The organism is Agrobacterium bohemicum (assembly GCF_002896715.1).
Classification (GTDB): domain Bacteria; phylum Pseudomonadota; class Alphaproteobacteria; order Rhizobiales; family Rhizobiaceae; genus Agrobacterium; species Agrobacterium bohemicum.
The window spans coordinates 115,343-173,013 of record NZ_PGEL01000026.1; the positions used below are offsets into that span (position 1 = coordinate 115,343).

Here is a 57,671-nt window from a genome sequence, read left to right on the forward strand (position 1 = left end):
CAAAAACGGCTGAAATGATCGTCGCTCCGAAGGCGATGGTAAAGGATACCCGAATGGATTGGACAAGACGCGACAGCACATCACGCCCTAGTTCGTCCGTCCCCAGAAAATGCGCTGGGTTGCCCGGCAGCGACAGTCGAGCACGCAAATCCATGGCGGTGATGCCGTATGGCCGAAGCATATCCGCAAAGAAGGCGATGAAAATCATGGCCGCAAGCCAGACGATGCCGAAGGCAACGGAGAACGGCACCTTGCGCACTTGCCTGATAAGGCGAACGAAGACGGAGCTGTCAGATACATGGGGGCNGGGGGCGTCTGCGATAGTCATCACTCAAATCCTCAATGGGCGCTCTGGCTGCGCAATCGCGGGTCCAGCCATCCGTAGAGCAGGTCTACGATCAGGTTCGAGACGACCATGGTGGCGGCGATCATCAGCAGAATGCATTGCACGACGGCGAGATCGCGGTTGGTGACGGAGACGACCAGCAGACGACCTATGCCCGGCCAGGAGAAGATCGATTCCACCACGACGGCACCAGCAATCAGCGTACCGACCATGAAACCGACAATGGTAACGATGGGAACCGCAGCATTTGGCAGAGCATGCCGCCAGACGACATCCTGCCATTTCATACCCTTGGCGGAAGCGGCCCGAATGTAGGGCTGGCCCATCACCTCGATCATGGCGCTGCGCGAAAAGCGCGCCAGAATGCCGATGCCGCCAATGCTCATTGTCAATGTGGGAAGAATGCCGTGCTGCCATGTGTCGTAGCCGCCAGAGGGCAGAAGGCCAAGCATGATTGAGAAGATCAGCACCAAGAGCAGCCCCATGACGAAGGACNGGATGGTAAAGCCAAAGATCGCCGCAAGAATGACGCCGCGATCAACAGCGCTCTGGCGATGAAGAGCGGCATAGACGCCTGCGGGAATGCCAATCACGACCTTGAGGAAAAGCGCAGGGATGGTCAGTTGCAGGGTGGCTGGAATACGTTCGATGACAAGCTGCATGGCGGAGGCTTTGTCGCGCATGGAGACGCCAAAATCACCGGTCAAGATCGACTTGAGATAAGCGAGATATTGTATCCACAACGGTTGATCGAGACCCCAGGCCTTGCGAAAGGCATCAACCGCATCCTGCGGGACGTCTGGACCCAGCATGATCTGAGCTGGATCTCCCGACATACGCAGAACAACGAAGGCGAAGGTCATCACGGCAAGGATGGTGACGAGCGCGCGTAGAAAACGGATGGAAACGTAACGCAGCATCTTCTTTTCCTTATGCCACGACCGGCTGATCGGCGCCGGTTACCAAATGGCAAGCGGCAGTACGACCTTGGGCAACGTGCCGAAGTTGCGGTACGCCGGTGCGGCACAGATCGATGGCAACAGGACAACGGGGATGGAAAGCGCAGCCGGATGGACGATCGGCCGGGTTGGGTGGCTCTCCCTGCAAAATCGTACGGCTCTTGAGCATCGTGCCCGGCACCGGGACGCTGGACACCAGCGCCTTCGTGTAAGGATGGAGCGGCTTCGCGAAGATGACATCGGATGACGCCTCCTCCACGATGCGGCCCAGATACATGACGGCCACACGGTCTGCGATGTGGCGCACCACTTTGAGATCATGGCTGATGAAAACCATGGCAATGCCGTTCTTTTCCTGAAGGTCACGCAGCATGTTCACGACCTGCGCCTGAATCGACACATCAAGAGCGGAGACGGGCTCGTCACAGACAAGCAGCTTGGGATGCGAAGCGAGTGCACGGGCGATCACGACACGCTGGCGCTGGCCACCGGACAGTTCATGCGGATAGCGGTCAGCCTGATCCGGCCTTAGACCCACCGCAGACATCAACTCGGCCACGCGGGTTGCCCGATGCTCTTTGGGAACGAGATTATGGATGGCCAACGGTTCGCCGATCTGTTCGGCAATCGTCAGCCGCCGGTCCAGAGCAGCCAGAGGGTCCTGATAGACGAGCTGCATCTTTGCCCGAAGGGCGCGCCATTGCGGTGTGCCGAGTTTCGGCATCGGCTGACCCTCGAAGACGGTCTTGCCCGACTGCGGCGGATCAATACCGAGAAGCATTCGGCCAAGCGTGGATTTTCCGGAGCCGGATTCTCCGACGATGCCCAGCGTTTCACCCGGCATCACCGTGAGGTCTATGCCGTCCACCGCGCGTATTGACGTCGCTTTGCCGAACATTCCCTGACGGGCTTCATAAATTTTAACGAGGTCTTTTGCTTCGAGAAGAGGGGTCGTCACGAGATGGCCTCCAGAACGCGAGTTTCTGCAGGTGCCTTCCGGCCAACGGGGTGATGACAGGAGAGAAGGCGACCATCCGNCATGGCATGGAGCTCTGGCTGGCGGGTCCGACAGTCCAGTGCGACGTGAGAACAGCGCGGCGAAAAGGCACAACCATGTGGCAGGTCGCGTGGGTGCGGAACCGTGCCGGGAATAGGGATCAATCGCTCGCGAGGACCATCCAATCGCGGAATGGCGTCGAAGAGCCCACGGGTATAAGGATGCCGCGGATTATCGAACAGAGACGCAATCGTTCCCTGTTCCACGATGCGACCGGCATACATGACACAGGCGCGCTCGCAGACCTGGCTAACGGCCCCCAGATCATGGCTGATGAAGATGGTCGCCATGCCGGTTTCAGCCCGAAGCGCGATCAGGAGATCGAGGATTTGCGCTTGGATGGTGGCGTCGAGCGCAGTCGTCGGTTCGTCAGCCACAAGAAGGTCCGGCTCACCTGCGAGAGCCATGGCAATCATCAGGCGCTGACACTGGCCGCCGGAAAATTCGTGAGGGAAGAGATCGAACCGGCCACGTGCATCGGGAATACCGACCATATCGAGCAGGCGTAGCGCCTCGGTTTTGGCCACTTGCCCCATCATCCCGCGATGGATGGCAAGCGCCTCCGTGATCTGTCGACCCACCCGCAAAACGGGGTTCAATGAGCTGGAGGGGTCCTGAAAGATCATGGCGATACGTTTGCCGCGCACGCTCTCTAAAACAGAACGCGGCGCGCCGAGGATTTCCCTGCCGTCGATTTTCACCGACCCGGTGACTGTTGCCTTGCCCGGTAGAAGACCCAGGGCTGCCAGCCATGTAACCGACTTACCGCAACCGGATTCACCCACGAGGCCGATTGCCTCACCACGGGCGACATCGAGATCGATACCGTGCAGGACCTGGACGCCGTCAAAAGCGACCGTCAAGCCGCGCAGTTCCACGAGATTGGAAGCCATCGGAGCTCATCTCCNTTTCTCAGATAAAAGACGCCGGCCGCACGAAGACGGCCGGCGCAAAAGGTCAGGAATTCCAGTTGGCGGTGGTGAAATCCATCGCAAAGGCTGGAGCGGCCTTCCACTTCAACGACGACTTCATGCCGGTGAAGACAGCGTTCTGGTGCAGGACCTGATAGGCAGGGTCTTCGCGCTCGCAAATTTCCAGCATACGGGTGACGGCCTTCTTGCGCAGGGCGCGGTCCGTGGAGGTTTCCATGACGACTGAGAGCGTGTTCATCTCCTCGTTGGTCCAGTCCTTTTTCTGCTGGGCTTCGCCATTCGGGCCGAACTGCGCCACCAGAGGAGTGATCGGATCGTTGATCGTGTTACCGGCCGACCAGTCGCGAACGCCCTTGACGCCTTCAGGATCATGGATCTGGGCCCAATTTTCCTTCATCTGTATCTCAACGTTTAGGCCGACCTGCTTCCACATCTCCACCATGATCTGCGCCGTGGCAGTCTGGTTGGTGTAGTAGTTGTTGAGCAGGCGATAAGGGATCGGATCACCCTTGTAACCGGCGTCTTTGAGAAGTTTCTGGGCAAGCTCGGGGTTGTACTCTGGTAATGTCCAGCCATCCACGAACATGTTCGTGGCCTTGAAGGACTCGAACTGCAGTCCAGCCGGGACCACAGTCTGACCAGCCCACAACGCGTCCACGATAGCCTGACGATCAATGGAGTGCGTCATGGCGCGGCGCACCAGCGGGCTCTTGAGGATTGGGTTTTGAGTGTTGAAGGTGGAAACACGATGGTTCCAGATAGTCGAATTCTGGACTTCGAGGCCCGGTGCCGACCGCACTGCGGAAATCTGATCCGGCGGCAGGTCACAGGCAAAGTCGTACTGCCCTGAGAGCAAGCCGTTCACGCGTGAAGCGACTTCCGGGACTTCAACGAAGCGGATTTGCTGAAGCGGCGGGCGTCCACCCCAATATTCGTCAAAAGCAACAAGCGTCAGCGAAACGTCCGGCTTGTATTCGCCGACCATGTAAGGACCGGTCGTGATTGGTTTGCGAGCCCAGTCGATGTAGGTCTTTGCCTCATCCCAGGAACGGCGGCTGGTGATCTGGCTACCGAAGGAATAGAGGCGACCCTCAAGCGTGACATCCGGCGTCGCGTTATGGAAACGAACGGTATATTTATCGACGACTTCAACGCCGGCAAGTGCGGGCCAGAGACGACGTCCGACACCAGGAACGATGGCTGGCAATTCCTTGGCGGTCACCGGCTTGTTGTCTGCCTCGAAAACTGTCTTGCCGCCCTTCGGCTCCGTATTGCCGAAGACACGTTCTTTGGAGAAAGAGAACGCCACGTCTTCCGCAGTCAGTTCGTCGCCATTGTGGAACTTCACACCCTGACGCAGTTTCAGCTCAAGGGTCTTTTCATCAACGCGCCTCCATTCAGTGGCCAGCCCGGGCACCGGTCCCTGATCGCCCATCCAGTTCCGGTTGATCAAGCCCTCCCATAGGTTGGGGAAGAACACGCGCTCGCCGACGTTAGACTGCTCATTCCAGATATCGAGCGTGTTGTTATTGGTAATCTTCTGAACAGCTATCGTAACAGACGGGCGAGCGGCCTGACTGAACGAGATGCGCGGCAAGATGATGCTGCCCGCTGCGGCAGACATTAGACCCAACGCATGGCGACGGTTGATAGAAAGCATGGATTTCTCCTGTAGAACCAAAGGACGATACGGACGCGCGAACGAATGCGGAGCGCCGCAGGGCGCCACGTCGGGTTCCGTTAAATTTGACAGTCGATCTTTCCGTAGAGCGGCGGTTTTCGGTGTCTTTACCGGCCCCTCAACTTCGATTACCTCTAGGTTACAAATGTTACGCTGTTGTGACATTTGAGAGGGGGAGCATATGCCTTATCAACAGAGCATGGTGCGGGCGTCTTGGCTCTACCACGTGGAAGGACTGACACAGGCCCAGATCGCGGAGCGCATGTTGTTAACCCGGCGTAAGGTCAACGAACTGCTGGCAGCGGCTCTTGATCAGGGAATCGTCAGTATCAGCTTCAATTCTCCGCTGACGGAAAATATTGAGCTAGAGGCGCAGCTGCGAAAACGCTTCAGCTTGACGGATGTGGTCATCGTCCCGACGCCTGCGGACAAAAGCCAGATGGCGACGGTAATCGGCCGCGCTACAGCCATGTTTATGGAGCGATTGATCCAGGCGAGTGAGCCAGCATCATTGGGCGTGGGCTGGGGTGCAACGCTGCGGGAAACCGTGCACCATATGGCACCTGCAAATGCACCGGATATCAAGGTTCGGTCGATGATGGGCGGGCTTACTCGTGGGTCCGAGATCAATACATTTGAAATCGTTCAACGCTTTGCCAAGGCACTGAATGCCGAATGTCATTATCTGGCTGNCCCAATCTACGCAGATAGTCCAGCATCTCGCGATACGATTGTCACTCAGCCGGTTTTTGCAAGCCTGCTTGCAGAGGCAACCGCCGTCGACGTCTCGATCCTCAGCATTGGCGATGTATCCTCGCAATCACTTCAAGTTCGATATGGCCTGCCCACCGGCACCGATGTCACGGAACTGACCGCAGCTGGCGCGGTCGGTGATCTGCTGGGTCGTTACCTGGACATAAAGGGCGAGGAAATCGATCATCCGTTGAACAGGCAGGTTATCTCTCCCTCCATGGCCGAATACCGTNAAATTCCAACGCGCATCATCGCGTCGGGAGGTGAGCAGAAACGAGGGATTCTAGAGGCCTGTATCTCTGCCAATCTTGCAACAAGCCTGATAACCGACGCCGACAGCGCACTTCACCTCCTGAAGCCAACGTCCAATATCGCATGATCAGGGAACAGAGTCCGGCGCAATCGGTTATCTCTGATGAGCCAAGGGTCTGAAAACGACTATTCTTTGATTAAAATATTGGGAGAAGATTATGGATATTCCACAGAACACCGTTATCGCTGTAGCTGATGGCGAAAAGCTGAGCCTTTTCAAGAATGAAGGCGATGCGCAGAACGTGAAGCTGAAGCCGCTTCCAGAGGCGGGTGTGGATAGTTCAAAAATCCCGTCCGGTGCCCGCCATTCCAGCAGCTCCGCAAACCCTGATGACAGCCAGCAGGATGAAGATGGCTTTAGCGCGGGTATCGCCGACATGCTCAACAAGAAAGTTCTCGGCGGCAATATCAAAGGTCTGATCGTTGTCGCTGCTCCCCGCACGCTGGGTGAGATGCGCAAGGGTTACCACAAGTCCCTGTCTGACGTCCTGTTGGGCGAACTCGACAAGGATTTAACCGGCCACTCGATTCAAGAGATCGAAAAAGCACTCGCTGCCGCATAAACAGATTACGTCGAAATGGAGCGGTTCTGACCGCTCCATTTTTGGTTTCCAATTTCAGAATATTTTCGTATTTTTTTAAAGTGCTAGCCCGGACGCCCGATCAAACACATGCACACGTTCATGGCTGATGTTTGCAGCGAACGGCGTGTTTGTACGAACCAACCGTTCGCCATCCACCACTGCCGTAACGTGATGCCCGGCTAGATCAAAGATGACATGCGTCTGTGCACCCGTCGGCTCCACCAACAGCGTCTGCCCGGACACCGCCACATCACCACCACCACCCATGGCGAAATGTTCGGGGCGTAGACCGATTGTTACGGATTGACCGAGCTTGACCTTGCGGTCCGGCGAAATGCGGATTGCGGTGCCATCATCGAGACGCGCCGCCGGAGCACCCTCCTCACCATCCACAATACATTCGATGAGGTTCATGGCGGGTGAGCCGATGAAGGCCGCAACGAACAAATTAGCCGGTGTTTTGTAGAGTTCCAACGGCGTTCCCTGCTGCTCGATGCGGCCCTGATTGAGGACGACCACGCGGTCGGCCAGCGTCATGGCCTCGATCTGGTCATGGGTCACGTAGATCGATGTGGTGCCGACCTTCTGATGCAAAGTTTTGATTTCGCTGCGCATCTGCACACGCAGCTTGGCGTCCAGATTGGATAATGGCTCATCGAACAGGAACACGGCCGGATTGCGCACTACTGCACGCCCCATGGCCACGCGCTGACGCTGGCCGCCGGAGAGCTGCGAGGGTTTGCGCTCCAGAAGACTGGCGAGATCCAGCATGCGCGCGGCTTCGGCCACACGCTCCTCGATCACGGCTTTCGGCTGGCCAGCGATCTTGAGGTTGAAGCCCATGTTTTCGGCCACCGTCATATGCGGATAGAGCGCGTAGGACTGGAACACCATGGCGATGTTGCGTTCTCGCGGCGTCATCTCGTTGACGACATTGCCGCCAATCATGATGTCGCCATCGGTGATTTCTTCCAGCCCTGCAATCATGCGCAGCAGCGTGGACTTGCCGCAGCCGGAGGGGCCGACGAGCGCGATGAATTCGCCATCGGCAATATCCAGCGAAATGCCGTGAATGACACCAAGCGAGCCATAGGACTTGCGGATATCTTTGAGTTCGACGGATGCCATGTTCTGCTCCTGATCAGGACTTGACGGCGCCAGCCGTCAGACCCGCAATGATGTGTTTCTGTGCAAGGAAAAAGACGATAATGGTGGGCAGGATCGTCATGGTGATGAAGGCCAGAACCAACTGCCATTCCGTGCCGAATTCACCGCGATAGACCATGATGCCGAGCGGCCATGGGTACTTCGATTCCGAATTGAGCATGATGAGCGGCAGGATATAGCTGTTCCAGCTCCCCACGAAAGAAACGATGCCCACCGTTGCGATGATNGGGCGCGAGAGCGGCATGGAAATGTACCAGAAGAATTTCAGGTATCCGCAGCCATCCACAAAGGCAGCCTGAAACAGCTCATCCGGCAGGTTTCTGAAATAGTTGCGAAACAGCAGGATGCTCATGCCCAGACCAAAGGCCACCTGCGGCAGCACCACGCCCCAATAGGTATCGAGAAGCCCAAGATCGCGGATGCGGATGAAGAGCGGCAGGATGGCGGTGGCTGCCGGAAACATCAGCCCTAGCAGAAAGTAATTCAGCAGGAAGTTGGAGCCGAAGAATTTCACATGCGCGAAGGTGAAGGCCGCCATGGCCGACACGACAAGTGTGAGAAACACGGTGAGAACGGCAATGACCAGCGAATTGAAGATTTGCAGCCAGTAGCGTTTGCCGAAAAGAATATCGCCGTAGTTCGACCATTGCCATTCGGCGGGCAGGCCGAAGGGGTTCACGCGCAGATCCCCCAGCGTCTTGAAGCCGCCCAGCGCCGTCGTCAAAAGCGGCACCAGAACGATGGCCGCGATAAGGCCGAGCGATACATAAAGATAGAGCTTCGTCTGCGTGCTCACGCGGATGGATGTGGATGTATCAGTCATGGCGCATGAAAATCCNTTTGTAACCAAAGGCGAGCGTGACGCAGATGACGAAGAGCACCACGCCGACCGCACTGCCAAGACCGACCTGCATGCGCATGACGCCGTATGTATAGAGGAAGGTCACCATGGTCTGTGTGGAATTGGACGGACCACCGCCGGTCAGCGGCATGATCATGTCGAAGAGCTGGAGCGACCCGATCACCGCAAAGAAGATGGACAGGCGCACAGTGGAGCCCAGCATGGGCAACGTCACATAGCGGAACTTCTGCCAGCCGGTCGCACCATCGATTTCCGCCGCTTCCAGCACGTTCTTGTCGACCGATTGCAGGCCTGCGATGAACAGCATCATGTGGAAACCGAAATATTTCCAGACGATGACAGCCAGCACCGCATAGATCGCAACATCCCTGTCGGCCAAAACGTAGGGATTGGCGAAGCCGAAGAAGTTTGAGATTGCGGCGAACAGACCGTAGTCACCGTCATAGACGAAGCGCCAGATCAGGCCCGCCGCCACATCTGCCAGAACGTAGGGCAGGAAGAAGACGAGGCGGAAGGCGACGACACCGGGAATTTTGTGGGCCAGCATCGTTGCCAGCCAGATGGCAAGCGGAATCTGGATGCAGATCGAAATTACGATGATCAGGGCATTGTTGATCAGCGCCTGCGAGAATGCAGCATTGCCGAACAGCACCTGAAAGTTCTTCAGACCGATGAAATCGGTGGGCGTGCCATAACCGTTCCAGCGATAGAGACTATACCATGCCGCTTCGCCCATCGGCAGAATGACGAAGAGGGTGAAGAGAAGAAGTGCAGGTGGCAGGAAGATCAGCAGCGTCAAGGCGCGGTCATGGGCGACCGAGCTTTGTTTACGCTTCACCTTCGTCAGTGGTTTGGCCAATGCAGGTTGTGCATCGATGGAGATATTCGTCATCTTGTCCGCTTTCGTTTTCACGCGGGGCGCGAAGGGGCGCCGCATCTGAGCGCGGCGCCCTCACGTTCATGCGGGATCAGCGAAGCTCGAAGGCATCCTGAATCTGCTGCGCGCCTTCTTCCGATGTCATCTGGCCAGAGACGATTTCGACGGAGACATCATTCACGACGCGGCCAACGGCAGCGCCCAGTGTCTGATCGAAGAAGTTCTGATGCCAGGTGGACTCGGAAAGCTGCTTGGCGGAACCGGCCATCAACGGGTTGGTTACAGCCTCGCTGGCGCCAACGGCGACCGGCAGGATCATGCCAGCCTTGGCCATTTTCTTTTCATTTTCGGCATTGGTCAGGAAGGTCGCGAACTCGATGGCTTCCTTAGACGCATTCTTAGTGACGGCCCAGCCGTTCAACCCGCCCAGCGTATCGGTTGCCTTGCCCGCGCCGCCTTCGACGGCTGGAAACGCGAAGCGACCGAGANTTTCTGGCGCAAGACCCTTGCCGTCACCGGCATTCTTGCGCTGGTTGGCTTCGGTATTATCGAAACCGAGGATCATCGCGGCCTTGCCATCACCGAAAACGCCAAGCGCTTGCGGCCAGGTGGAGCCGAGATAGCCGGGCTGGAAGGGTTCGAGCTTGCCGAATTCCGCCAGTTGTTCGCCAGCTTTGATCATCGCCGGAGCCATGAAGCCTTCGCCCTCACCCTTGCGGGCGGCATCGAACACGGCCTGTCCGCCATTGCGCATGACGAGGTAACTCCAGTAAAAATGGATCGGCCATTTTTCACCGCCACCACCGGCAATCGGCACGATGCCCGCAGCCTTGATGGTTTTGACCGCAGTACCCAGATCATCCCAAGTCTTAATGTCTTCTGCTTTCACGCCTGCCTTGGCGAAAAGCTCTTTGTTGTAGAAAAAGCTGACGAGGCTGACGCGGTACGGCACGGCCCAGACTTTGCCATCGAAGGACAGACCTTCAATGGATGCCGGGTTATAGGCGTTGCGAATTTTGCCGCCATCGGCATCGAACAGTTCAGTCAGGTCTTTCAGAGCGCCGGTTTTGGACTGCTCCTCCAGAACGCCACCGCCCCAGCTGTAAAAGAAGTCCGGTACGTCATTGGATTGCAGCAGCGTCGGTAGCTTTGCCTTGAAGGCTTCATTCTCCAGGAATTGCAATTGCACATCAACATCCGGATGTTTCGCTTCGAAATCCTTGGCAATCTCCTCCCAGACGGCCACGGCTTTCGGATCGAGCTCCACATGCATCCATTTGACGACCGTTGCGGCAGATGCAGCGGCTGTGCCTAACATGAATGTGATGGCTGTGGTCGCGGCAAACGACATCCATTTGCCGCTCAGGCTTGCGCCTGCGTGCTTATGCGTCATGATGATTTCCTCCCGGGGACGTTCCTCACCAATTATTCCCCAATGCGGATTAATTCATATAAGGACACGCTCAATGTCAAGGCATTTTGCTGATANTTTCAGCTTTACGCTTGACATACCCCTGCCCTGCCCGGTTATTTAATCCGCAACCCGATGTAAATACCACGTTGGAATATGGCCTGATCGCGACTGGAAATCATGAAGACCGCAGACCCGGAATTAATGCGTGCGATCAATCGCTTGAACGTCCTCGACACCGTCCGTCGTCACGGGCCGATTTCACGCGTGGAGATCAGCGGGAGAACCCAGCTTTCCACGACGACGGTATCTGCAATCACGGCATCACTTCTGGATGATGGCCTTATTTTGTCTCGGCATCTCGGTGATATCAGAACCGAAGGCGCGCGCGGACGCCCCCGTGTGATGCTGGAGCTTAACCCGGACGCAGCGCGTGTCGTAGGCGCCAAAATTGCGGCAAGCCGAATGGTGTTCGTGGTTACGGACTTCTGCGGCAATGTGCTGTCTACGCTCGCACTGCCGATCCGTATCGACCGCCAGCCTATCGGCGTCATTGCCGATTTGATTGAGGACGGCGTGCGCCGCTGCGTGGTGGATGCCGGGCTGTCACTTGAAGATGTCGATATGGTCTGCCTCGGTCTCCCNGGGGTTATCGAACATCGCACGGGCAGGATCCGTTCCAGCCCCGTATTGCGGGAAGTGAATATCGACTTTGCCGATGAGATGACGGCGCGTTTCGGCACGCCGACGATTATCGAAAGCGATGCCCATGCCGTGACGCTCGGCCACCACTGGTTCGGCAAGGCACGCGATCTGGAAGACATGGTGCTGATCTCGCTGGAGCAGACCTTGGGGCTGGGCGTGCTGCACCGGAACGATCTGTTTCGCGGTGCCGGTGGTCTCAGCCACAATCTCGGGGATCTCGTGCTGGTCGCAAGCCCGGAAGGCACCGTGCGGCTTGCCAGCCAGGCGGGCGNAAATGCCATTTTAGGATCGCGGCCTGCGGATGGGCGCTTTGCGGAGGCCATTCGCCTTGGACGAGGCATGCAGCATGCGCAGACTCTGGTGCTGGCGCAGGACAACGACCTCATCGCTGCTGCAGAGCGCGCGGGTGCGGCCATCGGGCTGACACTGGCCAATATCGTCACGCTGTTTGCGCCGCCACGGGTTATCATCGTCGGGTCGAGCCTCGAGCTTGGCGCGCCGTTCATCGACAGCATCCGCGATGCCTATGAGGCCTCCGTGCCGCCTTCCCTGCAAGGCGTGGCGGAACTGGTTTTCGACAAATCGAGCGACGAGCTGTGGGCGCAGGGTGCGGCCGCCGTTGCGCTCTACGAGCTTTACGAATCGCCGTGGAACACCACGGGTCCGGCTCTCTGAGGAGGGAGCGGGTTCACATCATGATGGGAGAGAGAACATGAAGAAAGTCGGCGTTGGCATCATCGGATGCGGCAATATTTCCGGCGCCTATCTGAAGGCGATGGCATCGTTTCCCATTCTCGACATTCGCGGCGTAGCCGACATGAATGCGGATATGGCCAAGGCGAAGGCCGAGGAATTCAACCTGACGGCGCGAACGGTGGATGAGCTGNTTTCCGACCCGGACATCGAAATCATCGTCAATCTGACAATCCCCAAGGCACATGTCGAGGTGGCGTTGCGGGCGCTGGATGCGGGCAAGCACACCTATTCCGAAAAGCCGCTCGGCATCAATTTCGCGGAGGGCAAAAAGCTGGCGGAAGCCGCGAAGGCCAGAAACCTGCGCATCGGCGCGGCACCTGACACGTTTCTGGGCGGCGGCCACCAGACGGCGCGCACGCTGATCGACCAAGGCGTTCTCGGCACACCCGTGGGCGGGACGGCAACTTTCATGTGCCCGGGCCACGAGCGCTGGCACCCCAACCCCGCCTTCTATTATGAAGTCGGCGGCGGGCCGATGCTGGACATGGGGCCATATTACATCACCGATCTCGTCAATCTGTTTGGCCCTGTGGCCAAGGTCGCGGGCTTTACCTTTTCTCCACGGACGGAGCGTTTGATTACCAGTGAACCCCGCAATGGCGAAAAGATACCGGTGCAGATTGCCACTCACGTTGCTGGCGCATTGGCGTTCAAAAATGGCGCTGTCGTTCAGGTCGGCATGAGCTTCGATGTGGCCGGACACAAGCATGTGCCGCTGGAACTCTATGGCACCGAAGGCACGCTTATCGTGCCGGACCCCAATCATTTCGGCGGCGAAGTGCAGTTGCTGAAGAAGGGAGGCCAGTTCGAAAATCAGGACCTGTCGTCGCCCTATGCAGATGGCAATTACCGCTCCATCGGCGTGGCGGATATGGCGCATGCCATCCGCTCCAACCGGCAACACCGCGCAAATGGCGATCTCGCCTTGCATGTGCTGGAGGTGATGGAAGCGTTCCAGACCGCATCCGACACCGGCACGACCATTTCCATAACCACCGCAGTCGATCGTCCAGCACCGCTGGCGGAATCGTTGATTGACGGCCAGATCGGCAAATAATCCTTGAGGAGGAAGACTATGCGTGAAGCACTGATAGTATGGGGCGGATGGAGCGGTCACGAGCCGCAGGAATGCTCTGTGATCATCAAGGATTTGCTCGAGGAAGAAGGGTTCAAGGTCTATGTCGAGCACAGCACGGAGGCCTTTGCCGACCCATCCGTGCATGATCTGAGCCTTGTGGTGCCGATCATCACCATGTCCAAGATCGAGAAGGAAGAGATCAAGAACCTCGCCGCTGCCGTTGAAAACGGCGTCGGCATTGCTGGCTATCACGGCGGCGCTGGCGACAGTTTCCGCGAATGCGTGGAATACCAATTCATGATCGGTGGCCAATGGGTGGCTCACCCCGGCAATATTATCGATTATGACGTGAACATCACCAAGCCGGATGATCCGATCATGCAGGGTATCACCGACTTTCCCTACACATCCGAACAGTATTATATGCACACCGATCCATCCAACGAAGTGCTGGCAACAACCACCTTTACTGGCGATCACGCTTGGTGGATCGATGGCGTTGTGATGCCGGTGGCGTGGAAACGGAACTACGGCAAAGGCCGGGTGTTCTTCTCGGCGCTCGGTCACGTCGCGAAAGAGTTCGAGGTGCCGCAAATGCGGGAAATCTTCCGCCGTGGCGCGAACTGGGCTGCGCGGTAACAATAAGCGAGACGGAATGATGCCGTCTCATACTGGGAGGTATCATGACAGGTCGCAACATCGTGCTGGTCGATCCGCTGCCACGGACCCTTGAATTGATCATGGAGCCTGATGTTCGTGCACGGCTTGAAAAGCTTGGCGAACTCGTCATCTCGGAAGATCGGCAAATGCCTGCGGAGCAGGTAGATGCCCTTCTTCCCGACACCGTGCTGATCTTCGGCCAGACCGACATGCCGAAGGAACGGCTGGAGCGAGCGCCGAAGCTTAAGGCGATCATCAATGTCGAATCGAACTTCCTGCCGAATATCGACTATCAGGCCTGCGTCGAGCNGGGCATCTGGGTCATTACACCCGCATCCGCTTTCTCGTCGCCGGTAGCGGAAGCGTCGCTCGGCATGGCGCTCGATCTGGCGCGCGGCATAACCATTGCCGACCGCCAGTTTCGAGATGGCACCGAAGAATATGGACTTGCGGGAAACATCGAGACGTTTCGCTATGCTGGCGCGCCCATCGGCATCATCGGTTTCGGGGATCTGGGCCGCGAGCTTCGGGAGCTAACGCGCCCCTTCAAAAACGAGGTCCGTGTTTACGATCCATGGCTGCCAAACGAGATCATAGAACGTCTCGACGGTATTCCCAGCAATCTCGATGATGTCGTTTCCAAATCCCGGGTGGTCTACGTGTTTGCAAGCGTCACCAGTGAAAATCAGGGCTTCATTGGAAAACGCCAGTTCGATGCCATGCAGCCGGGTTCGGCTTTCCTGCTGATGAGCCGCGCTGCCGTAGTGGANTTTCCTGCCATGCTCGGTGCTGTTAAATCCGGGCATATTCGTGCTGCAACCGACGTGTTTCCTGATGAGCCGGTGGCCGTGGATGATCAGGTCCGCTCGATCCCCGGCTTGCTGCTTTCCGCGCACCGAACGGGTGGTACGCGGGATGCCTTTTATAAACTCGGATCGATGGCTGTCGCCGACGCAGAACTTATCATGAAGGGCCTTCCGCCGCAGCTCTGCCGACGCGCCGACCCCGCCACTGCCAGCAGACTTCGCTCCAAGCCCGTCAGTGTTTCATAATTCATTTCTCGTTCTGAAAACCGAGACTTTCGCAATCGATACCCTTATCGTCGCTCCCTTAACTTTCAAGAAACGGACAGGGAGCGATTGCTCGCCCTGCGCGTTTGTGGAAGCCCATATTTTTATCCCGCACACAGGCCCCAATGACAATTCTAGCATCTTATCTCTACCGGGACGGTAGCCGCGCCGAAGAGGTACCACTGACCTCAACGGTATTCGAAGCCAAAGACGGTGAATTCGTCTGGATTGGACTGGTTGATCCGACAGCCGAGGAAATGTCCGATCTGAAGGCGATGTTCGGCCTGCACCCTTTGGCGGTGGAAGATGCGTTGAACGGCAGGCAGGTGCCAAAAGTCGATGTTTACGGCGACCAGCTTTTTGTCGTTGTCAAAACTGCCCACCTCGAAGGCGATAAGATTGCCTATGGCGAGACTTCTATTTTCGTTGGCTCCAACCATCTCATCTCTGTCAGGCATGGCTCGGCACGCAATCATAAGGGGCTGCGGGAGCAACTGGAACATTCGTCCAGGCTATTGCGGCAAGGCCCGGATTACGTACTTCACGGCATCATCGACTTCGTGGTGGATGGTTATCTCCCGATGGTGGAGACGCTGGAAGACAAGGTGCTGGAGCTTGAAAAGCACATCTTGATGTCCTTGCTTCAACCGGAGCAGATCAGACGCATTTTCAGAATGCGACGGCAGGTCATCCGCTTTCAGCGCATCCTCGGCCCGATGGCGGAAGTCGTCGGCAAGCTAAGCCATCTTGAGCTTCCGTGCGTGGATGAAAATGTCCAGCCTTTCTTCAAGGATGTCCATGATCATATAAGGCGTGTGGACGGGATGGTCAGCGGCTTGCGGGAAATCATGACGTCTGNTTTCGAGGCTTCGAACCTGCTCGAACAGCAGCGACAGGGCGCGATTACCCGCCAACTGGCCGCGTGGGCCGCCATTCTGGCAGTGCCGACAGCCATTGCGGGCATATACGGAATGAACTTCAAAAATATGCCGGAACTTGAAACAAGATACGGGTACTTCATAGTGCTTGCTGTCATTGCAACACTGTGTTCGATCTTATACGTGCGCTTCAAAAAGGCTGGCTGGTTGTGATCCACGACCGAAGCGGCTTGGCCAACGAAACAGCCGGGGCATCAACCCCGGCATTTTTGTTTTCAGATACTGCAAGCTCTATCAGGCGACACTGATACGCGGCTGTGGTTTCACACCCACGACGATGCCAATTGCAGCGAGGGCCAGGATCAACCCGCTCGTACCGAACACGCTCAAAGCGCCGTTCATATCGAAAATAACGCCACCAACCGCAGCACCCATGGCTATGGCGAACTGTATAGACGCCACGAGCAGGCCACCTGCGCTCTCGGCCTCATCAGGAATCGTGCGCGCCAGCCAGGTGGACCATGACACGGGAACAGCTCCAAACAGGAAACCCCATACGGCGACCATGACAGCCGCTACCGGCAATGGTGGCTCTGTGGTGACGAGCAGCAGCGCGATGAGCGCCATCAGCAACGGCAGGGCTGCGAGCGAAAATCTGAGGCTACGGCTGATCAATGATCCCGCCAGCAACGTTCCAACGAAATTGGCAAGTCCNAAACCAAGCAATAAAGCCGATACCATGCCGATGCCAGCCCCAATGTTCGCTTCGAGATAGGGTCGCAAATAGGTGAAGAACGCGAAATGACCACCAAAAACGAGCGTTGCCGCGATTAGGCCAAGTGCGATGCCAGGTCGAGCGAGGACCACGCCCAGAGTTTTCAGACTGGTCGAGCCAGATGGGGGAAGCTTTGGCAAGGTCAGAAACTGCATCACAAAGGCAATGACGCCCAGCAGTGCTGTCAACACAAAGACCGAGCGCCAGCCCGCGAGCTCGCCCACATAGCTGCCAACGGGAGCAGCGACGATGGTTGCCGCCGAAACGCCACTAAATATCATCGACAATGCGCGTGGAATACTCGCGGGTGGAACCAGCCGAATGACAATGGCAGTGGACATAGCCCAGAAGCCGCCGAGAGCCACACCCAACAACAGACGCCCGATCAACAGCACCGTCATGCCCGGCGCGGCTGCTACCATCAAGTTGGACACCACAAGCGAGGCCGAGAAGAACATCATCAGATGCCGCCGGTCGATACGTTGTGCGACAGAGGTGATCAGCAAACTCGCCACCATGCCAACAACGGCAGTGACGGTTACCGCCTGGCCAGCGGCGCCTTCGGTAATACCAAGCTCGGTAGCAATGGGCGTCAGCAGGCTTGCGGGCAGAAACTCTGCTGTCACAAGTCCGAAAACGCCAAGTGCCATGGATGTCACGGCGCCCCAGTTGGGCGCTTGCGGACTCGCATCCGTCGAAACACTATTAAAAGTCGGGTTCATAGTCAGGTCCTTTGGGAGGATGAGAATGGCCTTAACATAAACTGGACTTTTCGGACGATCTATGCCAAATAATCCGCCATGATTGATCGAAAGTCCGAAAAACATTCCTTGCCTGATCCTGACCTCATCAGTGAATTGCTGATGGGCATGCGTCTCGTCGGGCTGGATTACCGCCGCATCGAAGCAACCGCGCCGTTTGGCCTGGGCTTTGGGGAGGTGGAAGGACGTGCGCAGTTTCACTTTGTAGCACGTGGACCGGTCTATCTGCGAACGGTGGCCGGCACGCTTCATACCATGAAGACGGGTGACGCTGTGCNTTTGCCGCGCGGCGGCGCGCATTCGCTGGTCTCAAGCCCGGCTTTACCGTGCCAGAACATTCGCTCGCTTGATGCGGCGCCGCTTTGCAACTCGGTCACGAACGTAACAGCCTGCGATCCGGGCATGCCGAACGACCAACGCGTCCTGGTTTTCAGTGGCTGTATGGAGTTCGATCTGGGCGGGTTGCACCCGCTGGTCGGCTTGATGCCAGAGGTCATGTTTGTCGATACGCTCATCACCCGCTACCCGGAACTGCTGCCGATGCTGGAAGCAATGGAACGGGAAACCAGGCAGGAACGAGCAGGTTTCGCAGGCATTCTTGCCCGACTGGCAGATGTGGTTGCGGCCTTTATCGTGCGGGCTTGGGTGGAATGCGGATGCGGAGACTCTTCTGGCTGGATTGCGGCCCTGCGTGACCCTCGGCTTGGTCGCGTCATTCTGGCCATCCATAACAATCCCGGCCACGACTGGTCCCTTGCAGAACTCGCCAGCCAGATGGGTGCGTCCCGCTCGGTCTTCGCCGAACGCTTTCTGGAGGTCACAGGCATTACTCCACTGCGCTACCTCACGGAGTTACGCATGCGCCTTGCCTCGCAATGGATCGGCAAGGAGCATATGCCGATAGAGACAGCAGCAATCAAACTCGGCTACGGCTCCCAAGCCGCTTTCAGCCGCGCTTTCAAACGCATCATCGGCCACCCGCCGGGCTCACTGACCGCTCGAGGAACTATCGAGCGATTAACCAGCGCGCAAATCAGTTAGCTGCAGGGTTTTGGTTTTATATCTCAAGACCGGCAAACGCCATGCGCCTTGTGCAGCGCATGGCGTTTGGTAGTTCAGATTGTACTACTTGACGAGCGCACTCAGAGGGACGGCTTCAGAGATTGTCCAGTTACCGACAACACCCGGCTTACCGTTTTTCGTTTCAACGATGAGATAGCGAGCCTTGTTCTGATGGTGCAGTTCTGCGGTGAAAGTGCGCGGTCCAAACAGGGTAGGCTCATCTTTCATCTTTTCGAGTTCAGCAACGACGGCGTCCGCGTCGGTGGTCCCCGCACGCTCTACGGCTTTTGCCCAGACATCAATCATGGAATAGCCGGGATAGACATACTGGCTGGATGGATCAGAGCCAGTTTTCTTCTTGTAGGCGGCATTGAATGTCTGGACGTCCGGGTTAGGATCGTCACCATATATCGAGCCCTGAACCGGCGTGAAGAAGTTGGAGAGGTCCGGCACCGCCGACAGCCAGTAGCTTCCGTCCACGCCCGAACCGTTGAGGATCATCGAGTTGATACCGGCAGCGCGGATCTGCTTGATCGCCGATACGGCACCCGGCATCATCGTGCACAGCATGATGGCATCTGGCTCCTGAGGCAGTGCCTTGATGCGGGTGATCTGCGCCGCGATGGAGGCATCGTCGTTCTTGAAGGTGTCCTTGCCCACGAGCTTAGCACCCTTGGCCTCAAGTTTCGGCATCATCCAGTCGAAACCGTCGCAGATGCCCTTGTTATATTCCGTCCAGGTATCGAGGAGGCGATAATAGGTCTTGGCCTTCTTCTCGTTGAAAGCCCATTCTGCCATCGTCGCACCCTGCACGCCAGCCAGGACCGATGCGGAGAAACTGTGCGGACCGACACCCTGAATACCCGCTTTCACGGATTCTGCGCAGAGAAAGAATGAAACAAGTCCCGCATCTTCCGCCGCCAGTGCCGCTGGTGCGCCGAAGTCATAGTCGCACGATACCACGACGAGGTCCGCACCCTGGTCGATGACGGACAAACCGGCTTTTGCACCCTCTGCACGGTCGGATTTCGTATCGGCGCTGACAACCTCGANTTTTTTGCCGAGCAAGCCGCCAGCCGCATTTATCTCGTCGATACGGATCATCGCCGCATCCTGCGCCGGTTTGTCATAAGCTTCCATGAAACCGGAAGCACCGGTGGCAAAACCAACGACGATCTTATCGTCGTCTGCCCATGCGGGTAAGCTGGTCATGGCGGTCGCCAGCACCGCAGACAGTATTCTCGTCATATAAGCCATTTCGTTCTCCTTTATTGCCGTGCGGTTTCCTCTCCGCCGGCTATTTGTTACGACTGCGACGAAACAAGGTGATCTCGCGGTTGCCTATCAACCCGGCAGGACGAAGCGCGAGAATCACGATCATGATCACGCCGAGGGCGATTTCCTGAAGCCCCTTGGGAAGGGCAAAGGTCGTAGCGCCAACGGGGACACCGGCCTCAAGCATGCGAAGTGCCTGAATGAGGGCAGAGAGAAGAACCACACCGATGACAGCGCCCGACAGACTGCTCATGCCACCAACGACGAGCATCGAAAGCGTGATGAAGGTGAGGCCAAGATAGAACGTATCGGGCGTGACGACACCAATCGAATGCGCCATCAAGGCGCCGCCCAGCCCCATCACCACACCGGAGATGGTGAAGGCGACCAGCCGTTCTCTAGGAATATCGACGCCCGACGCTGCCGCGGCCGTCGGTTCGTCACGCGCGGCCCGAAGTGCCAGGCCGGATCGGGAGATGGCGTGCGCCCAGGCGATAAATACGGCGATGACAGCGGCTGCGACATAAGGCCAGATGGTTCTGACGATGGGAATGCCGACCACCGAAGACGTCGCGCCGGTGACATCTTCCCAATTGGAATAGACCGTGTTGATCATGGCAAGCACGGCAAATGTCGCAATCGAGGCGGCGATGCCGGAGAGCCGCATCAGCACCTTGCCGAAAATGAGCGCCACGACACCAGCAAAGAGCGCTGCCAATATTGCGGATTCCCAATAGGGCAATCGCGTATCCAGCAACCACTGCGGCAGGCCCGGAAGAGCGCTTTTCTTCATGATCGGATTGATGGTCAACCACGCGGCAGCATAGGCACCGAGGCAGGTGAAGCCGATATGGCCGAAGCTCAGGACGCCGGAGTTTCCGATGAAGATGTAGAGACCGACGACCAGTGTGACACGCACGAAAACATCGATCATGGCCTGATTGAAAGGCTTCGACCCGGTCATCACCGTCAGCACCGCGATTGCCAGAAGCAGCAGCGACAACAGGATCGGCGTTATCATGGTGCGACGCGCCAGCGAAAAAGGTGCTGGTTTCTTCGGAGACGCCAGTTCGACGGGTAGGTCTGGTATGGTCGCTGTGGTCATGTCGTCAGACCCTTTCCTTGGTGCCGCGGGCGGCGATCAGGCCTTGCGGTCGGAATAAAAGCACGAGGATGACAGCGCCATAAACGAAGGCATCACGAAACGGCCGAGCATCAATCGGCAGCACGACCTGCATGACGACGGACGCAGCCCCCAGCAGAAATCCGGCAAGAACGGCGCCTGCCAGACTGCCGAGCCCGCCGATGACGGTTGCGATGAAAGCCATCAGCATGATCGATGCTCCCATCTGAATATCGGCCGTACCCGTCTGGCTGCCGAAGATCAGCGCGATTGCACCGGCCAAGGCCCCGGATAAAGCAAAGGCACCCATGATGACGCGGTTGGCGCGAACACCGAGCATACGGGCCATGGAGAAGTTTTCCGCAGCCGCGCGCATTTCCAGCCCGAAACGGGTGCGCCTCAGAAAGAGCGAAAGCCCGATGAGGATCAGCACCGTTGCGATGATGGTGATCAATTGCAAAAGCGGTAGCCGCGCGCCAAATATCTCGACCGGCTGCGACAGCATTGGCAACAGCGAAATGGATTTCGGTCGGCTGGTAAACAGCATCAGCAGGAAGTAGCGGATCACGAAGCCCAGCGCGAAGGAAGCAATCATCATCGTTGCCGGGCTGGCCCGCCGAAAACGGCGGAACACGACGATTTCGCACAGCACCGACAGCCCAGNCCCCGTTATCAGGACAAGTGGCACCAGCAGGTACCATGGCAGATGACCGGCGAAGACGATGGCCATCGCATCGGTCGAAGGCCACAACAGCGCAAATATGCAAAAGGCGATAACATCGCCATGGGCGAAGTTCACCAGCCGCATGACGCCGAAGATTAGCGCGATGCCGAGTGCACCGAGCGCGTAAAGGGAGCCGAGAGACAGCGAGTCGAAGACGATCTGTAACATCTCAATGATCCTCGTAACCGAAATAGGCGGCCTGAATGGCCTCGCTGTTGCCGAGTGTGCGGGCATCGCCATCCAGCACGATCTCGCCGCCGCGCATAAGGATCATCCGCCCGCCGACCATGACGGCGCGGGCAGAGCTTTGCTCCACGACAAGCAGCGTCAACCGGCGCTCGGCACGCAAGGCGATCAGCCGTTCGTAGACCTGATCTGTAATGTTGGGGGCAAGACCGAGCGATGGCTCATCGATGGCGATAAGCCGTGGATTGGTCATCAGGGCCCGGCCGATGACCAGCATCTGCTGCTGGCCACCGGACAGGAGGCCCGCCTGCCCGTTTCGACGTTCCTTTAGAATAGGGAACGTCTCGTAGACTGCTTCCAGCTCGATTGCGGCACGGGCGCGCCAGCCACGGTCGCGCGCATGCATGCCTGTGCCGACCAGAAGGTTTTCCTCGATGGTCAGTGAACCGNAAACCTCCCGACCCTCGGGCACCATGGAAAAGCCAAGGCGTGCAATGTCTTCCGGCGCTTTGCCGGTGATATCTTGATCTTGGAAGTCTATCCGCCCGGCAGTTGCCGGGGTCACGCCCGCAATCGCCCGCATCAACGAGGATTTTCCAGCTCCGTTAGGGCCGGTGATGAAAAGGATTTCGCCCTCATCCATCGAAAAAGAAACGCCACGCACCGCAGTCAGTCTGCCGTAGCGTATCTCAACGTCGGAAACCGTAAGGATACTCATTGCAGGGCCTCCACAATGGGCAAATCCGTGTCGGCAGTTGTGCCCATATACGCGTGCCGCACCTTCTCGCTGCCGCGGATGGCGGCGGGCGTGCCCTCTTCGATGACCGCCCCGGAATCCAGAACAACGATGTGGTCGCATAGCCCCAGCACAAGGCCGACATTGTGCTCGATGATCAGAACGCCACAACCCAGTTCACGGGCAATACGCCGAACGAGGGACGACAGGTCGGAGGCTTCGTGGCTGCTCATTCCGGCAGCGGGTTCATCGAGAAGAATATAGGATGGGCGGCCAATGAGGGCGCGACCAATGGCAACACGGCGCTCATCCGTATAAGGCAGCGTTCCGGCAATACGCGAACCGAGAGCACCAATGCCCATCCAGTCCAGCATGGCCTGTGCTTCGGCAACGGCGGTTCGCCTGCTCATGCCGAGGCCCACGCCTGTTACCTCGAGGTTATCGATAACGGCCAAATCCCGAAACAGGCGACCGCCCTGAAAGGTTCTGGCGACGCCACGACGGCGTACCATATGCGGTTTGAGCCCGCTGAGCGACGAGCCGTCGAGATTGATGGCCCCTTCCGTTGGAGCCTGAAAACCCGTCAGCACATTGACCAGCGTCGTCTTGCCGGCACCATTGGGGCCGATCAAGCCGCTGATATGTCCAGGCGTTATGTTCAGCGTCACCGACGACAGTGCTTTAAGCCCCGCGAAGGCGACGGACACGTTTTCCGCGCTAAGTTGACCCATTCCCCTGTTCCTTATGNTTTCAGGAGAGGGCATGCTGGAGCGGGCCGTGTTACGGCCTCAAGTTTCCAGCGATGTTCCCCTTATTCTTCCGGCAATCTCTGCGGATCGCTCGGCTAACAAATTCACGCCGTTTACCGGCTTCGTCTTGTCGTTGCGCGCGNCGGATATTGTTATCTGGCGCGGCGGAGAGCCAACATCGGCTGGCCAACCCCTCCCCTTAAATCTCCGGTTCCTCTTCCGGAGACATCCGCATCAGGCGGTCAGGAATTCTTCTGCCTTCGCAAGGGCAGCCGTTCGGTCAGCCCGCGCAGCAAGCGCTTCCTCAAGCGTAACGGGCACGAACTGCGCTGGGGTGTGCGGTTGTAATTGTGCAATACGGTCCATATCCGCAGAAATGACAACACCCAGCATCATGTAGCCGCCGCCAGAAACCGCATCACGGTGCAACACGATCGGTTCCGTGCCGCTTGGCACTTGTACTGAACCATATGGATAGCAAGCATCAACGATGTTGGACGGGTCTGAACCGGCACCGAATGGCTGCACGCGCGGCATGAATTCCAGCGGCGTGCCACCACGGAAACGATACCCGATACGGTCAGCTTCCGGCGCCACTTTCCAAGTATCCTCGAAGAACCGCTTTCCAGCAGCTTCCGTTATGCGGTGCCAGTAAATACCGGGCAGCATACGGAGTTCAGCGGGCATGGCACCCAGACCACGCATATGGGAAGGAAGGGAAAGCCCGGCCTTGCCGGAACCTTCGCCCACAGGAAGCTCATCGCCTGCCTTAAGAACACGGCCTTCAAAACCACCCAAAGCACCCAGCACATAGGTCGAGCGTGACCCAAGAACGATCGGAACATCGATACCGCCAGAAATCGCGATATAGGCCCGCGCGCCGGCTTTCAGATACCCGAACGACAGGCGATCCCCAGCCTGGACGGCGAAGCTTTCCCACGTCGGCTGCTCTACACCATTGACCTTCGGCGGCAGTTCGCCACCGGTTACTGCAACGATCAAAGGCTTGGAGAATTCCAGTTCTGGGCCCATGAAGGTGACTTCAAGGACAGCAGCACCGGGATCGTTGCCCACCAGAAGGTTGGCGATACGGGTGGAAAATCGATCCATGCCGCCGCCTTCGGGAATGCCGGAATGGTAATAACCAGGGCGACCGAGATCCTGAACCGAGGTGGCGAGGCCGGGCGTGATGACTTTAACGGCCATGGAGAAGCTCCATCAGTTGGGCGTTGGTGCCGTAAATATCGTTGTTGAAACTGGTGAGGCTGAAGGTGCAATCGCGCACCGTCGGTTGCCATCTGTTGGCCCCGATCTCCTCCAGCGTTGCGTCGTATTCGTCGCGGGTGATCGACTTGAATTTGACGATATCACCCGGCTTGAACAGACACATTTCGTCTGTGAGATAACGGACCTTGCGGGTCGGATCGTAGATTGGAGCAGGTGTGACCCCGTACATTTGATAACCACCGGCACCGCGTACTGAATAGATCGCCGCAAAGCAGCCGCCATGCCCTACCGTCAGTTTTGGCGTATCCGTGCGCGGGCGCAGATATTTCGGCGCTTCGATCTGCTTTTTGCGTTCTACCATCTGATAGAGCCACGGCAGACCGGCAACGAAGCCGACCATGGAGACAAACCATGGCTGGCCTGAATAGGCCGCAATGAATTCCTCGACCGTGCCGTATCCGTTGATGCGTGCGGAATATTCCAGATCGGTCGAGCTGGGGTCCTGGTGGCGCTCGCGAAAACGCATGCCGGTTTCATGCGTCCATGGGTCCTGGAAATAGACCGGCAACTCGATGATCCGTGTTTTCAGTGCCGCATCGGATTTCGATGCCGCGTCTTCCATGGATTTCAGTTCTGTCAGCAGGTCCTGCGGGGAGATGATGTCAGGGTTGAAACGAATCTGGAAGCTGGCATTGGCCGGGCAGGTTTCGGTCACGCCGCGAATATTGGCCTCACGCACCGCATTGATCATCGATAGGCCGGTGAAAAACGAGGCCAGCGACATGTCTTCGGATACTTCACCGAAGATGTGTTCGTCGCCGCCGAAATTGAATCGTATCGACATCGCTTCTCCTTTTCAGCCGGCGAGCGCCGCTGCGTTTTCGGTGAGCCAGCCTTCCAGCCAGCGCGTGTGCACGTCTCCCACCTGCACCGACGGATCGGCGGCAAGCGCCAGAAACAGCGGCTTGGTGGTTTTCACTCCGGTGATTTCAAGTTCGTTCAAGGCTCTTTTCAGGCGTGCAATCGCAGCTTCGCGTGTTTCCGCATGCACGATCAGCTTTGCCAGAAGCGAGTCGTAAAAGGGCGGTATCTGGTAGCCATTGTAGAGCATGGAATCGAACCGCACGCCCGGCCCGCCGGGGATGCGAAGATTATCGACCTTGCCCGGAAACGGCGCGAAATCCTTGGCCGGGTCCTCGGCATTCAGCCGCACCTCGATGGCATGACCCTTGACCTTGATATCGTCCTGCACAAGTCGTAACGGCTCCCCACCCGCAATCCGCAGCATCTCTGCCACCAGATCGATACCGGTAATGGCTTCCGTTACCGGATGTTCGACCTGAATACGGGTGTTCATCTCGATGAAATAGAACTGATCGGCCGCATCGTCATAGAGATATTCGACGGTACCCGCACCAGAGTATGACACGGCTTTTGCCAGCGCCACTGCAGATGCGCAAAGCTCTTCGCGCAAGGCATCAGACAGTGCACGGGAGGGAGCTTCTTCCCATACCTTCTGGCGTCTGCGCTGAAGCGAGCATTCCCGCTCATAACAATGCACTGCATCATGGCCATCGGCCAGAACCTGCACCTCGATGTGACGCGCCCGACCGATGACCTTTTCCATGTACAGGCCGCCATCACCAAACGCAGCCAAAGCTTCGGCCTGCGCCTGCGGATAGGCCTGTTCAAATTCGGCAGCCGAGTTGGCGATGCGGATGCCGCGCCCGCCGCCACCGGCCGCGGCTTTGATCATCACCGGAAAACCGGTCTCTTCCAAAACACCCCGCGCGGCCTCGATGCTCTCGACGCGACCGGCAGAACCCGGAACCACGGGAACACCAGCTGCTGCTGCCGCAACGCGTGCCGACACCTTATCACCCATAAGACGGATCGCGTTGCCCGATGGACCTACAAAGACAAGGCCGGNCGCCGTTACGGCATCCGAAAACGCAGCGNTTTCCGCCAGGAATCCATAACCGGGATGCACGCTGTCGCACCCGGTGCTGCGGGCCGCGTCAAGAATGGCCTCGATATTGAGATAGGATTTTTTGGCGGCGGGAGGGCCAATATTCACCGCTTCATCAGCAAGTTGCACATGCAGGGCTTCGGCATCGGCTGCGGAATAAACGGCAACGGTCGCAATGCCGAGGTCTTGCGCTGCACGAATAATTCGCACCGCAATTTCCCCGCGATTGGCGATCAGCAGNTTTTTCAACATCAGCTGAGTTCCGCAAGCGCTGCACCGGCCATCACCGGATCTTCGTTATCAACGAGGAAGGCGACGCTGCTGCCGGCAACCTCTGAACGGACTTCGTGAAAGGATTTCATCACCTCAATGAGGCCGATCACGTCACCGATGGCGACGTCTTCACCATCTGCCTTCAGAGGTGGCTGGCCTGGCGCTGCGCTGCGATAGAACGTTCCTGGAAGAGGTGAAAGAATCTGTGTCATGGCAAGGTTCTCCGGTTCCGACGATGCGAGAAGACTGCAGGCATAAAACCGCCGTTTGAGGCGGTTGTCGATCTCAGTGCCAGGGCGCTATGGCTTCGCGCACGGTCTTGGCAATGTCGATGGCGTTCGGCGTATCGGAATGAACGCATATGGTCTCGCACGTGACCGGGAAGAAACTCCCGTCGTTTGCCGTACCCTTANTTTCCTTCAGCGCACGCACACAGCGCTCAGCCATCAGGTCGGGGTCTTTAGCATCATGTTCGCGGGTCACGATCAACGTACCGCCGGGGGCATATTCAAGGTCGGCATAGAACTCCGGAATGAAAGTAATGCCGCGCTGCTGATAGATTTTCTCATGCAGCGTATTGGTCATGCCAAACAAAGGCACGCCAAAAATTTCCGCAGCGTCGCAGATGCCATGCGCAATTTCTTCCTGACGCGCCGCCATTCCGTAAAGGCTGCCATGCGGCTTGATGTGGTTAAGCGGCATATTCTCGGCCTTGAGGAAACCCATCAGTGCGCCGACCTGATAGATGACGCTATTGGCAATTTCCTCGCGGCTCATCTTCATCTCGCGACGACCGAAGCCTTGGAGATCGGGAAGAGAGGGATGTGCACCGACCTTCACGCCGTTTTCCTTGGCAAGGCGAACGGTGGAGCGCATGTGGTCAGGATCGGATGCATGGAAGCCGCAGGCAACGTTGGCGACATTGATAAGCGGCATCAAGCCAGCATCGTCGCCCAGTCGGTAGAGGCCAAAGCTCTCCCCCATGTCACAGTTTAGCGTGACGCTCATGATCGAAATTCCCCTTGTGTATGCTGCCGTCTTTGCGGCGTTGCACAAATCTTGTCTGAGGATTTTGCTCTTGTGAAATAGTAANTTTTTTAATGTATTATCNAAAAAAAAGATAATTATTCAGAGGGTGAACTTTTATGAGCATCACGTTGAAACAGCTTAACTATTTTATAGCGTCGGCTGAAAGCGGCCAAGTCAGTCATGCAGCCGTTAATCTCAATATCTCACAATCAGCCGTGACAGCGGCCATCAAAGCGCTTGAAGACGAGCTCGGCGTCAAGCTGCTGGAGCGCACCCATGCCGGAGTACGCCTTACGATGGAGGGCTCGCGCTTTCTGGAACACGCCCGCATTATCACCGGCGCTGTCGCTGCCGCAGTGCACAGTCCATTGCGTGAGCGTGAAGGTTACGCTGGCAAACTAACACTTGGAATGACCTATACCGTCACTGGATATTTCATGTCTAAATATTATGCGCGGTTTCGAAAGACCTATCCGCAAATCGCTGTCGAGTTGAAGGAACTGCCCCGCGCGGAGCTTGAGCGGCAGTTAGCCTGCGGCGACATCGATATAGCGCTGATGTTGGTGTCGAACCTTGGCAACACAAAAGAACTGGAACAAGAAGTCCTGATGCGATCCAGTCGACGCCTCTGGCTCTCGGCAGATCACCACCTGCTTTTGCGCAACGACATCAGTCTGGCCGATATCGCGCAGGAAGACTATGTCATGCTGACCGTCGATGAAGCGAACGAAACCGCCGGACGATACTGGGATCTGGCAGGACTCACGCCACGCACGGTACTGACAACCAGCTCCGTCGAAGCTGTCCGCTCACTTGTTGCAGCAGGTGTGGGCGTGACCATACTCTCGGATATGGTCTACCGCCCTTGGTCACTTGAGGGACAGCGCATCGAACTCAAGCGGCTGGCCGAGCCCATTCCGAGCATGGACGTCGGCTTCGCCTGGGCAAGAGCCCGCCCCCTTGTCGCCGCGGCTGCAACCTTCCGGGCTTTCATGTCCGTGACCATGGGCGGCGGAGGCTGAAGGTTGGACGCGAAGATCGCGTTACACGAGCCCTTCGTCGGCAATGGCGCCCGTCAAACGGTCCAGAGTGCGCCCCATGCGGACCATGATTTCGTCCACCTCATCAGAGGTGATGATCAACGGCGGGCAAAGAGCCAATTGATCGCCAATGGCCCGGAAGATAAGGCCTTCCTCATGGCCGATCGTCGATGCAATCGCACCCGCCTTGCCGATTTTCTCGAAGGGCTTGCGGGTTTGTTTGTTCGCTACCAGTTCCACCGCGCCAATCAGTCCCGTGCCCCGCGCCTCGCCGACAAGCGGGTGGTCCGCAAAGGAACGCAGGCCAGCCTGAAACTGTGCTTCGAGCCGTGCGGCATTGCCCATCAGGTCACGCTCCTCAATGATAGCGAGGTTTTCCAGCGCAACAGCCGAAGCCACCGGATGGCCAGATGCCGTAAAGCCATGCCCGAAAGCGCCGATCTTCTCCGAGTTATCGGCAATCGCCTGATAGATCGCATCAGAGAACATCACAGCCGCAAACGGCATGTAGGAGGAGGTAATCTGCTTTGAAAGCGTCATGATATCAGGCGTGAAACCGAACTTCTGGCAACCGAATGGCGTGCCCAAGCGACCGAAGCCGCAGATCACTTCATCCGAAACGATCAGAATGTCATTGGCACGGCAAATCCGCTCGACGCCCTCCCAATAGCCAGCTGGCGGCGGCAGGACACCGCCGGCTGCCATCAGCGGCTCGCCGATAAAGGCGGCAATCGTATCTGCGCCTTCGGTTGCAATGACGGTTTCCAGTTCGACCAGCAACCGCGCCGTAAATGCCGCCTCATCTTCGCCCTCGGCACCGAAGCGATAGAAATGCGGGCATGTCAGATGATGTACCGGAATAACCGGCAGATCGAAGTCCCGGTGGTTGATGGGCAGACCGGTCAGGCTTCCCGATGCGACGGTGATGCCGTGATATCCCTTGATGCGCGACAGGAATTTCTTCTTGTTGGGACGCCCCAGAGCATTGTTCATATACCACGCCATCTTCACGATCGTGTCGTTGGCTTCAGACCCTGACGAGGTGAAGAACGCACGGTTGATATTTGCAGGCGTCATCTCCACGAGCTTTTCCGCCAAGCGGATGGAGGGCTCATGCGATTTGGACGAGAACGTGTGGTAATAGGGCAGCTTCAGCATCTGCTTGTAGGCGGCCTCAGCAAGACGCGGCTCTGAGAAACCCACCGCCACCGACCACAGACCTGCAAGCCCCTCGATATATTCCTTGCCACGATCATCATAGACGCGGATGCCCTNCCCCCGTTCGATGACCAGCGGACCCGTACGTTCGTGTTGGCGCAGATTGGTATTGGGGTGCATGGTGGAGGCGATGTCGGCGGCGGCAAGGGAGTTGGAGAGGATGTTCATGTCAGTCCCATAGGCTGGAGTGATTGTGCAGCAATGTCGTTCATTTGGTTTTTGGAGAGCGCTTCAGCGCAATGTATTATCCACCCACGCGGGCGCGATATGCGGATGCGAAGACGATGGTTCCAGATCATGGAGCAGGCGTAAAACCCGCGGTGGCGTGAGCGGCAAGCGTGAGACTGGTTTGCCGATGGCACGTGAAACAGCGCAGGCAATCGCCGAACCGACAGCGAGAATAGGAACTTCCCCTGCCCCTTTCGTGCCGAGCGGCCCGATGGATGGCGCACCTTCGTAAAGATCGGCAACTACGGGAACGACATCCTGCGCCAGCGGCACGCGGTAGGTCTCGAAACCATCCTGCGCGATGCGTCCGTCATCGGTTATCGTCACCTCCTCGTGCAAGGCATAACCCAGTCCCTGAACCACGCCGCCCTGAACCTGTCCCATAATGGCGCGTGGGTTGAGCGCGCGCCCGACATCCTGCACGACGCGATAGGCGAGCACCTCAACATGTCCGGTATCGGGATCAACAGCCACTTCCGCCTCGTGTACAACAAAGACCGGAATATCGAGCGCTTCGATGAAATGCCCCATCGCGCAACCGGTCATGGCAGGCGTGTTCTTGGCTGTGAAGCTGCCGGTGCCGGTGATCGGCCCCGTCGTTGCTTGCGCGTGGGCCACGACCGCCGGGATGGTGACGCCAGATCCCGGACGACCATCGATTTCCACCCTGCCTTCACGCAGCACGAGGCTCCCCGGTGGCGTCTGCAACATCTCGCCTGCAGATCGTAACAGTTTCTCTTTGACCTCAGCGGATGCGCCCATGCTGGCCGCGCCAATAGAGACTGTTGTTCGCCCGCCACCGACACCGGCGTCCAGGCCTGCCGCATCCGTATCGGCTTCCTTCACCACCACCTGATCCGGCTTCAACCCCAATTGGCCCGCCACGATCTGCGGCAAGGATTGCATCATCGTGCCGGAGCCGATCTCCACACCTGATGTCACCAACGTAGCGCTGCCATCTGCGTTCATGTTGATAGTAGCGGCAGACGGGCCAACGAAGATGAACCACGTCCCGACCGTCGTAGCGCGGCCATAAAGGCGGCCATCGGCCTTGCCCTCGGCGGTGCCGGTTTTTGTTCGCAGCGCATCCATGCGCTCCAGCATCGGGCTCAGCACATCGCCTTCAAATATCTGACCCGTTGGCCCAAGATCGCCATCGNCCAGAACGTTTCGTTTACGAAACTCTATTGCGTCCATGCCGATTGCCGCACAAATTTCGTCAGTGTGACGCTCCAGCGCAAAGCCGTTATAGACGCCGTTACAGGCCCTGAATGCGCCGTTTGGAGGCGTGTTGGTGTAGATCGCGCGGCTGACAAGCCTGACAGCACCCAGCCGATAACTACCGCCCAGGGTGTGCGAGGTCATCGTCGTGAGGAAAACTTGCTCACCGCCATAGGCGCCGCAATCCATCAGGACCACTGCCTCGCGCCCGACGATCTCACCATCAACCGTTACCGCCGACCGAATGGTTATCTCCGCGTTTTCCCGGCACAGGCAGGTCGCCATTTCCTCCTGCCGGGTATTTTCCAGAATGACGCCGCGTCCCGTCATGCGGGCCAGCAATGCCGTGATCGGCTCAATGGAGGCATCGAATTTCAGACCGAAGGCTCCGCCCACTGGTGGCACGGTGACGCGAACACGCCCCGGCGGCAGTTGCATGACGCGCCCGGTGACATTGCGCACGGTCCAGGGCACCTGCGTCGACGTCTGGATATGCGCGCGCCCATCCTCCCAGCTACCAATCGCAACACGCGGCTCGAACGGCAAATGGCTTTGTCTGCCGACCGAAAAGCTGCTTTCGACGATGGTCACGTCATCGCGTGCAAAGGCGGCATCGACATCACCCCGCACTGACTTTGCTTCCCAGGCAGTGTTTCGAGAACGCGCACCGCCCTCCGTCAAAACCTCATAGTCACGCCAGTTTTCGTGCACCAGCCGAGCGTCGGGCTCAAGCGCTTCGGCCATGGTCAGGACGGGCTCGAGTGGTTCAATCTCGATAATGATAGCCTTGAGGGCGGCCCGCGCATCCGCCTCTGTTTCGGCAGCGATGGCGGCGATGGGTTCGCCGTTGTAGCGGATCATATCAACGGCGAAAAGCGGATGATCGGCAATACCGATACCATAGTTTCCCGGAGCATCCGCAGCTGTCGCAATGGCCAGCACGCCGGGGCATTCAAGCGCAGTGGACACGTCGAGCCTGATGATGCGACCGGAGGGAACATTGGAGCGCAACAAAACCGCATGCAGCATATCGGGACGGGCGCGGTCGTTGGTATAACAGGTGCGCCCACGCAGCTTGTCGCGGGCGTCGCGGCGCGGAAGGTCCATGACAGTCGTGGAAACCTCAACCATGGGCGCGCACTCCAGCGATAACATCCATGACGGCATCGATGATCCGCTCGTAGCCGGTGCAACGACAGATATTGCCCACCATCGCCGCTTTGACATCGGCACGGCAGGCATCGGGATGATCTCGCAGAAAATGCGAGAGGCTCATGACCATGCCGGGAAAACACATGCCACACTGAACGGCGTCAGCGGCTTCGAACGCCGCCTGAAGCGGATGCAATGGCCCGTCACCGCTCGACATCGCCTCGATTGAGGTGACGCTCGCCCCCTCCAGCAGGCCAACTGGGCGAAGGCAGGACATAACCGCTTCTCCATCGACATGCACGGTGCAGGCACCGCAAAAGCCTTCGCGGCAGACAGCTTTGGTGCCGGTCAAGAAACGCTCGTGGCGCAGTACATTGACCAGAGGCGTCATCGGATCACCATTGAAACGACAGATGGAGCCGTTGATGCGAAGCGTCACCGTCATCTGGCATCCTCCTTGTGCGACAAAGCTTCTAGGCCGCGGCGGACCAGCGTCGGCAGCACCTGACGGCGATACCAGCCATCCGCTTCGATACCGTTTCGCCCTTCGAAATCGTTGCACGTCTCAGCCAGAGAGGCCGCTATCTGCGCGCTTGCCGGACGCCCGCCGGGTTCACGGGAAAATGCTTCTTCGAGCTTGGTCCAGCGCCGCGCAACCTCCTCCACAGAACCGACCGCGATCTGTATCTGTCCCTTGCTCGACAGGGCGCATGACACGATCGCAACCGGATAATCTCCAGCACGGCGCAGCGGCAGCCTCACATGGGCGCTGGCGATGATATCGCGGGAAATAATAACGCTCGTAAGGATCGCGTCTGCCAGCACCTGCTCCCTATTCGCAAGAAAACACGCAAGCGGCATGCGCAAAGGTGCTTGGGTAGCACGCAACTCAACGATGGCATCAACAGCGAGGAGTGCGGGCAGAAGGTCTGCGGCTGCAAAACCCGGCGTACAGAGATTACCGCCAAGCGTCGCCACGCGGCGAATGGCAGGATTGGCGGAACTCGATGCAGCAAGAGCAACGGCTTCAAATCCGGCAAGACCGAGCAGCGCCTGCCCAAGCGCCTCATGCGTGACCGCTGCACCAATGGTGATCGTGTCGTCGGATATGTAGATTGCCTTAAGACCTGCAATTGCGTGTAGCGAGACCAGCGCTTGCGGCAGGTCAACGCCTCTACGCGGATCACGCATCAACCACGTACCACCGGCCAAAATCGCAGCGCCCTGCCTTTTTGCGGCAAGCGCTTCCTCGATAGTGCCGGCAACGGTCAAAGACCGCTCCAGATTATCGAACATCGTTCAGGANCCCTCAGATGCCATCTTTTGCGGCGTTACAGCATAGTGTCCCAGCCGGAACCCCATGTGAAATAGTTGTTTCTTGAAAGTCATATCGATAAATCAGATAGCGCTTGATCGCTGCTCAACGCCGGGCAATGCAGTCACAGCAACGCCCGGTGTGAGGGCGATTACGCCCAGTGAGCAACGCTGCGCTTTTCGAAGCTCTCGCGGAACTGGGCGGTGGTTTTTTCCAGCACCTCGCCGCTTTCCCAATCCAGAATGACGGCAAAACGGCGCACTGCATCGAGGGAATTGATCTCTCCGGCTTTGTATCGCGCGGATACCGTATGCGGATCCATCCGCGCCCAGTCCTTGCGGTTTGCTCTTATTTCGGCGCGTGCAGCCTGTGTCGCAGACGGGTCGATCTCATATTTGCAAAGATCGGGATCGATAGCCTTTACAACCACACCGTAATCGACTTTCGCACGCTCGATCGACACGTAATCGTCAATCACATCTTCCATCACGTGGACGGGATCGCGCTCCAGCGGATCTCCAAACCCACCGCCGCCTGCTGTCGGCCGAGCAAATTCATCACCGGTAAACACGGGATAATCGGNAAACACGGAACCGAGCCACGTGTCGGCATCCTCACCGGCGCGGCGGATGGTCAGGCCGTGTGGCATGGAGGGAAGTCCGCCTTCCACACCCCAGACAACGGCCCTTTCGCGGTCGCAGATATAGGACATGACCGCGCCTTCTGCCTCCAGTAACAGAGACGNTTTTTGCACACCGACGCCACCGCGCCATTTGCCCGGACCGGCAGAATCCCGCTTGATCTGGAACTCAGTGGTGCGGGTCGGATTGACGCGCTCGTTGCCTTCATTGGGCTGAGACATCAACCCGGTTCCGAAACATGCCGTCGTCACGTCAGCGCCATCCTTACCGTTGCGACCGCCCCAACCGCCCGGCAGCCACTCATAAAACATGAAGATCGGCTTTTCAGGCTTGCGCGCATCCCGGCCACCGGCCAGCAGATATTCAAGGTTGAATGCGCAGGCGATGGCGCGTTCCGGCATGATCTGCGACCACATCTCGAAAATGGCGTTCATGATCNTTTCGAACGGCATGAGGAAGCCGGTCACGGCAACTGGCCATTCAGCACTGACGACGCTGTTCTTCGGCGCCGTTACCCGGATCATTCGGTAAAAACCACTATTGAGGGGAAGATCGGGAAAGAACGTCTTCATGCCCGCAACCACCGCTGAGAAGGTCGCGCCGGGAGCGGAGTTGTACATGGAGGCGATTGTGGCGTGACTGCCGGTGAAATCGTAATGAACCGCATCGCCCTTGATCGTCATCTTGATGCGGATTGGAATCATGCCTTCCCCGGCACCCAGATCGCGATCTATATAGTCGACGGTTTCCCACGTTCCGTCTGGCAATTCGGCCAAACGTTTACGCACCGCCCGCTCGACATAGTCCTGCACCTCTTCCATGCCGCGCGTGACCTTGTCGCGACCGTATTTCTTCGTCAGTCGCAACAGTTCGCGCTCCGCCGCCTGCGTTGCCTGCGCCTGCGAGTGAATGTCGCCGATGATGGAGGCAGGGTCGCGGGTGTTGGCGGCAATCATGTTGGCCACATCAGAGCAGAAGCGTCCCTGGCGGAACAGCCGTACCGGCGTGATCCGCAATCCCTCGCGAAACATGTCTCGCGCCGTTACATCGAACGATCCGGGGACAGAGCCACCAAGATCGGACCAGTGGCCGTTGGATTGCGCAAAGCCGATCAGCTTGTCTTCATCGAAGATGGGCCGCACCAGCCGCACGTCACTGAAATGCGTACCACCCGCATAGGGGTCGTTGATCGCGTAGACATCGCCGGGAGCCATATCGCCTTCAAAAACGCGGATCACCTCTTTGCAGGTGTTGTGCAGGGTGCCGACATGGACAGCGATGTCGTAATTGCCCTGCGCAACGGAGTTGCCGTCAGCATCGTGCAGCGCGTTGGAGAAGTCCCTGTTATAGATGACGAAGGAATAGCAGGTGCGTAGCATCTGCTCGGCCATCTGATCGACGGTGGTAATGAATGAGTTCTTCAAAACCTCGAAGGTAACAGGATCGAGGCCGTTTTCCGTTTCCGCAAATTTGGTCATTTCTCAGCCTTTCGTTCCGATCAGAATGTTCAGGAAAGCGTCAACCCTCGCGCTCATGCCTGGTGGGACGACCGTGGTGGAATCAAATTGTTCGACTATGGCGGGGCCAACGAACATTGCGCCTGCCTCGAGAATTTCACGCTGATAGATCGCTGCTTCATGGGATACGCCATCGAACCAGACTGCACGGCGGGCGATCGGCTCCGGTGTATGATCCCTCACCTCGTATTTCGGCAAATCAGCCTTGGGCACGATACCGGCGGCCTTGATGGCGATGCGAAAGACCGATACCGGCGCTTCGTCGCGGCGGTAGTTGAACTCCCGCTCATGCTCTGCATGGAATGCCTCGATCAGCGCGCCGATGCTATCGATTTTGGGCGGTGCGTTGACGGCAAGCGAGCGCCATTGGCCCTGATACATCATCTCCACCGTGCGCTGCAGTGCCATGTCGCCGGGCGCGATACCTTCGTGAGACAGCCGCTCGGTCGCCTGCATTTCCATGCGCTGGAACGCCGCTTCCATCTCATCTGGCGAAACTGCGGAGGCGTCCGCCATGAAGCTTTCGGAAAAATCATGCTGCACATCCACCAGCAGGCAGCCGAGGGCAGAGGTGACGCCAGGATTGGGTGGAACGATAACGGTTGGAATGGAAAGCTCTCTGGCAACCGCTGCCCCATGCAACGCGCCAGCGCCACCGAAGGCAACAAGGGCAAAATCGCGCNGGTCGTAACCCCGGCTGACGGACAGAAGACGAACGGCATTGGCCATATTGGCGTTGGCCACGGCAATGATGGCTTCGGCAGCTTTGTGAAGGCTCATGCCGAAGGGTGTCGCAACCGTTTCCTGAACGGCCTTCGCCGCAAGGGCCGGGTCAAGTGTGATCTTGCCGCCAGCAAGGCTGCTACCCAGCCGCCCCAGCACCACATTGGCGTCCGTGTTCGTAGCAACGGGATTACCGTTACGATAGCAGGCGGGGCCCGGATGGGCTCCGGCAGACTGANGGCCGTTGCGCAGCGAGCCGCCTTCGTCCTGCCAAGCCAGAGATCCACCACCGGCACCAATCGTCAGAACCTCGATCGATGGAAAGCGGATCGGATATCCATATTCAATGTACCAATCCTTGGTGATGCGCGACTGGCCGTTCCATGCCAACGAAACATCCGTGCTCGTGCCGCCCATATCGAAGCCGATGGAGTTGGGAAAACCGCAGAGATTGCCGATGAAACGACTGGCGATGGCCCCAGCGGCAATGCCGGAACCCGCAAGGCGGGCGGAAAACTCCTTGACGCTTGCGGGCGTCATCACGCCGCCGCCTGAGTGTAGAAGCAGCAGATCGCGGCGGTACCCGCCCGCCGCTAGCTTATCGCTGAGGCGCGACACGTAATCGACAACCACCGGCGCACAGACGGCATTCGCCATCGTCGTGGAAAAGCGCTCATGCTCGAAAATTTCCGGCATCACTTCGGAAGAAACCGAGACCGGAATATCCGGCATGACCTGTTTCAGAATATCACGCATGCGCCGCTCATTGGCGCCGTTAACGTAGGAGTTCATGAAGCAGACAGCGACCGACTTCACCTCACGCTTCTTGAGGATTTCGGCCACGCGAATGGCGTCCTCTTCATTCAGCACCTCCAAAATCACACCCTCTGCGTCCACACGTTCGCGCACGGTCAGGCGATCACGACGTGGAATATAGGGCTTCGCGACATCCTTGTAGGTGTCCCAGAGGTCTTCCTTGTTGGCCCGCCGGATTTCAACAACATCACGAAATCCTTCGGTGCACACCATGGCAGCCCGCGGCAGGCGGCGTGTGATCAACGCATTCGTTGCGACCGTTGTGCCATGAGAAAACATCGTGACCTCGGACAGGTCAATGCCGGCCTGCTCCACACCGTTCAGAATGGCGCGCATCGGATCGTCAGGCGTCGAGCCGGTTTTCTCGATACGGATCGCACCGGTATCCTCATCCATGATGCAGATATCGGTAAAGGTTCCGCCGACATCCACGGCAACTCTCGTCTTTGTCATACTCGTGTCCTTAAGGCTGTTTGAGGCCGCAGTTTCCCTGCCCGGCCACACATGCTTGTGGCCGAGGTCGACATTTTCTTGGGAGGAGTGTTTCTACCGCGTCAGTGTCGCTGCATATCCGCGAATGATCGCGCTCGCAGCACTGCCTCTCGACGCGTGTCGCTTGGCGAACATCCAAATCTGGTCCGGTAGTGTCGGCAGAACTGCGACTGGTCAGCAAATCCCCAACGATAGGCGATCTCGGCGATTGTCGCGGTATGGGTTACCGACATCAAGTCTTCAGCGCAGTGGTCGAGGCGGCTATCACGGATGAAGCCATTGATCGACTTGCTGCTTTCCTGAAACAGGCCTTGCAGATAGCGCAATGATATTCCGCCAGCATCCGCAACGGCCTGCGGCCCTAGCGATCGGCTCTTGATATTGTCGCGGATATATTGCTCGGCGCGGTGCAGGTGCCCCGCCCGTATGGAGGAAATGCTGCTGTCCAGAACCCGGTCGTCACTGACGATAGACAGACAAAGCATTTCGAGAATGTGCCTGCCAGTCATTTCTCGTGCCGCCTCGCTGAGATCGGCGACATGCCCGATTGTGGTGCGCACGGTATCGAGAAACAGCGCGGCAACGCCGCTCGTGCCATCGAAGCTTAAGGCACTGAACCTGTCGGTCGAGCCGATGCGCGAGCGGACACTGGCGGATGGCACTTTCAGCACCCACAGAGCATTGGGCCGCCCATGCCAGAATTCATAGGGCGCATCACCGCGTTCCAGCAAAAACCCGCCAGGATCGCATTTGACGCTGCGCGAACCTTGCGAAAAGTTGATTTCGCTGAGTTCTGGAATGGAAACCAGAAGGCTTGCATCGCTCTCGTTGAGAAAATGACGGCGATGTCGGCGATAACGCACGCCGTCACACTGCATCCGCGAAACACCCACGAGACCAAGAGACCAGGTTTCCAGTTGTCCGGTGAATTCCCGCCGACTACGATACTCCGTATCCAGCGGAAAGTATGTTTCTGTCACTGCGGCCTGCCAGGCATCACCTCCAGCAAGACCGCCGACATTATCGACGACGTATCTCATTCTTCGATATTCCCCTGTGGTCCGGCNTTTCCGGTTCCTTTTATTGAGTTCAAGATACATCAATTTCGGGGAGCGTATTGCTAAAAAACGCACAAGTTTCTGAACCCAGCCGCATCGGCCATGTCGGCGGAGATGTTATGCGCTGACTGAACGACCTCATTTCCGAAGAGACTGAATGTAGCCGCGCCAGCCACCCAGTTGGGTGATTTCCTGCGCCCCGGTCACTGCATGCGCTTCGCACAGGAAGCCGGAGACCTGGCTGCCATCGTCCAGCGTGATCTTGCCTATGCCAAGCGGGGCTGGAATATTCTGGACGAAACGACCGAATGCATCGGGCGTGATTTTCCACACCTCGATCTCAAGTCCTTCGCCGAGAAAACCAGGCTCTCTGATAAGGCCGGGCTTGGGTGGCGTGGTGTTGGGAAGCACGAACAAACGATAGTCGCCCGCCGTTCTGCATGTCTTGATGAGAATACCGCCGGGACCGGTCAGTTCGTGGTTCAGCGGCATACCGGACAGATGTGCGCCAACAACGACAATCGGCACCAGCCCGTCATCTGATACGGCCACGCGGGAGGCTTCGGGATGTGCGGCATTCTATCCTTGCCCATACCGCAGGCCACCGCGCGATGAAGCGCATCGGCGAAGGGTGCGAGCGCGTCATCTGAGAAGGAGGGGCCGAACAATGTTACGCCCGATGGAAGATGATCATCGGTGTCGAAACCAGCGGGTATCGCAATTGCCGCATAACCGAACAGGTTGGCAAAATTGGTGTATCGCCCGAAGTGACCGTTCTTTGCGACAGGGTCGGCCAACATCTCTTCCACCGTGTAGGTGGTCGGTGATGTCGGCAGCATCAGCATATCGACCTTTTCCCATTCCTTCAGCGTCAATTGCCGCAGGGCTTCCAGCCTGTAGAGACCTTGGAAAGCATCAACGGCGGTGTAGGCTTCTGCGCCAGCTATGATGCTTCGAACCGTAGGATCGAAGTCTTCGCTGTTTGTCGCGAAGAAATCCTTCACAGCCGCCAGCCGTTCCGCCACCCATGGCCCGTTGTAAAGGAGTTCTGCAGCTTGCCGGAAAGGCGCGTAGTCGAATTCCACGATCTGCGCGCCGAGCGCGTTGGCCCGTTCGATGGCGGCATCATACAGCGCTTCATAGGCGGCATTGCCATAGAATTCTCGTTCGGAATGAGCGAGGACACCGACCTTCAATCCAGATGTGGGAAGCGTGATGGGTTTGGCTGTTTTCGAGAATGGATCGGCAGCGTCATATCCATCCATGACCTTGCGAACCGCCACGCCATCCCCCACCGTTCCGGCAAATACGGTGACCACATCGACGGAGCGGCAGGCGGGAACGACGCCGACATTCGGTACCAGCCCCGGTGTCGGCTTGATGCCGACGAGGTTGTTGAAGGCGGCGGGAACACGGCCCGACCCTGCCGTATCCGTTCCCAGCGCAAAGCAGGCAAGACCGGACGCGACGGCGACGGCTGACCCGGACGACGATCCACCAGATACATAGGCCTTGTCGAACACCGAACGCGGCGCGCCGTGGGGTGAGCGTGTGCCGTTCAGACCAGTAGCGAATTGGTCGAGGTTCGTCTTGCCGATGACAAGCGCCCCTGCTGCCTTCAACCGCGCGACGACTGTCGCATCCTGTTGCTGATCATAGGCAAAGGCCGGGCATGCCGCCGTCGTTGGCAACCCGGCAACGTCGATATTGTCCTTCACAGCNAATGGTACGCCCCACAGCGGCAGGCTATTGACTAAGGGCGCGCGGGCCATGAGTTCCCGCGCGGCGGCACGCAACGCCTCTGCCGGGGTCTTGGTAATGAAGATGGCCGGATCATCACAAGCGTCGATGCGAGCCAGCACTTCCTCCACCAGATCAAGTGGTGTAAGGCCGTTGGCATATGCCTGTTTCAGTGAAGTGAGATCGAGAAACATGGGTAGCATCAGATTGTCTCCAGAACGATGAGGACATCGCCTGCCTTGACATTACGGCCCGGTCCGGCGCGAAGCTCGCGGACGCGGCCCGGCGCATGGGCGGTGACGTTGATTTCCANTTTCATGGATTCGATGATGGCGAGTGTTTCGCCTGCATCAACCTTCTGGCCTTGCTCGACCAGAACCTTCCAGACATTGCCCGGTACGGCACTTTCGATACCGAAGCATCCTTCTGCGATGTCGCCACCAGCGCCGACGCTTGCGCCTTCATCGGGCACGAAACTGTCGAGGCCCTGTTCTTTCCAGCGCTGACGCTCGGCCTCGAATGCTGCCTGTTGCCCCGCTTTGAAAGACCCGATGCCGGAGGCGTCTCTCACGAGATCTGCCTCGTAATCCGCATAGGAAAATTCGCCCTCGTCAATGCGGATGGGATAGCCGCCATGCGGAAAGGCGGCGCGTGCTTCCGTCAACTCCGCATGCGAAACGGGGAAGAACCGCACCTGATCGNAAAAATCCAGCAGCAATGGCTTGTCTTTGCCGAAGACCGGCGTTTGCCGCCAGGTGTTCCACATCTGAATGGTGCGGCCGAAAAGCTGGTAACCACCCGGTCCTTCCATACCGTAGATGCACATATACGCCCCGCCGATGCCGACGGCGTTTTCCGGTGTCCATGTGCGGGCCGGATTGTACTTCGTCGTGACTAGGCGATGGCGCGGATCGAGCGGCGTGGCAACCGGTGCGCCGAGATAGACATCGCCAAGGCCCATGACCAGATAAGAGGCGTCGAAGATGGTGTCTTTCACCGCCTGCTCATCCGCAAGCCCGTTGATGCGGCGGATGAACTCGATGTTGGAGGGGCACCAGGGGGCGTTAGGGCGTACAAGTTCCTGATATTTGCGCATCGCAAGTTCAGCGTCCGGGTCGTTCCAGGATAGCGGTAACCACACAGTCCGGCTTGGTACCTTCACAGACTGCACCGAAGGCATGCCATCCTCGATATCGGACAGCAGCCCAAGCAACCTCGTGCGGGCAAGGCTCGATCCATCATAGTGGATCTGCAAGGATCGTATGCCGGGCGTGAGATCGATCACGCCGGGCAGTTTGGCTTCGTTGACAGCCTGCATCAGCAGATGCGCGCGCAACCTCAGGCCCACATCGAGTTGCATCGAACCATATTCGACCAGCAGATTGTCATCGCCCTGGCGACGATAGGTAACGGGAACCTCGGCATCTTCACGCCGTGCGAGAATGGGCGAACCGGCGTCATCCGAGATACGCTTGGCGACCGGTCCGGCAATCGGGTCCTGCGCACGGGCCACCGGGTGGAAGCGGATTTTGTCGCCGGGCTTGAGTTGCCCCANTTTCCACTGCTCATCGGCTGCAATGACGGCAGGGCAGACGAAGCCGCCCAGCGAGGGTCCATCAGGTCCAAGGATGATAGGCATATCGCCGGTAAAATCGATGGAGCCGATGGCATAGGCATTGTCGTGCAGGTTGGATGGGTGAAGTCCAGCCTCGCCGCCATCCGTGCGCGCCCACTTCGGCGCGGGGCCGATAAGGCGCACGCCCGTGCGGGCAGAGTTGAAATGCACCTCGTAGTCTGTCGAAAACAGCGTTTCGATATCGTCCTCAAGGAAGAAATCGGGCGCACCGTGTGGGCCGTAGACGACACCAACGGACCATTCGCGGGTCAGGTCCACAGGTTCCACCGCGGGCGTGATCTCTGTCTGCACCGCNTTTGCAAGGCGCAACACCTGGCCTGCGCGCAATGGTCCGGTGGCGTTTCCGCCGAACTGGCCAAGCCCGAAGGTGGCGCGGGAGCCGAGCACGACGGGCGCATCAAAGCCGCCGGAAACGGCAAGATAGGCCCGCTGCCCTGCACCTTTGATCTGCCCGATGGCAAGCGTCTGTCCCGCATGTATGCGATGGGGAACATTGTGATCGACCGGTTCGCCATCCACGGTCATCGGCATGTCGGCACCCGCCAGCGCCACGGTGGCGTCTGTGAAAAATTTCAGGACCGGCCCCGACACGGTAAGCTCGAGTGCTGCAGTATAATCATGATTGCCGACGAGGCGGTTGGCGTGGCGAAAGGAGCGCTCGTCCATCGGGCCGCTGGGCGGAACGCCGACATTCCAGAGGCCAAGACGGCCCGGAAGTTCCTGAAGGCTGGATTGCGCACCGGATGAAATCACCTCCACCACATCAGGCACGAAGGCGAAATCTTTGAGCGCAGTCGTTGCCACATCGCCGCTGCCGAACAGGTCGGATTTGGTAATGGCATTGAGATAGTCGAGGTTGGTTTCGATACCGGAAATCGATGTTGCCGATAGCGCCTTTTTCAGCGCGTTGATAGCGTCCTGTCGCGTGTCACCCGTCACGATGATCTTGGCGAGCATCGGGTCGTAAAACGGCGTGACCTCGGTTCCCGTCTCGATCCAGCCATCCACCCGCACATCCGGTGGAAAGACGACCTCGGTCAGCAGCCCCGCACTGGGCCGAAAATCCGCGTGCGGCATTTCCGCATAGACCCGCGCCTCGATTGCCGCGCCCTTCAGCATAAGATTGTCTTTGCCGGTCAGAACATCCTCACCGGCAGACTGGCGGATCATCCATTCGACCAGGTCGATGCCGAAAACCGCTTCTGTTACGGGATGTTCGACCTGCAAACGGGTATTCACCTCGAGGAAGTAGAACGCCTGACGCGCAGGATCGAAAATAAATTCTACAGTACCTGCGGATTGGTATTTGACCTGCGTACCCAAAGCCACAGCGGCCGCATGAAGCTTCTCCCGCATAGCAGAAGACAAGCCCGGTGCAGGTGTTTCTTCGATGACTTTCTGATTTCGCCGTTGCAGCGAGCAATCACGCTCACCCAGCGCAATAACCCTGCCCTCGCCATCTCCGAAGATTTGAACCTCGACATGGCGCGCCTTGGCGACGAAGCGTTCCAGATAAACGCGGGCATCGCCAAAGCTTGCCTTGGCCGTGCGCTGGACGCTTTCGAACGCTGCTTTTAACGCTGCCGCGTCGTCACACAGTTGCATGCCGATGCCGCCGCCACCAGCCGTGGATTTCAGCATCACCGGATAGCCGACGCTATCAGCGGCAACCAGCGCCTCGTCAACCGAGGCCAGCAGATCCGATCCTGGCAGCAGCGGAACGCCGCTTTTCTTCGCCAGCGCTCGTGCCGTGTGCTTCAAACCGAACTCAGCAATGTTTTCCGGCTTCGGGCCTATGAAGACAATGCCTTCGGCCTTCAGTCTTTCAGCAAAGCCGATGTTTTCAGAGAGAAAACCATAGCCGGGATGCACCGCCTGAGCGCCGGTTGCCTTACAGGCGGCAATGACGGCGTCGACATTCAGATAGCTTTCCGCAGCCGGTGCNGGACCGAGACGAAACGCTTCGTCAGCCATCAGCGTTGCCTTGGCAAAACGGTCGGCATCGGAATAGACGGCAACGGACGCAATGCCCATGAGCCGCAATGTGCGAATAACGCGAACCGCGATTTCACCGCGATTGGCGACCAGAACTTTGGTGAACATGGCGATCAAGCCTCCCCATTCCAAACCAGAACGCGGATCGGCGTCGGGTCAAAACCGTTGCAGGGATTGTTGATCTGCGGGCAGTTGGAAATGACGAGCAGCACGTCCATTTCAGCCTCCAGTTCCACGTAATCACCCGGGGATGAGATGCCATCGACTATGGTCATACCGCCGTTGGGGGAGATCGGAACGTTCATGAAGAAGTTGATGTTGGCGGGAATATCACGCTTGCCCATGCCGTATTTTGCGACCTCCGCCACGAAGTTGTCGCGGCAGGCATGCAGATATTTCGTACCGTGCCCGAAGCGTACCGTGTTGCTCTCGCATGAGCAGGCGCCGGCAGAGGTGTCATGCCGCCCGCAGCTGTCTGCCGTCATGCGCAACATGACCCGGCCTTCGCTCGACATAACTTTCGTGCCGGTGGAGATATAGGCGGCATTCTGCTCGCGCACCGTATCCTGGCTGGAATAGCGCTCGGAATAATCGTCTGCGTTATAAAACAGCGTATCGATGGCCTGCTGGCCATAGCTGTCTTCGATGCGGACCGTCTGACCTTTGCGAATGATGGTCGAAAACGGCTTTTCGGCTGCGATGTAATGGTCCTGCGCGGTATTTTCGAGCGTGCGGGACGGAGCGGTCTGGATGAAATTGGTCATGATCGGTCTCCCCGGCTCAAAGTTCGGCGGCTGCATTGTTTTCAAAACCCCGGATCGCCTCTGCGCTCGCGGTGCGGCAAAGATCGTCGGCGGCAACGGTTGTCGCGGCGATGCGCGTGATCGTCACCGGGTTGGGCGCATAGGCAGGGTTCGGATCGAGCGGGTGTGGGCAATTGGACAAGCCTACGACCATGTCCATCTCGGCGCGCAGTTCCACATAATCGGCGCCGTTGAGGAGCGCCGAGTTCCAGAAGAAACGGCCTTCCGCATCTACGCGCACGGGTGCAAACAGGGTCAACGCTGCAGGAATATCGCGCCGGTCGAGACCGATCTTCATGGCGAGTTTGACGAAATTGTCGCGGGTGTCGCGCAACTCGTGGCCTTGATAGCGGGCATTGGTTGCAGCGTTCGAACCGCCCACGAGGCAATCATGCGCGCCAGACGAATCTTCGGTGATAGAGAACATGACCCGGCCCATGTCCGAGAAGATGACACGGCCTTTGGAGAGCCCTGTCGTCCACTGCATCTTGACCGTATCGGGCAGGTTCATGCGTTCCGAGGTGTCGCCACTGGCCCAGGCAATGAGTGCAACAGACGAAAAGCCGTGTGTGAGGCTGACGCGCAAAACCTCTTCGCGTTTGACTTTCGTGGACCAGTACCAGCCACCGGGAATGACCTCACGATGGATGACTCTGGCTTCATCGACTGGAATTTCTGGGAAATCGCTGAAGCCCGGCAAGGCCTTGGGCGCGAAATTCAGCCCCTTTTTCTGGTGTTCTTCGTAGCGCGCACGGTTGGCAGCGATGTCTTCAGGCGAACGTCTTAGGTGCATGAGCCTGCTCCATGGGTTAAGTTCGGGTCGTCCCGCTTGTTTTTTGCCCGTAATGCCGGGTCGTCCCGGCGGGCGTTCAAAGCTGTCAGTCGGTACTTGCCGCCCGGCGCGTCGGCCAGATGTGGAGATCGCGGGTAATCGTCGCGCCGTAGCGCATTTTTTCTTCCGGGCGGTCGCGCGGTCTCTCGAACGCGACCACCCGCGTGGCCAGCGTAAAGGCCTCGCGCATGTCATGGGTCACCATGACCACCGTCATCGGCGTCTCGTTCCACAAGCGCTTCATCAACTGGTGGATTTCCGCCCGAGTGCCGGGATCGAGCGCGCCAAAAGGTTCATCCAGCAGCAGTACTTTGGGTGGCATCAACAGTGCCTGCGCCAAGGCAAGACGCTGCTGCATGCCGCCGGAAAGCTGCGCTGGATATTTGTTCTCGGTGCCTTCAAGACCAACATCGGCAATCATGGCGCGGGCATCTTCAATGGCCGCACGACGTGCGGAACCGAACAGTCTCCCCGCAAAANGGGCTGCCGTAAGCTCTCTGCCGATCAGCACGTTGCCGAGAACCGTGAGATGCGGAAACACCGAATAACGCTGGAACACGACGCCTCGGTCGGCCCCCGGTTCTGGCGACAAGGGCTGGCCATCCATGAAAATGGCTCCCCGCGTTGGGCGCTCCTGTCCGAGGATCATGCGCAGGAAAGTGGTTTTTCCGCAGCCCGATGGCCCAACCAGTGCCACGAAAGCACGGGATTCGATCTCGAGCGAGATGNTTTCCAGAACGATCTGGTCGCCATATTCCTTCCAGACGTTGTCCATCCTGATCGCGCTCATGCGTTTGTCTCCGTGGCCGACCAAGGGAATACGGCAAGCCGCAAACGCTCCAGCAGCCAGTCGGTCAGAACGGCGATCAGGGTTATCCAGACGACGTAGGGAAAGATCACATCCATCGCCAGATAACGGCGCACGAGGAAAATGCGGTAACCAAGCCCGGCATCCGCTGAAATGGCTTCAGCCGCGATTAGAAACAGCCATGCCGGTCCAATCTGCAAACGTATGCAGGTGATAAGGCGCGGTAGCACCTGCGGAAGAACGACGCGAAGCGCGATCTGCCAGGAATTTCCGCCCAAGGTTTCGGCCTTGATGATCTGTTCACGCGGCAGTTCCAGCGCTCGTAGCGCCAGATCGCGGATCATCACGGGAGTGACACCGATGACGATCAAAGCCACTTTTGATACTTCGCCCAGACCCAGCGCGATGAACAGAATGGGCAGCAAGGCCAACGGCGGCACCATGGAGATGGCACCGACGAATGGCGATAGCAGCGAACGCGCATAGGGCAACATGCCGATTAACATGCCAACGATCAGCGCTATCGCGGTTGCGATGCCAAGACCAGAAAACAGACGGATGAGACTGGCGATCGTATCCGTCCACAAAACGATATCGCCTGTGCGGGCATCCGGTATGAAAGCCATGCGGTTGATGGCGTCTGCAAAGCCGGTCAAGTCGGGCAGCAGCTTGTCATTGGCGTTTTCTGCTAGTCGCGTGGCCGAGCCGATGGTGTAGGCGATGAGAACTGCGGCAAATGGCAAAGCTGCAAGGGCAAGCCGCCCTCCGCTTGAAGGCCGTGTGTTGATCCAGCGCATGGAAAAGCTCCTGATTGAGGCTTTATCACTATGCCGGGCGCATATCGCCCGGTCGCGAGGTGTCTGGCGTTGAATGCCTTACAGTGCGCCCTTGGCGGCCGCGTCCATATATTCCGTGGTAAAGCGGAACTTGATGTTGTCCTTGTCGCCGTGAACTGAACCATCCGGGAAGGCGATGCCGATGACATCTGCAGATGGCGCGCCATTGCCCAGAAGGCCTTTTTCGAACAGGAAGTTGCGAACGAGATCCATTGTCTTCGGAAGATTGGGCGAAGCGGTAAACGCGACCGCGTCTGCGGCTTTATCGAAAAGCTTGGTTGCGGCCATCTGCGCTTCGAAACCGGCAATATCTGTTCCCGAGGCCTTGCCCATCGTCTCGCGTGCGGTTTTGCCTTCAGCGCTGTCTGCGGTCATCACCTTCATCGTGTCGTACCAGATGCCTGCAAGCGCCTTGCCGAAATCCGGATTGTCCTTCAGCAAGTTGGTGTTGGCGACCATGAGATCGATGATTTCGCCGGGGATTTGCGCGCTATCGAAGACTTTTTTGGCCGATGGCGTTTCCATAATGGTCGAGACCAGCGGGTTCCATGTAACGACAGCGGAAACGTCAGGCGTCTGGAATGCGGCAACCATATCCGCGTCCGAGGTGTTGACGACTTTCACATCGCGCTCGGTGGAGCCGATGCTTTCCAGTGCGCGGGCGAGAAGATAGTGCGAAACGGAAAATTCGACCAGGTTGACGTTCTGACCCTTGATATCGGCAAGGCTCGTCTTGTCTTTGAGGATGACGGCGTCATTGCCATTGGAGAAGTCACCGACGATGACGGCAGTGGTATCGACACCGCCAGCGGCTGGAATGGAGAGGCCGTCCATATTGGTCAGCGTCACGGCGTCATAAGCGCCCGCCGTATATTGGTTCATCGATTCCACATAGTCGTTGAACTGCGTGACTTCGATGTTGATGCCGTATTTGTCCGCCCATTTCTTGACGATGCCGTGATCGTTGGCATAGCCCCACGGCATCCAGCCGACATAGATGGACCACGCGACCTTGAAATCCTTCTTCGGTGCGGCCTGCGCCGCAAAGGCGCTGGAGAGAGCCAGCGACGCTGCAAGTGCGGTGATGGAGATGGAGATGANTTTTTTGACTGTTTGCATGGTATTCCCCTTTGCTTTTCTACAAAAAGGGATCGGCACGAACCAACGCAGCCAATCCCTTGGCTAACGAGGTCTCCCGGGCTTTTGTCCCGCCGTGCATCCGGGCAGGATTTCTCCCCACCCAGTGGCTGCTCTCGGACCAGTCACGCACAATGCGCCGGAACCCTAGCGGCCAACTCTGATGTTTTGATACAAGCAAATGGCGTGCCAGATGCAAAAANCGCGCGNTTTTCCGGTATTAAGGAGGCAGAACAGCACGTTCAATTTCCGTTTGATGAAATTTGCAGCACGCAAGATGTCATGTGCCCACGAAATAAACCGTGCTTGAAGCACATCTATTCCATCTCGAGTGACGTCATTCAATAAGGCCGCAAGGGTTTTTGTTGTGCAACTGCCTCTGGCTTCATATCCTACCTGAACTGGTCGTNAAAAACATGCGTCCAATACGGGAGGTAAAGCGTTACCGTCTGCAACGATGGCACACGCCGATTGAACAGGAGACATGGATGTCAGATGATAAAACGGTCAAGGATTGGCAGGAACTTGCCGAAAAGGAACTGAAACGTTCATCCGACAGTCTTGTCTGGCAGACGCCAGAGGGCATTGACGTCAAGCCGCTCTACACCGCCGAAGACATCAAAAACATCCCACACCTCGATAGTTTGCCGGGCTTTAAACCCTTCGTGCGCGGCCCTCGTGCGACCATGTACGCTGGCCGCCCCTGGACCATACGCCAATATGCCGGTTTTTCGACCGCTGAAGAATCCAACGCCTTTTACAAACGCAACCTCGCGGCTGGCCAGAAAGGCCTTTCCGTTGCGTTCGATCTGGCTACCCATCGCGGATATGACAGCGATCATGAGCGTGTGGTGGGAGATGTCGGCAAAGCGGGCGTGGCCATCGACAGTGTCGAGGACATGAAAATCCTTTTTGACGGCATCCCACTCAAAGACATGTCCGTGTCCATGACCATGAATGGTGCGGTCATTCCCATTCTCGCCAGCTTCATCGTCGCCGGGGAAGAACAAGGTTGCTCGAAAGCCGACCTTTCAGGCACCATACAAAACGATATTCTCAAAGAATTCATGGTGCGCAACACCTACATCTACCCGCCTGAACCTTCGATGCGGATTATTGCAGACATCATCGAATACACGGCAAAGGAAATGCCACGCTTCAACTCGATTTCGATTTCCGGCTACCACATGCAGGAAGCGGGTGCGACGCTGGTGCAGGAATTGGCCTTCACCCTGGCGGACGGACGTGAATATGTGCGCGCTGCCCTGAAGAAAGGCTTGAATATCGATGATTTCGCGGGCCGCCTTTCTTTCTTCTTCGCCATCGGCATGAATTTCTTCATGGAGGCGGCGAAGCTGCGCGCTGCACGTCTTTTGTGGTCGCGTATCATGGAGGAGTTCGAGCCGCAAAAAGCGTCATCGATGATGTTGCGCACCCATTGCCAGACATCAGGCGTGTCCCTGCAGGAGCAGGACCCGTATAACAACGTTATCCGTACGGCCTATGAGGCACTGTCTGCTGCGCTAGGTGGCACGCAGTCGCTTCACACCAATGCGCTGGATGAAGCCATGGCGTTGCCGACGGATTTTTCCGCCCGCATCGCCCGCAACACCCAGCTCATTCTCCAGCATGAAACCGGTGTGACAAAAGTGGTCGATCCGCTAGCTGGCTCCTATTACGTCGAAAGCCTCACCAACGAACTGGCTGACAAAGCCTGGGCGTTGATCGAAGAGGTGGAAGCCCTTGGCGGCATGACAAAGGCTGTCGATGACGGTCTGCCGAAAAGGCTCATCGAGGAGGCGGCGACCAGACGGCAGGCGGCCGTGGACCGCGGCGAGGAAATCATCGTTGGCGTCAACAAATTCCGGCTGGNAAACGAAGATCCCATCGACATTCTCGACATTGATAACAGTGCGGTTCGTGCCGGGCAAATCAGGCAACTTGAAAAGGTGCGACGTCAACGGGACCCGAAAGCGGCGCAAGATGCGCTTGCCGCTTTGACGGGGGTCGCCCGCAACGGCGACGGCAATTTGCTGGAAACTGCCGTGGAAGCAGCACGCGCGCGCGCAACAGTAGGCGAGATTTCCGATGCGCTACGCGTTGTTTTCGGGGATCACACCGCAGTGCCGGAGGTCGTGCACGATGTTTACGGCGCCGCCTATGAGAACGATCCCGAATATGCCACCCTGTGCACGCGTCTAAGCGAGCTGTCGGCGGCTGTCGGCTGCCAACCCAAAATGCTGATTGCCAAATTGGGGCAGGATGGCCATGACCGTGGCGCAAAGATCATCGCATCTGCTTTCGGCGATATTGGNTTTGACGTCATTGCTGGCCCTTTGTTCCAGACACCGGAAGAGGCCGCAAGCCTTGCCGTGGAAAGCAAGGTTCATGTGGTAGGCATGTCCTCACTGGCAGCGGGCCACAAGACGCTGGCCCCGCAATTGGTGGAGGCACTGAAAGCCAAAGGCGCGGAAAATGTCATCGTCATCGTCGGCGGTGTCGTGCCACGGCAGGACTACCAGTTTCTGCTGGATAATGGTGTCGCTGCCGTCTTCGGCCCCGGCACCAACGTGCTGGAAGCCGCCCGCGCCGTCGTTGATCTGATGCAGGGCCGACTGAGAAACGCCTAACTCGGAAAAACGACAATTTTGCTCGGCGCGCGAAGCTGCTTTGTACGCCGGACACACAAGTACGGACAACACCCAGATATTTGGTCTCGAAAACGGGTATCCGTAATGACTATAACAGTTTTCTATTTGGAGAATATTCACCAATTTCCAGCAGACTTCGCGCAAAGCTGGGGACAAGTACATGAATGCAATACTTCGCACATTATCAGGTAAGCTCATTCTCGCGACAGGAGCGGCCATCGCAAGCATCCTGATTGCCTATACTACCTTCAATGCGATCACCATCAAAGCAAAGACCGAAAACGACGTCATGGTTCTTGCAACGGAGAAGGCGGCCCTTGTCAGCCAGCGCGTGGCTACCGACATTGCTCAGGCCACATCTGCCGGCGCCACTTTGGCCGCCACCCTGAACGGTATCATCACAGACGGCTCAAAAAACCGCACTGACATCATTGCCGCCATCAAGTCCGTCCCGCCGCAATATGCCAACGTATTCGGGGCATGGATGTTTGAAATGCCAGAGGCCAAGGGCCTGACACCCGCCGCAGGCAGCGATGGCGTCAACAAGGAAGGCATCTTCACACCCTATTGGACAAAGGGCGACAATGGCCAGATGGAACTATCGACCTGGAGCCTTGATCCAACGTCCGAATATTATTCGCTTGTGGCCAATTCTGGCAAAGCTGCGATTACCTCACCCTATCTTACCAACATGAACAAGTTGGTGACATCTGTTTCCGTTCCTATGCGTGCAAACGGCAATATCGTTGCCATGGCCGGCGTCGACATTAAACTTGATGACCTGACAAATACGCTGAACCAGATGAAACCATTCGATGGTGGCCGCGTCATGCTACTGGCCAGCAATGGAAAATGGCTGTCACACCCTGATGCTGCCAATCTGATGAAGGATTATGCCGATCAAGGCGCTGACAAGGTCAAGCAGGCGCTGGTGGATGGCAAGCCGCAGATTTTGCGCGATATGGCGGACGGTTCCGTTCGTCTGGTCTACCCATTCTCAGCCCCCGGCATGAACACGACCTGGGCGGCAATTCTCGATGTTCCCGCAGCAACCTTCTCCGGTCCGGTATGGAGCCAGATTTACAGCACCACCATCGGCGGCGTGCTGATCCTGCTGGTGTCACTGGGCGTTATTCTCGCCGCCAGCCGCACCCTCATCGGAAAACCACTTAAGAGCCTCCTCGGCTCCGTTCAGAAAATGGCGGATGGCGATTACCGTGACGACATTCCCCATAATGGCAGTGTAGACGAACTCGGCCGCTTGAAGGTGGCTCTTGNAAAATTCCGCCATGATCTCGCCCGCGGCGAGACGTTGAAACAGGAACAGGAGCAGCTGCAGGAGCAGGTCGAAGAAGACCGCAAACGCCGCAGTAATATTGAAGAAGCGAAGGCAGAAGATCTGCGGAATTTCGTGCAAATCGTCCAGAACAGCTTCAGTGTGCTGGCTTCCGGTGACCTCACGGTCCGTATGGACGCAAAGGTTTCTGCGGAATTCGAAACCATCCGTCAGAACTTCAACACGTCGGTCTCCACGCTCGAAGATACGATCAGCAACGTCGTCCAGGCCGTGTATGCCATCCGCTCTGGCCTCGGAGAAATTTCAACGGCATCGAACGATCTCGCGCGCCGCACCGAACAGCAGGCCGCATCTCTGGAAGAAACAGTTGCAGCGCTGGGTGATGTAACCCGTGGCGTCAACGACACCGCCGATGGTGCAAACACTGCCCNAAAAACGGTCAGCGCCGCGCGCACCGACGCTGAACAGGGCGGCGCAGTCGTCGCCCGTGCCATCTCCGCCATGACGGAAATCCANGGGTCTTCGAGCAAGATCGGCAATATCATCAGCGTCATCGATGAAATTGCGTTCCAGACCAATCTGCTGGCGCTGAATGCCGGTGTCGAAGCTGCTCGTGCGGGTGAAGCTGGCAAGGGCTTTGCCGTCGTGGCGCAGGAAGTCAGAGAGCTGGCGCAGCGTTCCGCACAGGCCGCGAAGGAAATCAAAACGCTGATTTCGCTGTCATCCTCGCAGGTAGAAATAGGTGTTCAACTCGTTCAGGAAACCGGCTCGTCGCTCGATAAAATCGTTGAACAGGTGGTTGGCATGACCCAGACGGTCAACCAGATCGCCTCCAACACCCGCGAACAAGCCGTGAGCCTTCGCGAAGTGTCGTCGGCTGCCGATCACATGGACAAGGTTACCCAGCAGAACGCGGCCATGGTTGAAGAGACGACGGCAGCGGCGCAAAGCTTGTCACAGGAAACCGAAAATCTTGCCGAAGTCATCGGCCGCTTCAAGGTTGGCAAAAACACGTCGCACACCGACCAGCGACGTACACAATATGCCCTGGCCAGCTAATGGCCCGGGCATCCGGCGCTTGCCCTATTCGCCTCTGGGGTAACGCTGGTTGTCCTCAAGGATGTTGAGGTCCATGTGGTTTCGCATGTAACGCTCCGACGCTTTTTGAAGCGGCTGGAAGTCCCATGGGTAATAAGCGCCGTTGCGAAGGGCCTTGTAGACGACCCAACGGCGCGCCTGGCTTTCGCGAACGGACGCGTCGAATGCGTCGAGGTTCCAACGCGTATCGACCTGTTTCATTAAAGATGCCAGAGCATCCTGATGACGCGGATCGTCTGCAAGGTTATGCAGTTCCTGCGGATCGGCCTCGAGGTCGAAGAGCACCGGCGGGTCTGCCTCGCAAATGCTCAGCTTGTAACGCCCATCGCGTATGGCAACCAATGGCGCGATCGAACCTTCGGCGGCATATTCCATTGGAACAGGGCCGCGCTTCGACGTGCCCTCGACAAGCCCGGTCAAGTCCTCCCCGTCCGTCCAACGTTTCAGCGATGTGATATCCAGACCCGCAAGCGAGCAAAGGGTCGGGGTCACATCGAGAGTTGAGACCGGTGCATCGACGCGGTTAGTACTCCACTGTGGAGCGGNAATCATCAAGGGGACGCGGGCCGAACCTTCGAAGAAACACATCTTGAACCACAGCCCGCGCTCGCCCAGCATATCGCCGTGATCGGACAGGAAGACAACGATCGTGTCCTCATCCATTCTCGTCCGTTTCAGCACATCGAGAATTTCACCGACCTTCTCATCGACATAGGAGATGTTGGCGAAATAGCCCCGCCTTGCCCGCCGCACCTGTTCAGGCGTAATATCGAACGCGCGGTGATCGCAAGCTTCCAGCAGCCGTTGCGAATGCGTATCTTGATCGGCAAAGGCAATGGGCTCGACGTGCGGGTCGAGAGCCGGGCAATCCTCGTATAAGTCCCAGAACTTGCGCCGTGCGACATAGGGGTCGTGAGGATGCGTGAAACTGACTGTCAGACACCATGGACGGTCATCGAGCCTGCGCGAGAGGTCATAGAGCTTGCGGGTCGCATGATAGGCGACCTCGTCGTCATACTCCATCTGGTTGGTGATTTCGGCAACGCCTGCCCCCGTGACGGAACCGAGATTATGGTACCACCAGTCTATACGCTCGCCGGGCTTGGTATAGTCAGGTGTCCAGCCGAAGTCGGCCGGGTAGATATCTGTCGTCAATCGCTCTTCGAAACCATGTAACTGATCCGGTCCGACGAAATGCATCTTGCCGGACAGACCGGTATAATATCCCGCCGAACGCAAGTGGTGCGCATAGGTCGGGATGTCTGACGCAAATTCTGCAGCATTGTCGTAGACACGCGTACGGCTTGGCAACTGGCCGGACATGAAGGACGCCCGCGCAGGCGCGCAGAGCGGACTGGCCGTGTAGCTGTTGGCGAAGCGCACGGAGCGCTCCGCCAACGCCTTCAAGTTGGGCGCGTGGAGAAAATCCGCTGGTCCATCCGGGAAGAACGTTCCGTTCAACTGATCGACCATGAGGATGAGAATATTCTGACGCGTCATGCACTGTTATCCTGAAATCACAGACCGACCGCAGCCTTGACTGCAGCATCACCGGGCTTGCCGTCCAGCGTCGTCACACCAAACAGCCAAGTATCGATGACTTTCGGATTGGCTTTGAGCCACGCTGTTGCCGCATCGGTGGACGTCTGGCCGCCAAGGATTTCGCCCATCAGCTTGTTCTCCATGCCCACATCGAATTTGAGGNTTTTAAACAGGCTGGCGGCGTTCGGGCACTGCGCCGTCCAACCGGTTCTGGCCAGCGTGTAAACCTGTGCGCCACCGAAGTTCGGTCCAAAGTAGTCATCACCACCGGACAGATACTCGATCGAGAATTTCTCGTTCATCGGGTGAGGTGCCCAGGCGAGAAACACGACGCCCTTCTTCAACTTACCGGCACGCTCTACCTGCGACAGCATGGCCTGCTCTCCAGATTCGACCAGTTCCCAGTCTTTAAGCCCAAATTTTTCGTCGGCTATGANTTTCTGAATATTCTGGTTGGCAGGTGCGCCGGGTTCAATGCCATAAATCTTCTTGTCGAACTCATCGGCGTGCTTTGAAAGGTCAGCAAAACTCTTGATGCCTTTTTCCGCCATGTAAGATGGAACGGCGAGCGTGAACTTGGCACCCTCCAGGTTCTGGCCGATGACCTCGATTGCCTTTGCGGCGTTCAGATCATCGACGAACGCTTTCTGGGCAGGCATCCAGTTGCCCAAGAACACATCGATTTCGCCATTTTTCATGGATTGATAGCCGATCGGCACCGACAGGGTCTTGACGTCCGGTTCATATCCAAGCGCGCTCAGCACTACGGATGCAACGCCATTAGTTGCTGTAATATCCGTCCAGCCGGGATCGCTCAACCGGATCGCCTTGCACGCAGCGTCATCCGCCGCGTTCGCATTGCCAGCAAAAGCAGCAACAATCAGAAGAATGCCTGTGGTGATGCGTCCTGTACGAGAATTCCTGTTCATCGCTGTTCTCCGATTAATCCAGTATTTTAGTGAACAACGGATTGATCTCTGCCGTGAAGCGGATANTTTTTGATATCTGGCNAAAGGANTTTTTATGGCTGAGCGACCGATCAATCTGGGATGGATGCGGATATTGCTGGAGATCGGCAGGCGCGGCAGCCTGACTGCGGCAGCGCAGGGACTGGGTTTGACGCAGCCCGCGGTGAGTTATCAAATCCGGCGTCTGGAGGAGGAGTTGGGCATTCGCGTTCTGAAACGCCAGCACCGCGGCGTTGAACTGACGCCCGAAGGCAGACGCCTCTACGACACAGTCAGCCGCCATGTCGCCGAAATCGATCTGTTGGCCGATGAGTTCAAAACAGATGAACGGGCGACCGTTCGGCTGCACACGGACTATGCGTTTTCGTCGCTGTGGCTCATTCCGAGAATGCAGGAATTCCGCGCCCGATATCCCGATATCAACATCCAGATAGCAGCGACACAGAACCCGCTTCGCCAGAATACGGGTGNAAATGACGTCTTGGTGATCTTCGGAACCCGAGAAGAGGCCGGTCGTAACGCGACATTGCTGCTGCCGGAAAAAGTCAGAGCCGTTTGCGCCCCGGGCTTTTTGAACGCTTCTCCCGAAATGGCAAAGCCGGAACATTTCGCAAAGCTGAAGCTCATCCATCTCGAAAGCTCTTGGGCATCGACTTGGCACGATTGGCCGAGCTACCTCGCAAGTGCTGGTGTTCAAAGAAATATCGAACACGGCAGAGGCGACATAAGCTTCAACACCTATTCTCTCGTCGTCCAGTCAGCCATCGGCCATCAGGGATTGGCGCTCGGCTGGGCAGGCCTGGTGGATGACCTGCTGAAAAGCGGCGCGCTCGTCGGCGTCGGCCCCGAACTTGAAGCACCAGATCGGGGATATTGGTTGATGGGCTCATCGGGCAGAAAAGGTGCCACGGCAAAACTGGTAGATTGGCT

47 protein-coding genes, 1 pseudogene and 1 riboswitch (2 of these 49 running past the window's edge) are annotated in these 57,671 nt (G+C 57.7%); of the genes and pseudogenes, 12 read left to right on the forward strand and 36 right to left on the reverse strand.

The features are described 5' to 3' along the window. From CUC55_RS14175 to CUC55_RS14195, 5 genes are all read right to left on the reverse strand, one after another. Positions 1-268, reverse strand: the beginning of a protein-coding gene (locus CUC55_RS14175) for an ABC transporter permease (protein ID WP_067647287.1). Its footprint begins 554 nt before the window's first position; the window shows 268 of its 822 coding nt (coding positions 1-268); the start codon lies at positions 266-268; its stop codon lies off the left edge, out of view. 71 nt (positions 269-339) lie between these two features. After that, positions 340-1,266 (reverse strand): ABC transporter permease, encoded by a 927-nt coding sequence (locus CUC55_RS14180; protein ID WP_103088281.1) that lies wholly within the window; start codon positions 1,264-1,266, stop codon positions 340-342. A gap of 10 nt (positions 1,267-1,276) precedes the next feature. After that, positions 1,277-2,203: an ABC transporter ATP-binding protein gene (locus CUC55_RS14185; protein WP_067647290.1), complete on the reverse strand. Its 927-nt coding sequence runs from the start codon at positions 2,201-2,203 to the stop codon at positions 1,277-1,279. Between the two features lie 56 nt (positions 2,204-2,259). Next, complete coding sequence (locus tag CUC55_RS14190; protein WP_103088282.1) at positions 2,260-3,255, reverse strand: ABC transporter ATP-binding protein; 996 nt, start codon at positions 3,253-3,255, stop codon at positions 2,260-2,262. Positions 3,256-3,319: 64 nt separating this feature from the next. Then, positions 3,320-4,954 carry an ABC transporter substrate-binding protein gene (locus CUC55_RS14195; RefSeq protein WP_067646585.1) on the reverse strand — a complete coding sequence of 545 codons (1,635 nt, stop codon included), beginning with the start codon at positions 4,952-4,954 and terminating at the stop codon, positions 3,320-3,322. Positions 4,955-5,156: 202 nt separating this feature from the next. Between CUC55_RS14195 and CUC55_RS14200 the strand changes: the two genes are divergently transcribed. Continuing rightward, positions 5,157-6,107, forward strand: coding sequence for a sugar-binding transcriptional regulator (locus CUC55_RS14200; protein ID WP_103088283.1), 951 nt, complete (start codon positions 5,157-5,159; stop codon positions 6,105-6,107). 91 nt (positions 6,108-6,198) lie between these two features. Then, positions 6,199-6,603, forward strand: a complete 405-nt coding sequence (locus tag CUC55_RS14205) for a host attachment family protein (protein ID WP_067646591.1) — start codon at positions 6,199-6,201, stop codon at positions 6,601-6,603. A gap of 75 nt (positions 6,604-6,678) precedes the next feature. Here the strand turns inward: CUC55_RS14205 and CUC55_RS14210 are convergent, their stop codons facing one another. The 4 genes from CUC55_RS14210 to CUC55_RS14225 form a co-directional block, all read right to left on the reverse strand. Continuing rightward, a complete protein-coding gene (locus CUC55_RS14210; RefSeq protein ID WP_067646594.1) occupies positions 6,679-7,752 on the reverse strand; it encodes an ABC transporter ATP-binding protein in 1,074 nt (357 codons plus the stop codon). A 13-nt stretch (positions 7,753-7,765) separates the two neighbouring features. Continuing rightward, entirely contained in the window at positions 7,766-8,614 is an 849-nt protein-coding gene (locus CUC55_RS14215) for a carbohydrate ABC transporter permease (RefSeq protein WP_062451129.1), read from the reverse strand. Then, complete coding sequence (locus CUC55_RS14220) at positions 8,607-9,545, reverse strand: carbohydrate ABC transporter permease (protein ID WP_103088421.1); 939 nt, start codon at positions 9,543-9,545, stop codon at positions 8,607-8,609. Before CUC55_RS14220 ends, CUC55_RS14215 begins: the two co-directional genes overlap by 8 nt. 76 nt (positions 9,546-9,621) lie before the next feature. Then, positions 9,622-10,881, reverse strand: a complete 1,260-nt coding sequence (locus tag CUC55_RS14225; RefSeq protein WP_245417769.1) for an ABC transporter substrate-binding protein — start codon at positions 10,879-10,881, stop codon at positions 9,622-9,624. 240 nt (positions 10,882-11,121) lie between these two features. Here CUC55_RS14225 and CUC55_RS14230 point away from each other — a divergent pair, with 240 nt between their 5' ends. From CUC55_RS14230 to CUC55_RS14250, 5 genes are all read left to right on the forward strand, one after another. Continuing rightward, a complete protein-coding gene (locus tag CUC55_RS14230) occupies positions 11,122-12,321 on the forward strand; it encodes an ROK family transcriptional regulator (protein WP_103088285.1) in 1,200 nt (399 codons plus the stop codon). 37 nt (positions 12,322-12,358) lie between these two features. Continuing rightward, a complete protein-coding gene (locus tag CUC55_RS14235) occupies positions 12,359-13,459 on the forward strand; it encodes a Gfo/Idh/MocA family protein (protein WP_103088286.1) in 1,101 nt (366 codons plus the stop codon). Between the two features lie 18 nt (positions 13,460-13,477). Continuing rightward, positions 13,478-14,119, forward strand: a complete 642-nt coding sequence (locus CUC55_RS14240) for a ThuA domain-containing protein (protein ID WP_067646604.1) — start codon at positions 13,478-13,480, stop codon at positions 14,117-14,119. A gap of 44 nt (positions 14,120-14,163) precedes the next feature. Further along, on the forward strand, positions 14,164-15,192 hold the full coding sequence (locus CUC55_RS14245) for a hydroxyacid dehydrogenase (RefSeq protein ID WP_103088287.1): 1,029 nt from the start codon (positions 14,164-14,166) through the stop codon (positions 15,190-15,192). Between the two features lie 143 nt (positions 15,193-15,335). After that, positions 15,336-16,301, forward strand: a complete 966-nt coding sequence (locus CUC55_RS14250; protein WP_103088288.1) for a magnesium and cobalt transport protein CorA — start codon at positions 15,336-15,338, stop codon at positions 16,299-16,301. Positions 16,302-16,382: 81 nt separating this feature from the next. Here the strand turns inward: CUC55_RS14250 and CUC55_RS14255 are convergent, their stop codons facing one another. Next, a complete protein-coding gene (locus tag CUC55_RS14255; RefSeq protein WP_425352841.1) occupies positions 16,383-17,690 on the reverse strand; it encodes an MFS transporter in 1,308 nt (435 codons plus the stop codon). A gap of 42 nt (positions 17,691-17,732) precedes the next feature. On the opposite strand from CUC55_RS14255, the gene CUC55_RS14260 reads away from it, so the two are divergent. Further along, positions 17,733-18,665 carry an AraC family transcriptional regulator gene (locus CUC55_RS14260; RefSeq protein WP_425352850.1) on the forward strand — a complete coding sequence of 311 codons (933 nt, stop codon included), beginning with the start codon at positions 17,733-17,735 and terminating at the stop codon, positions 18,663-18,665. Between the two features lie 84 nt (positions 18,666-18,749). Here the strand turns inward: CUC55_RS14260 and CUC55_RS14265 are convergent, their stop codons facing one another. The 10 genes from CUC55_RS14265 to CUC55_RS14310 form a co-directional block, all read right to left on the reverse strand. Then, the gene (locus tag CUC55_RS14265) at positions 18,750-19,943 is read right to left on the reverse strand and encodes an ABC transporter substrate-binding protein (RefSeq protein ID WP_103088290.1); all 1,194 of its coding nucleotides are present in this window, start codon (positions 19,941-19,943) and stop codon (positions 18,750-18,752) included. 40 nt (positions 19,944-19,983) lie between these two features. After that, positions 19,984-21,066 carry a branched-chain amino acid ABC transporter permease gene (locus CUC55_RS14270; RefSeq protein WP_067646616.1) on the reverse strand — a complete coding sequence of 361 codons (1,083 nt, stop codon included), beginning with the start codon at positions 21,064-21,066 and terminating at the stop codon, positions 19,984-19,986. A 4-nt stretch (positions 21,067-21,070) separates the two neighbouring features. Further along, positions 21,071-22,048, reverse strand: coding sequence for a branched-chain amino acid ABC transporter permease (locus CUC55_RS14275; protein ID WP_425352842.1), 978 nt, complete (start codon positions 22,046-22,048; stop codon positions 21,071-21,073). Then, a complete protein-coding gene (locus CUC55_RS14280) occupies positions 21,978-22,712 on the reverse strand; it encodes an ABC transporter ATP-binding protein (protein ID WP_103088292.1) in 735 nt (244 codons plus the stop codon). Before CUC55_RS14280 ends, CUC55_RS14275 begins: the two co-directional genes overlap by 71 nt. Continuing rightward, entirely contained in the window at positions 22,709-23,461 is a 753-nt protein-coding gene (locus CUC55_RS14285) for an ABC transporter ATP-binding protein (RefSeq protein WP_067646625.1), read from the reverse strand. Before CUC55_RS14285 ends, CUC55_RS14280 begins: the two co-directional genes overlap by 4 nt. 252 nt (positions 23,462-23,713) lie before the next feature. Beyond that, on the reverse strand, positions 23,714-24,685 hold the full coding sequence (locus CUC55_RS14290) for a 5-oxoprolinase subunit C family protein (RefSeq protein ID WP_067646628.1): 972 nt from the start codon (positions 24,683-24,685) through the stop codon (positions 23,714-23,716). Further along, positions 24,675-25,550, reverse strand: coding sequence for a 5-oxoprolinase subunit B family protein (locus tag CUC55_RS14295; protein ID WP_067646631.1), 876 nt, complete (start codon positions 25,548-25,550; stop codon positions 24,675-24,677). The genes CUC55_RS14290 and CUC55_RS14295 overlap by 11 nt, the downstream gene beginning before the upstream one ends. A gap of 12 nt (positions 25,551-25,562) precedes the next feature. Further along, positions 25,563-26,927, reverse strand: a complete 1,365-nt coding sequence (locus tag CUC55_RS14300) for an acetyl-CoA carboxylase biotin carboxylase subunit (RefSeq protein ID WP_103088293.1) — start codon at positions 26,925-26,927, stop codon at positions 25,563-25,565. Next, entirely contained in the window at positions 26,927-27,160 is a 234-nt protein-coding gene (locus tag CUC55_RS14305) for an acetyl-CoA carboxylase (protein WP_067646637.1), read from the reverse strand. Before CUC55_RS14305 ends, CUC55_RS14300 begins: the two co-directional genes overlap by 1 nt. Positions 27,161-27,233: 73 nt before the next feature. Beyond that, positions 27,234-27,956: a LamB/YcsF family protein gene (locus CUC55_RS14310; protein WP_103088294.1), complete on the reverse strand. Its 723-nt coding sequence runs from the start codon at positions 27,954-27,956 to the stop codon at positions 27,234-27,236. 137 nt (positions 27,957-28,093) lie between these two features. Between CUC55_RS14310 and CUC55_RS14315 the strand changes: the two genes are divergently transcribed. After that, the gene (locus tag CUC55_RS14315; RefSeq protein ID WP_067646643.1) at positions 28,094-28,999 is read left to right on the forward strand and encodes a LysR family transcriptional regulator; all 906 of its coding nucleotides are present in this window, start codon (positions 28,094-28,096) and stop codon (positions 28,997-28,999) included. Positions 29,000-29,020: 21 nt separating this feature from the next. Here CUC55_RS14315 and CUC55_RS14320 read toward each other — a convergent pair whose 3' ends face one another. The 14 genes and pseudogenes from CUC55_RS14320 to CUC55_RS14385 all read right to left on the reverse strand — a co-directional run bounded on the left by CUC55_RS14320 (position 29,021) and on the right by CUC55_RS14385 (position 49,167). Continuing rightward, positions 29,021-30,403 (reverse strand): aspartate aminotransferase family protein, encoded by a 1,383-nt coding sequence (locus tag CUC55_RS14320; protein WP_103088295.1) that lies wholly within the window; start codon positions 30,401-30,403, stop codon positions 29,021-29,023. 63 nt (positions 30,404-30,466) lie between these two features. Further along, positions 30,467-32,815 carry a xanthine dehydrogenase family protein molybdopterin-binding subunit gene (locus CUC55_RS14325; RefSeq protein WP_103088296.1) on the reverse strand — a complete coding sequence of 783 codons (2,349 nt, stop codon included), beginning with the start codon at positions 32,813-32,815 and terminating at the stop codon, positions 30,467-30,469. Next, complete coding sequence (locus tag CUC55_RS14330) at positions 32,808-33,281, reverse strand: (2Fe-2S)-binding protein (protein WP_067646656.1); 474 nt, start codon at positions 33,279-33,281, stop codon at positions 32,808-32,810. Before CUC55_RS14330 ends, CUC55_RS14325 begins: the two co-directional genes overlap by 8 nt. After that, positions 33,278-34,132, reverse strand: a complete 855-nt coding sequence (locus tag CUC55_RS14335; RefSeq protein WP_067646659.1) for an FAD binding domain-containing protein — start codon at positions 34,130-34,132, stop codon at positions 33,278-33,280. Before CUC55_RS14335 ends, CUC55_RS14330 begins: the two co-directional genes overlap by 4 nt. Before the next feature lie 170 nt (positions 34,133-34,302). Continuing rightward, the gene (locus tag CUC55_RS14340) at positions 34,303-36,270 is read right to left on the reverse strand and encodes a hydantoinase B/oxoprolinase family protein (RefSeq protein WP_103088297.1); all 1,968 of its coding nucleotides are present in this window, start codon (positions 36,268-36,270) and stop codon (positions 34,303-34,305) included. A gap of 3 nt (positions 36,271-36,273) precedes the next feature. After that, positions 36,274-38,301, reverse strand: coding sequence for a hydantoinase/oxoprolinase family protein (locus CUC55_RS14345; protein ID WP_103088298.1), 2,028 nt, complete (start codon positions 38,299-38,301; stop codon positions 36,274-36,276). Positions 38,302-38,402: 101 nt separating this feature from the next. Further along, positions 38,403-39,380: an AraC-like ligand-binding domain-containing protein gene (locus tag CUC55_RS14350; RefSeq protein ID WP_067646668.1), complete on the reverse strand. Its 978-nt coding sequence runs from the start codon at positions 39,378-39,380 to the stop codon at positions 38,403-38,405. A gap of 156 nt (positions 39,381-39,536) precedes the next feature. Continuing rightward, a pseudogene (gene atzF / locus CUC55_RS14355) lies at positions 39,537-41,341 on the reverse strand (allophanate hydrolase). After that, a complete protein-coding gene (gene uca, locus CUC55_RS14360) occupies positions 41,341-44,877 on the reverse strand; it encodes an urea carboxylase (RefSeq protein ID WP_103088423.1) in 3,537 nt (1,178 codons plus the stop codon). Before uca ends, atzF begins: the two are co-directional and overlap by 1 nt. Positions 44,878-44,882: 5 nt before the next feature. Next, positions 44,883-45,533 carry an urea amidolyase associated protein UAAP2 gene (locus tag CUC55_RS14365; protein WP_067646673.1) on the reverse strand — a complete coding sequence of 217 codons (651 nt, stop codon included), beginning with the start codon at positions 45,531-45,533 and terminating at the stop codon, positions 44,883-44,885. A 16-nt stretch (positions 45,534-45,549) separates the two neighbouring features. After that, a complete protein-coding gene (locus CUC55_RS14370; RefSeq protein WP_067646676.1) occupies positions 45,550-46,365 on the reverse strand; it encodes an urea amidolyase associated protein UAAP1 in 816 nt (271 codons plus the stop codon). Positions 46,366-46,450: 85 nt separating this feature from the next. Next, on the reverse strand, positions 46,451-47,194 hold the full coding sequence (locus CUC55_RS14375) for an ABC transporter ATP-binding protein (RefSeq protein WP_103088299.1): 744 nt from the start codon (positions 47,192-47,194) through the stop codon (positions 46,451-46,453). Continuing rightward, a complete protein-coding gene (locus CUC55_RS14380) occupies positions 47,191-48,009 on the reverse strand; it encodes an ABC transporter permease (protein WP_067646682.1) in 819 nt (272 codons plus the stop codon). Before CUC55_RS14380 ends, CUC55_RS14375 begins: the two co-directional genes overlap by 4 nt. 78 nt (positions 48,010-48,087) lie before the next feature. Further along, complete coding sequence (locus CUC55_RS14385) at positions 48,088-49,167, reverse strand: putative urea ABC transporter substrate-binding protein (protein ID WP_103088300.1); 1,080 nt, start codon at positions 49,165-49,167, stop codon at positions 48,088-48,090. 71 nt (positions 49,168-49,238) lie between these two features. Beyond that, positions 49,239-49,347: riboswitch (guanidine-I (ykkC/yxkD leader) on the reverse strand. Between the two features lie 326 nt (positions 49,348-49,673). Between CUC55_RS14385 and scpA the strand changes: the two genes are divergently transcribed. Together scpA and CUC55_RS14395 are read left to right on the forward strand one after the other, a co-directional pair. Then, a complete protein-coding gene (gene scpA / locus CUC55_RS14390) occupies positions 49,674-51,815 on the forward strand; it encodes a methylmalonyl-CoA mutase (protein WP_103088301.1) in 2,142 nt (713 codons plus the stop codon). A gap of 514 nt (positions 51,816-52,329) precedes the next feature. Then, on the forward strand, positions 52,330-54,192 hold the full coding sequence (locus CUC55_RS14395; RefSeq protein WP_483415356.1) for a methyl-accepting chemotaxis protein: 1,863 nt from the start codon (positions 52,330-52,332) through the stop codon (positions 54,190-54,192). A 24-nt stretch (positions 54,193-54,216) separates the two neighbouring features. Here the strand turns inward: CUC55_RS14395 and betC are convergent, their stop codons facing one another. Both betC and choX read right to left on the reverse strand, forming a co-directional pair. Beyond that, positions 54,217-55,731 (reverse strand): choline-sulfatase, encoded by a 1,515-nt coding sequence (betC, locus tag CUC55_RS14400; protein ID WP_103088302.1) that lies wholly within the window; start codon positions 55,729-55,731, stop codon positions 54,217-54,219. A gap of 17 nt (positions 55,732-55,748) precedes the next feature. Further along, a complete protein-coding gene (gene choX, locus CUC55_RS14405) occupies positions 55,749-56,702 on the reverse strand; it encodes a choline ABC transporter substrate-binding protein (RefSeq protein ID WP_103088303.1) in 954 nt (317 codons plus the stop codon). 94 nt (positions 56,703-56,796) lie between these two features. Between choX and CUC55_RS14410 the strand changes: the two genes are divergently transcribed. Beyond that, a protein-coding gene (locus CUC55_RS14410) for a choline sulfate utilization transcriptional regulator (protein ID WP_103088304.1) crosses the window boundary here: on the forward strand, positions 56,797-57,671 show its 5' portion. Its footprint extends 19 nt past the window's final position; only the first 875 of its 894 coding nucleotides appear in the window; its start codon is at positions 56,797-56,799; its stop codon lies off the right edge, out of view.

Bases quoted from the DNA above. Each gene is read 5' to 3' on its own strand.
- CUC55_RS14185 (WP_067647290.1), bottom strand. From the start codon at position 2,203: ATGTTCGGCAAAGCGACGTCAATACGCGCGGTGGACGGCATAGACCTC.
- CUC55_RS14195 (WP_067646585.1), bottom strand. From the start codon at position 4,954: ATGCTTTCTATCAACCGTCGCCATGCGTTGGGTCTAATGTCTGCCGCA.
- CUC55_RS14205 (WP_067646591.1), top strand. From the start codon at position 6,199: ATGGATATTCCACAGAACACCGTTATCGCTGTAGCTGATGGCGAAAAG.
- CUC55_RS14210 (WP_067646594.1), bottom strand. From the start codon at position 7,752: ATGGCATCCGTCGAACTCAAAGATATCCGCAAGTCCTATGGCTCGCTT.
- CUC55_RS14240 (WP_067646604.1), top strand. From the start codon at position 13,478: ATGCGTGAAGCACTGATAGTATGGGGCGGATGGAGCGGTCACGAGCCG.
- CUC55_RS14270 (WP_067646616.1), bottom strand. From the start codon at position 21,066: ATGACCACAGCGACCATACCAGACCTACCCGTCGAACTGGCGTCTCCG.
- CUC55_RS14285 (WP_067646625.1), bottom strand. From the start codon at position 23,461: ATGGGTCAACTTAGCGCGGAAAACGTGTCCGTCGCCTTCGCGGGGCTT.
- CUC55_RS14290 (WP_067646628.1), bottom strand. From the start codon at position 24,685: ATGGCCGTTAAAGTCATCACGCCCGGCCTCGCCACCTCGGTTCAGGAT.
- CUC55_RS14295 (WP_067646631.1), bottom strand. From the start codon at position 25,550: ATGTCGATACGATTCAATTTCGGCGGCGACGAACACATCTTCGGTGAA.
- CUC55_RS14305 (WP_067646637.1), bottom strand. From the start codon at position 27,160: ATGACACAGATTCTTTCACCTCTTCCAGGAACGTTCTATCGCAGCGCA.
- CUC55_RS14315 (WP_067646643.1), top strand. From the start codon at position 28,094: ATGAGCATCACGTTGAAACAGCTTAACTATTTTATAGCGTCGGCTGAA.
- CUC55_RS14330 (WP_067646656.1), bottom strand. From the start codon at position 33,281: ATGACGGTGACGCTTCGCATCAACGGCTCCATCTGTCGTTTCAATGGT.
- CUC55_RS14335 (WP_067646659.1), bottom strand. From the start codon at position 34,132: ATGTTCGATAATCTGGAGCGGTCTTTGACCGTTGCCGGCACTATCGAG.
- CUC55_RS14350 (WP_067646668.1), bottom strand. From the start codon at position 39,380: ATGAGATACGTCGTCGATAATGTCGGCGGTCTTGCTGGAGGTGATGCC.
- CUC55_RS14365 (WP_067646673.1), bottom strand. From the start codon at position 45,533: ATGACCAATTTCATCCAGACCGCTCCGTCCCGCACGCTCGAAAATACC.
- CUC55_RS14370 (WP_067646676.1), bottom strand. From the start codon at position 46,365: ATGCACCTAAGACGTTCGCCTGAAGACATCGCTGCCAACCGTGCGCGC.
- CUC55_RS14380 (WP_067646682.1), bottom strand. From the start codon at position 48,009: ATGCGCTGGATCAACACACGGCCTTCAAGCGGAGGGCGGCTTGCCCTT.